Consider the following 56618-nt stretch of genomic DNA (forward strand, 5'->3'; position numbering starts at 1 on the left):
GGTACTTGATGCTCTTATCTCGTTGTTTGAAAATTATGAAATGTCCTATTTACTCGGAGATGCTGGTTCTGCGCCTATTCCCCGGTTAAGGACGTTCAAAAATATATAAGCGCCTTTCTGAACGTTAGAAAAATGAAATACTTAGCGTCCTCCCTATAACGGTAAGACCTATCATAATGCCCCTTACCGAGTATAAAAACACAACTTCCAAAGTAACTAAAACATCGAAATCATCCCCAATAAACATCTCAAATAGCAAGATCTCATACGAGAAATCATTCCACCACAAATAAATCCTGTTAACCCAGAAACACTTGCCTAACAGCTATAAAAATACAACAGTCTTAATCCCTTAAATCAAGGCATATAGCTAGGGTCATAAAAACCAGCCGCCGCAGTAACTAGAATTAAGTAATAGGCTTTTGAGCTCATTTAGTTTCAAAGCAACAATCGGACTTGCGAATCCCTCGGAATCGCCCTTCGCTGTAGGCTCTCTAGCAGTTTAAACGATAATTGGGCATGGCTACGCGCTTTGTCGGAAAGACGCTCCAAAAGGCGTATATTCGGTTCTTCCTTTGCTTGTTTTCCAGCAATAATTGTGATAATGCGCTCGGCCACATCGGAAAAGCTTGCTAAATAAGCCGCGTAGTCTTGTGCAGCTTCGTTTTTCTTTTGAATCGCGTGTCGGATTGATTCCCGGACGATAATAGCAATCGTTGATACATAGCTCACAGCATGACGACCGCGTCCGGTCGTTTTTTTCACAATCTGCTTCGACTGCTGTATCACTTTTTTAAAGCTGGAGTATGGGACAGCCATTTTTTCGGCCAATTCTCGTTGCGATCCAAATAAAAATGTTTGTCCGGAGACCAGGTGTTTTTCGATATACTCGAGCATATCACTTTCCCACTCATTGATATGGCTAAATTGGCGCTGTTCCCGCGGCTTCTTATGCTTCCGAAACCTACGGTAACCCGTCTTTTGAAAGATAAATGCCGCAGGATCGCCCATTTCGTTTTTATAATCTTGATTCATGTCATATGTTTCTAACAAGCCTTCGATAAATTCGAGTTTGGCTCCTTGGTACTTCCCTGAATAAGCGCTATTTAAGCTACGCTCTAATTCTCTGAAGCTAATCGGTACGCGTAAATTTGTATTAAACTCGTCTAATAGATCCGTTGCTTCTTGCAACGACTTTCCGGAAGAATAGCAAGCCAATGCCAACGTGAACACGGCCGTGTTTCGGCCATAGCTTCCCCTACCCCCGCGAATGTTCGTCAAATGAATCAGTTGATCAAACCATTTTCGATCAGTAGCTAACATTTGCGCTCCTGGTTCAACAGAACTGGCGACATAGATGCCCCGAGTTTTGTGTTTTTCAGAATAAACCGTTGACCAATCACGAAGATCCGCAAAAGAAAAGACCGATTCCTCGTCAAAGTACACCAGGTTATCCGGACGTGGCATCCGGAAGAATCCGAAGTCGTTGCATCCGAGATCGACGGCAGGTAAAAAGCGTGATAGCGAGTGCTTGATATTAGCCGCTATGACTTTTGCTACACGTAGTCCCTTGAAATTTTGATTGTTGCTGATGAATGCTGGAGAGTCTAACACGAAATATGCCTGGAACCCTTTTGCCGTTTTCAAAATAAAAGTCGGGGCGCCAATACTGTATTGGGTTGCTGCGACAACAATACCTGCTACATCTGTTTGTTGCGAATCGATATCGACGACAAACGTGTTGATTTGTTGCAGATTATCTTCCCGATACCCTTTGATGTGCGTCCGGTCATTATTCGCATATTCACCAAAACGATATGTATTCGGGGTCCAGTGGGTTAATGTTTGCGCATCTGAAATCAACGTTTCTTTACTTGTAGCAATATAGCCCTTTACGCCATAGTTCGTATACAGATCTGCTTTTCTTGCCACGACAAAGTGCACGCCTTTGCGATTTGTACTACTTGCATCTTCCCCACTTGCCAACTGCAGGTATCTTAACGAGAAGGTGCTATTTCGTTTTTTATGTACGGTAATCCCGTTATGTGTCACCAAATCAATCGCTCTCCAGTAGTTTTCGTTGTACATGAACTCTCCTCCTTTCTCAAAATTTATACGACAAAAAAAAGCAGACAACAATCTCATGAGATTGCAGCCTACTTTTGTAGTCATTATGGCAATCCACATCAAATAAGACTAAGCTCCTTACTGATGTGAAATAAGCATTTCAAATATGTAACAATGCAATCGAAAGCATTGCTAAATAAACCTTATCGTGGTATAATTTTTTTATAAATTCGCGCTGAAACGAAATTTAAAAATTACTTTTTTATACCATGAAAGATTCGATCAGAAGGACCACATTATATATGCGGTTCGATATCAAATGTACGCCAATACATTCGATAGTCGAGTCTTTTTCTTTTGTCCAGTTAACCATACGATATTTTTTTTAGTTTGTAAACCCTTAATTCTAGCAAATAATACACAAAAGTATACTGGTATACCAATATGCTTATAACCAGTATACTAGTATACTTTTGTATTCAAGTATACTAGTATACTGTTGATCATATTGATTAGTATACTGGTATACTTTTGATAATTTTAATTGTTGCACTTACAGCCGTAATAGAATAGATATACCTTATAAGTATACCAGTATACCAGTATACTGGTATACACTAATCTAAAAGAAGAAGTATACGGGTATACCCGTATACTTCTGTTCATTTCTTGAAAATAAATATATTTTTTAAAGATAGCATCAGTATACTGTTGCTATCTTTTTGTTTTCATGCTAATATAATAGCATCAGTATACTAATGCAATTGATAGAAAAAGGAGAGATAATATTATGTCTGGAAAAGTGTATGTAGTTGGAAACTTTAAAGGTGGCGTAGGAAAAACTAAAGTGGTAACAATGCTTGCTTATCAATCAGCGGTATCACAGAAAAAGAAAACGCTTGTACTAGATTTAGATCCACAAGGAAACGCTACAAGTGTCTTAGCACGTACCGGTAACATCACATCTATTGATAAATCCATTACCGAAGGTTTTAAACTAGAAAATTTAGAAGATCAAATCATTAGTATTATGGATAATTTAGATTTAATCCCCGCAAACACAGCATTCAGGAATTTAAGCAAGATACTAATTGAAAAATACCCTAATGATGAAAATGCTCAGGTCTTCTATCTTAGAGAACTTCTGGAACCTTTAAAAGAGCATTATGATGCAATTTATATCGATGTTCCTCCAACTATTTCCGACTATTCCGATACAGCCATGTTGGCAGCGGATTATTGTATCATTGTCTTACAAACACAAGAACTTTCTCTAGATGGGGCACAGACTTATATTGCATATATGCAATACTTAGCAGATACCTATAACTCAAATTTAAATGTTCTTGGTCTGATACCGATGATGCTAAGGAAAGGTGGCCGTGTGGATGAAGAGATCCTGCAACAAGCCAGAGAGAAATACGGTAATAACGTGCTTAACACAGTCATCAACTATCAAGAACGTTTAAAAGTTTATGATGTTGAAGGTATTTCGATGAAATATAACGTCAATGGTAAATTAGATATGTGGGATAAAAAAGCACATCAAGTTTTTGAAAATGTACTTGAAGAATTAGAAGAACATGAGCAATATTTTGAATCACTCGGAGTTAACTAATGAAAGGAGCCCACTACGATGACTGAAAATGAGAACGGGGATAAAAAGCTGGACTTAAGCCCACTTATTAGCACCTCTACTTTAAAAAGACAAACAGTAAACGTTAAGGGAACAGATGATTTTGGTCGCAGTGCTAAGAGCGATGCCCCTCCAAAAGAAAAAGCTCCTGTTCCTGAAAGAATGCCTAAAAAAGCACAAAGAATAGATCCCTCTGAAGACTTTAGAAAAAAAGCAACTAAAACTCAAAAGCTATCACCGGATGTGATTCTAAAAATAGAAGTATTGAAGCCGTACATTAAGGAGTTAGAAGAGTTAAACCTCGACAGAAAACCTACAGTAAATGATATTGTAGATATGCTAGTAGATCATTATGTTAATACCAAGATACCTACGCGTCACCTAGAAAGTTATAAAGCCGTTTACGACAATCTCTATGATCAACTTTAATTAAAGCAAGTATGCTGGTATACCAGTATACTTTATTTTTAGCTCTATATAAAGGGATGTCCCATGATTAGTATACCAGTATACTGGTATACTAATCACACTCACAGCTTTACCCTTGCTTATATGCAGTCGCTAAAATTCACCTAAACACTAACCGTACCGGTTCCTCGATAGTTCCAATGAATCTTGTTATAGCTCAATGCAGATATGTGAAAAAAACAAAGTCCAGCCAAAAAAGTATACTGGTATACCAGTATACTTTTTAATTCGCTTTAAATAAGGATTTATAACAACAAAAGTATACCAGTATACTGGTATACTTTTGTTGTTTGTGCTATAATAAGAGCAATACATTCACTTAAATAATAAAGAAATTTTTGAGATTGATTGCGAATTTAAATGTAAGCCATTAATATCTAGCTTAATACTGTTAAAAGGGGGGTTATATGCTACGAAACAACCTTATGGAATATATGCCAGTGGATTATTCACCGACTCATAAAACAATCGCCTTAGCTTATGATGAAGCTTTTGAACAAGGTTTTAATGTAACCTCCAAGGAAATCATGAACTATCTTGGAGTATCAAATCAATGGGTGCCTCGCCACATAACTAATATTAAGTTTCGAGTCATTAATTTAGTAGCAAAAAAAGCACTATCCAAATACGGCCGCCCTGAATTTAAACCACTACATGCATATACTAAAATTTACAATCGCAAATCATTCGAACGTGAGATACTTCGTAATAGCTTTATCGAAGTATCTCACGGGCTACTACTACCTGCTACAAGAATTCCTAAATCACTAATATCTTGCGCTGATGCTTGTATTTTATATAAAATGGACAGGAAAACTTTCTATCGTAGAACAAAATCAGTTACTAAATATAATATTTACGGTTTAAAACGATATAGTGCCAGGGAAATAGAACATATACTACTTGATGCTCTTTAAAAGGACTGAAAGTCATTGTACGCGATGACTCTCAGTCCTTTTTCAATCTATCATCCTTTATGGCCACCGACCAATGCTGACCGTTTTAACCCTGTTGCCGCATCTAACAAGCTACTCGCGTGCATCATAGATTTAAAACCGTATCTGGTTCGAATATGATCAATGGCTTTCTCCAGTTGCTCCTGGTGCAATGTCTGAACCGCATCCTCAAAAAGATTCAGCTGCGTTCCTTCTTTGAAGGTAATCTTTCCGGCAGAAATCGCAACACTCCGGACAGCCTCGTTTGTGATGTATTTTTGGAAGATATGCAGCGCGTACGCAACGATTTTCTTACTGCTGTCCGTGGGATCTATTTTCATTTGATGACTGAAGCCACGTTGGATACTGTATTTACTATAGCCGACACTTAAGTGGATAACGGCAGTTTGTGCGTGTTCTTTACGTATCCGCATAGCTACTTCTTCCGCCATTTCTCGTACGATTATCGCGACTTCCGCTGGGTCATGGTAATCGCGCTCTAATATCTGACTCTTCCCGTACGACTTGGATAGGGGAGTATACGTCTCTGATAATCGGCTATAATCAATACCATTCGCATGGCAGTACAATTGCGTTCCCATAATGCCAAACGTTTGCTTCAGCAAACCTTCAGGTGCGTGAGCTAATGCATAGATACTTGATATGCCAACGTTTTGCAACCGAATAGCCGTTTTGTGGCCAATACCCACCACATCCGTCATATCCTGCACTTTCCAAAGCGTACTGGGAACGTCTTTATAGCGCCATTCCGCTATGCCATCATCCCGATGCTTCGCGGCAATATCAAGTGCCGCTTTCCCAAGAAAGGGTTGTCTCCAATCCCGATTGTAACAAACAGCCGCAACTCTCTAAGAATGTCTTGTTGCAACCGCTTAGCTATCGTCATTGTATCACCGAAAAGCTGGTGATATTGCGTGACATCCATGAAAAACTCATCGATGGAAAAAACAAATAGATCCTCGGAACTGACATAACGCTTTGCTATATTCAGAATCATCTCGTTCACCTTCAGATATAACTTCATCTGGGGTGGTGCAATGATGATACGTGGATCATCCGGCAACTCAAATCTTCGAGAACCTGTTTTAATGCCAAACACTTTTTTCATGGCCGGACTCGCGGCTAATACTAGACCTCCCGCGCGATCCGCATGACTCATCACGACTAAAAAGGTAGAAATGGGATCTAATCGACGTCGAACACATTCCACAGACGCAAAAAAGCTCTTCACGTCGACACATAGAATATCACGAGAAGGCACGCTGGAGTAATCTATTTGTCGTACCATTTTTGAAAACTCCTTTCGTCTACAAAACGTATTAATGCTATCTCCACTTTTTTGGTTCCTAATTCCGTCTGCACATAAAGCCATTCTCCTTCCACACCGACGATTCGGCCCTCGATGTAAGGATCAGGCGTTTCCCCTTCAGATTTAAATAACTGAATGACGATGGTTGCTCGATGTTGAAGCACCTGATGCAGAACCTGATATATCTTCTCCTGGTCCATCACTTTTTGCCACGTGGGCACATGCTTAGCTACTTCCATACTTGCTGCGTGTTCACTAAGGAGAAAGCCTTGCCACTTGGCCATACCGCGATCTTTACGAAAGGAAGGCATCACTTTGCACCTCCATCTCCAACAACTCATCCTCGTACTTATCTGGATAGCTGACAGCCACGATTTCTTTGCCCATGACTACCCGGTGATTCACCAGGAATGATTGCAACGATTCATTAAATAAAAATGCCTTCCCACGGACAATCTCTTCGTAGGAACCTATACATAAAGTAAATTCTAATTCTGTGTCATCCACAATGGATTGTTTCACCAACTGCTCTATTGCATGCCATCTTTCTTTCGTTAGGATCGGTGCTACGGTGCGAAAGTACTTTGTTCCACCTAAAATAACGTAGTTATCGCTATTCTTCATATAAATCCAATCCTTTCATCATCAACTTACAAACCAATTATACAAACATACGTTCGTTTTTACTAGTTGCTAAAAGAACTATCTTTTGTGTACGACTCCTGAATCGAATCAACTAGTACATTACCAACAACAAGCAATTTCATTTCGCTATAATGGCTCTCTGACGCACAAAAAAACCAGCATAATAGCTGGTTCAGGTATTTATTTTGTCTTTAAGTATTTTCTCTAAGTATGGCCGAATATCACTCATGATAATCGCTTTAATCATGTTTTTTTGTTTTGGAGTTGGCTCCGTTTTTTTGTTAAACATTTTTAACAACATTTCATATGAATTTTTAGCACTGCTGTACTTACTGTTCTGAAAAGCCCCTTGTTCATACAAATACAGTAATAGCTTTCTAGTAAAATATTTATTATCCAGAGCTATATATTCATTTCTATTGAATGCATGTAGTAATTCGAATAATTTTCTGTTGATTTTTGTAAATTCATTAAGGTCTTTTCTTTCAAATTTCTCAATACATGAGCTACCAATAGGAGTCAATACATTACCATTTTCTCTATTTTCAATCGTAAACAGATATTTTAAATGTTCCTTACCGCATACACAAGACTCCAGCATGTTGTCGTCTTCTCTGCAATCCCCAATCATCCATTCCTTAACCGCATCCTCCCACACATCACTGTTAGAGTTATCTACAACTTCTTTAAACAACTTATAATCTGTTTTTCTGTTCAAAATAGTCCACCCCTTAATGCAACCTACAGCTACGAATGACTTGATCTAAATCAGACCCATAGTCTCGACACAATTTCTTTCTTTCCTGAACCAGTTTATCAACAATAGCTTCCCCTGTTTTGCTTTCAAATGAGTCACTTAGATCACGCTCCAGCTTTTGCATCGTGTGCTCCCATCCATCAAAGCTTGCTGTAAATCGGTGTAACTGATCCCAATTATCTTCCGCAATGCGATCCGTTTGCTTATGCACTTGTTGTCGCATTTGCGCCTTTTGCTTGGTTCGCTCCAATTCTTTTTTATCAGCTTGGAGCGCATACGCAACACTGCTTGCTCCAGTCTCTAGCGCTTTTGCAATCGCCCGGTCTAATTCTAGTAATTGTCTCTCCATCTCTTTACACCTTCCCAAAACTTGCTAATTGACTTCCTAACGCGCTGGCTGAAGCCTTTAATGCGCCCATGGTTCCTCCAAGGTAACGCGCCAAATCTTGACCAGCTTCTTGATCACTTCGTTGCATTTCAAATGCCGCACGGCCAATTGCATCCGAAAACGCAAACAATTCTTTTTGCTGTGATCGTAAATTCTCGATGAGCTCGACCGTTAAATCATCATTATGTAACCGATAGATCCCCTCACGCTTGTGTACGGCCACTTCCTGAATCGCGTCATCCACTTCTGAAGCCATTAATAAATCATATTCACCGCCAAAAGTAGCTTCCTCCAGATTACGCTGGAGCTTTTTCATATCTCTGGCTTCGTCTTCTCTAAAATCCTCTAATGCTCGGATTACCTTCGTGATGTCCTCGGCCATTGCATGCAATTCTCGCGCGCTACGTTGTATGTCATCTGGAGAGATTTTAAGTTGGACTGATCCGTCACTGTTAAACTTTCCACGAAATCCCGCTGGCATATGCGCATTATATGGATCACTAGCGCTGCCACTTTTACTGACAAATTGCTGATAAAAGACAAAGGCGCCTGGTGGTAGTGATCCTACAACATCGCCAGTATGCCGAAAATCTTTAATCTGGTTAAAGAAAGCCCCATCCTTCGCCCGCTGTTGTTCTTCAGCCGTTAATTTGTTGAAAGAACGCGCTGCCGCAAAAGTAATCGCTGGTTTATTAAATTTCACTGCTCCATACTGCGCTAAGGCCCCGCCTAAACTATGTCCTGTAAACTGAAAATCCTTGGTGGGAACAGCATCTAACGTTCCTTTAATAAAATGTTCGTAATCAAAAAATTGATTATCATACTCCGGTTCTTTTTTGGTAGCCAATCCAACGTTGGTCGTCCAATCAGCTAGTTCCTGTGATCCTCGAGAAACGAATACCATCGTTTCGAAAGATTTCACTTTCCCGCTACATACAGCTATGTACTCTTTATACGGAACCACGGCGGCTGCTTGTATCCCATTCTCTTTATTTATCGAATTAACTGTAACCCATTCCGATTTATCCTCTAACCGGACGGTTGGTACTTTAGCCGCTTGTATGTCACTCATTGGGTGAATCGTCTGTACTTTCAAAACTCGGCCCTCATATATTTTATCTGACAAGCTGAAACTTTGTTGCTCCGTGATACTAGACAAACCTATTCCTCCTAATCATGTTTATGTTATAATATGGTGGGGTGAGCATATGAGAAAAAAATGGGTCCTAACTACTTCCATAATTTTGTTACTCATTATTATAATAACAGGAGGATACATATTTGTGAAACAACAACAAACAAAAAATTTAGAAGCAACCATATTGAAGGCAGAGCAGCCACGGATAGAAAAGTACCTAACCTACAATTATATAGGGGTAAATGATGTTACCTTAACAGGCACACATACCAACCCCACCGGCGTTGTTCACATCGCTGGTTACGTAAATGATGATCCAAAACTTACATTTGATGCGAGTATCTATGATGACCATTTTGAAACAGCACTAGATCCAACCTCCAGAGACTTTCCTTTACTAAAAAGTAAGGATCGTAGCGTAAAGACTGTATCAGAAATTGAAGCCGAAGAAAATACAAAATAAAATCAGTCAGGTCTCAAATATATTGAGACCTGACTGATTTTGCTATACTATTTTACTAACTCCAATAATTCTCCTAGTTCTTGCTTTCTGTCCTCACCGATTCTGTCTAAAAGCGTTTGTTCCATTAATTCGGGGGACATATTTCTTCTATTTTCATCACTTACTGCTAATGCTAAATTAATAACATGGACACCTAATCCCGCCCATGCCTCCTGCATCGTTTCAAAAATAGATGCTGTCAATGGCGTCTCATTTTCTTCTGTAAGCACTACGATGATTTCCTTGTGCCATTGCGGATTTTCTTCCTTAATTGTCTTAACATTATCAATGAATCTAGACAGCGTGACCAATGAAAATTTATTGAGATTTACCGGAATAATAATTTTACTAAGCATCGGCGATGAGATTAAATTCTCATCCATAACTCCAGATGGCATATCGTAGACAATATATTCCGCATGATTAAGCATAGCTTCTTCTAACTTTCCTTCATTCTGATATGTCGCTGTTTGTCTATCCCGTTTTAAATTCTCAACTAAAGCTTTGCTCACAATCGTCTTGCCCGTTCCACCCTTTTGATTCATCACTAAAATAAAAGTCTTGGTCATATTTTCTCGCTCCTCAGCTTCAATTTTGTTTCTATCCCTATTGTAAAATAACTTCTGACACAATGGAACGAACCAAACGAAGGTTTTTTTCCCTTATTCAGTTCTCTTTTTCATTTTTCATAGCTAAACTTGGACTAATCACGCTTTCCTGGTTTTCTAAAAGCTTCCTTCAGCTCTTCCGCGCTTACTTTCGTTCTTTTGCTACTTTGGCTATCTAAATCGAGATAAGCGGTATCCTTACCACTAACTAGCGATGCATTAAGGCTTCGTGATCCAGTTGTTTTGCTACCAATAGTACGACTATACTTTACAGGTTTATTTTCATCTGACAATGCTAAATCTCCTTTTTTTTGAATGATAAGAGTTTCCTTCGTACCCTCTGGTATATATGCATCGAAAACAGTATTCTCTAGAACAGCCTCCAGTAAGTGTTTTTTCTGCGCTTCCGATATAGTAACTATTATCGCTCCATGTTCAGCGAGTTGATCTGCGATTTCTATATCCAGATTAAACGTTACCAGTATAGCCTCTAATGCTTCAAATTGAATGTTTCGTTCAATCTCAAAGAGCTCATCTAGCACATTTCCAGGACTTATTTCCATAACCCTCGCAATGCTTAAAATCGTTGGTATTTTTAAGCTTTCTACAGGCTTTAAATTGGCTGTTCGAAGCGTTGATTCTGAGATTTTTGTCTCCTCGGCAAGTCCATATATCGTCATATTCGTATTACTTTCTACAAATCTTTGAATGATACCATCTGCTGGCGCCTTCCTACCACGATTTGATAGCAAGGTAGATGGTATTTTATCGTTTGCTCCTACATTACGTCTAATCGACATTCCATCGCCTCCATAAAATCATTATACCACGGCACGCCGATGTTTGCAACGGTGAAACGTCGTATACATCGGCGTACCGCCGTAAAAAATAAGCAAGTTCCTACAAACAGGAACTTGCTTATTTCACTACTTATCTTTTATACTTTTAGCGCGATTGCGCGCTGTGCATTCGCATGTTCTTTCAGTACTTGAACAAGCTCATCTTTACTATACTCATCAATATTCTTACAAATAGTATCTAATTTAAGCGCCAAAGTCCCTAATGAATCTCTCACTTCTAGGTAATGACCTTGCTCATCTTTAGATAGATTATCATTCGAATAATAATCAGTAATATCAGCAATCTTTTCACGTGTGATTTCTTTTTGAACCCCTTTATCCATCATCATTCCACTCCTTAATTTCTGTTGTTTATCTTCATCCATCCTAAAAATTATAACATAGATATATCGTATTCTGGCAATTAAATAGACTATTCTTTTATTTTAATTCAAATAACTGGTCGTGTATTTCTTCGAAGACCCCATCGAGCTCATCGGCCACTTTATCTCCCATCTCTTTCAAAAAGAAAATATTCTCCAGATCTATTCGCACGCTTGGACCATTTGCCGAGATCATAAAGAGTGGCTGATTGGGATAATTAGCCATTTCATAAAAATATGCTTACCTACCACCACAATGTACTGCCGTGGCTTCCAGTCATCGTGTAGTATTTCTACAATATATACTACCCTTTGATATAATACAATGGTCGCATTTTTACAATTTCTAAAAAAAGATTTTGTCATAAAATTGACAATATAATATAAACGTTTTATAATGAAAACGTAAACAGTTATATTGATAAAACGCAATATGAAATTTTTACAACATTTATATGCTCAATAATACACAAATAGGAGATGGGAAAAATGAAAAAAATTTTAGCAAATGTTATGATGGTCATGATTCTGTCCGTAAGTATTGTTAGTTTTTCAGGCGTAATTTCAAATACAACAGTTGAAGCAGCATCTTGGAAAACTGTTGATAAAAAATTCTACACAAGTAATATATCTGGTGAACTATATTATAACGATGGCAAATCATCTGGGATACTTTATCTAGTAGCATCACCAAAATGGCAGTATGCTGGACAATATTGGACAGCCACATATCGTGGACTAGTATACGCGTGGTAAGTATCGATTACATGACAAATACATGCTATAATGACTATGGTAGTACTTTTAACAACCCTTTGAGTACTATCCTTCATGTACAAACCCTGTACATACACTGAAGATGCCTCTCACCGCGCTTGGTGACATGCATCTTCTTTCTTTATGTCATTTTACTACTCCACCACGCGCCATTTCCATAACCCTACGTCCATTCCTTGTCGTTTTTCTGCTGCCGTAAAACTTTCAAAACGCGCGCTGAACTTCGCCTTATCCAACGTGGATTCTTGGCCACTTCCAATCGCTGTTTCATAAAAGTACATCTTTTCTCGGCCCTCAATGACGATGGATCGGCCAGACGGATGCATGCCAATCATTTTCATGCTTTCACCTTTGCTTTCTTTGTTGCCGGAGCCTCTGCCTTTTGCAAGTTACACAATACCATCCCTTTTTTTGTCGTGATCGAAAGCGACTTCTTTTTCGTGTCCATTGCTTCTACATAAATAAGCCCTTGATTTGCGATGGCCAACACGAGCATCCGTAGATCCTTTTTAGAATCGGCGTACCAGTAACCGTTCGCTGTCATTTTCTTTTCTAAATCCATAATATTTTCTACCGGATTCATCGTTATAACCTCTCTTCTAAAATGGTATAATTGCTATTGCCGTTATTTCCAATATATGCTATGATACATATGTTCATTCATGTAACGAGAACGTTACATAGTTTCAAGTCTTCAGTTACGACCTGAAGACTTGTTTTTTTGTGCTTATATCCTCTTCAAAACTCAATTGTACGACAAGTGAAGCTCTCGTTTAAACGCCTGGAAATAGTCCTTATTTTCTTGATCAATGCGCTTGCATTCTTCCTCATATCTTTCTTCGGTCATACCCCATACGTCACTTAAATGCCCGTAAGGGTTCGTCTTGAACGTTTGAACACCAACGATTTGATTCTTTTCTTCGTTAAAATCATATTGCCGAAGAAAAGCATCGTCTTCGAATTTGGTTTCAAAAAGATGAATTTTTTCTACTATATTAACGATGACATCATCCATAAATGCGGCTATCGGGGTGAGCCCAGTCTGATCATCTTCATAATTTTTCAGAAAAGAACTGAAGAACCATCGATTTGTTGCTGCATCAAAGTGATTTTTGAAGGCAACCGCATCTGCTTTTATCACATAATCATCGGATACGTTACCATTTGGTATAGATTCTGCTCTCTCATTCTTATAGTAATCCTTTAAGAATGGGTAACGTTCGATATCTTCCGCTCCTATGGAGTAACTTGCAAATTTCATGGCCAACTCCTGATACTCCGGTTTAACCGCTACACACGCTCGTAAACTTGTATACATCCCCATTTTTAATCATCTCCTCCAGTTATTGTCCCTATCATAAAAAGATGAAAATCGGATAGACTTACAACGTCTTATCAATCACCCATGCATTATTCTTCTTTTTCATGCCGGCAGCTTCATATAAAGCACCCAGCGTTTTAAAATAATACTTGACCTTTCTATAATCGTCAAAATCCTCTGCCCTCGGAGTGCGGCCCAATACACGATTTATTTCTTTTGCTTCACGGATGTATCTAGCTCGTATTTCTAGACCTTCGTCTGCTGCAGCATACATTTTCAATCCGGCCAACTGCAACGCATTTTCCCATGATCCGAATCGGTTAATTGCTGTTTGCTTGTATTTGTATTCCGAATAGCTCACGGGGGGACGACCTAGCACGTCATTCATTCTCTGAATTTCTTCTATTAAAAAGTCATCCGTGTGTTGAATTGATTTCATCTCTTTCCACTCTTTCCTGATTAATTTTTATCCTAAGTACGTGATTCCCATCCAGGCAACGAAGATTAGAAACGCCCAACCAACAATGAGACGCCATTTCCAGTACAAGAATACGATGGCAACCCAAGATACTAAAAGCATCTACGCTTCAAAGTCGCGCATGATTTTTTCGACGGCCAGTTTATTATAAAAATCATTCTCACTATTCCGCTTCTTTATTTGCTCCTGAAGAGAACGCTTCTTCTCTATCAGCTTAGCTGTGTCATCAATTCCGTATTTAGCCAAGCCATGCTCTATGCCTTTAGAAAACTCATTTTTCATCTCTGAAGCCTCTGGGTACTCTGCTGCGACTGCCTCAAAAACCAACGCTACTTTTTCTTCCATCATAAGCATGATAAGTTATCCCTCACTTTCTGATTAATACCTCTTAGTTGCTGCTCTAGTTGCCTAATTTCTTTTAAAAGCAATTGGTTATCTTCATTGCCTAATTGGTGGAGCCCCATTGCAATCCCAGCTTCTAGTCGCTTTTGATCTACAACCTTCAAGCCGCCGTTACAAGCCTTATTAATCTCATTCAAAATGACTGGCACTCTACTATCGTTTTTCATGAATAAACACCCTCTTTTATAAGCTACAAGCCCAAGCTATTTACAGCTTGATCTTTTTCTTCCTGCGTGATCCCGATGTATCGCAACGTAATTTTTGGTGACGAGTGGTTCAATAGATCCTGAATCAGTTCGAGACTTGTTCCATTCTTGTACATATGATATCCAAACGTCTTGCGCATGCTGTGTGGACCGATGTGATTCAATCCGGCCAATTTTCCAGCAGTCGATATGATTTCCCACACTTGGATACGACTAATCGGCCGTTCTCCGGCATCCCGTTTTCGACTCATGAATAAATAATGATCTAAATCTTGCGCTGCAAACCACGCTGGATACTGTTTCTGCACAAAATCCAAAATATCCTTTTGTAATTTCTTCGTGATGATTACCGAGTTGTTCTTGCTCGTTTTTTTCTCCTTCATGATCAAGCGATCTTTGACACGTATTTTTTTCCGGCTCACTTCTAACACATCACTTAACTTGAGCGTCAATAAATCAGAAATCCGGTACGCGGTATTGATCCCGATGGAAAATAATAAGACATTTCGATCCCCGTAGGTTCCTTTTGCCAAAATCCGGCGCATAACATCAATTTTTTCAATTTCTTTAATGGGTTGTACTTCCTTCAAGGAAAAAACACCGCCTTTTATCCAATCTAACATAATACCATTATAACATATTTTATGTTAGATTCAAAGCGTTGGAAGAAAAAAGAGAAAACAAAATAGCGTCTTCTCTCTTACGCGCCCAATGTTTCGCGTCGTTTTAGCGAATCTAACACAAGTGCATTGTGTTAGATTCGCTTTTTTATTTTTCAGTATCACACAATGCCATTATGTGATACTCGAATAAACATTAATGAAAGCCAATTCACACCAGTTTCATCTATTATATTTTGAACAACTACTTTTTATCTTCGCACACCCAATTAAATTCATTTTGTTCCATTTAGCCACCCAACATTACTTTATGGTACAATAAACTTATAATTAGAAGGAGATGACAATGTGATTTCTGAAATAGTCAAGGATATTAAAAACAAAAAATTTCAAAAAATCGATGTTTTGTTCCACGGATACACTAAAAAATATCGAAGAAAGGGTTTTAAATACTTACTATATTATTTTATTTTTACTATAATCACTCTTATTATGTTGCCTAAATTACATACAAATCCAACGGTTAACTTTTGGATAGTTTACGTACTTGTCTTGATTACATGTGCGTTGCTTACTTATTACTTTGCATTCACTCAACAATTAGCTCTTAAAAAATTAAATTACACAAATATCGTGGCTTTTAAAATAAATAAATTAAAGCGAATTTTAATTTCAAAAAATTGCTTAACCACACAAAAAATCGATGTTATTTCCAAAAATATAAAATCCAAAACAATGGTTACACCCATTTGGTTTTATTCCGTATTAGCAGCTGTTTTCTTACCTGTATGGAATCAACTTGTTGGGGTACTCATTAAAGAAAATAATTTATCAGATATTTTCACCGTGTCACTTGCCACACTTTTTTTAGTCATATTCATTCGCCATATTTTAGATATTTTTATTCCCCTTACAATACATAATGAGTTTAACTCCGGAAAAAAATTATTGCCTCTTCTTGAAGAATTGAAGATAGAAATTGAGCTTGCACAAAATTAATCTCAGTTGAAACGATAGATGTGAGAATCTCGGTTTACACAAGTGTTTTTCTGAAATCTATATAACCAAATATGAATATAGATATCGACTTGGCACGATGTTCTTTAGAAATCGGATACATGAAATAAATATCTCTCTTAACGTCTCTTTTCTTCTATCGTATAGACTCGGCTTTATAGAGCAACTTTTAAGCATCCAGTGAGACCAGTATGTTTCTGTTTACTGGTCTCATTCGACGTGTCTCAATGTCTTAATTTCTAGACGATATAAGCATCAATCTTTTAAACAATTGCGATTCCATCTATTTTATCCCATAATTCATAAAAATTTTCAATTGGTGTTTTCACAAGAAAATGAAAAAAGGCCGATTTTTCTGTCCATGGCCGAATAGAAGTATCGATCATCTTTGCCCTATTATTAATTTCATAAATAAGGTAAGTATAATAATATTTTCCCTTTACCAATTCATGCATTCCTTTTAATGGCCTATTTAAGTAATATTTCTCTATATCATCAAAACTAGTATCGAAATCAAACCCTTTTTTAGTACAACGTATTTTTATATTTTCTATTTCTTGATTTATCCTCTGCGTACATAGCTTTCCTTTCTTACTATCATAGAATTTATGCGGAGATAAAGACGTATTTTTTCCTAATTCATATTTATGGGAAATAACAAAGCAAATAAATAGATCTTTAAGTTCTAAATACATATTTTCAATCCACATACTCCAATCAGAGAAAACAGGTTCAATATCGTGGTGACTCTTACTTAATAGCAGTGAACGAAGGGCATAGATTGTTGGAGTTTTATCAATCAAATAATTTTCAAATGTGAAATTTCCCCACCTCAAAAAATGTTTGTCCACCGGATCATCATCCTTAGACCAAATCGTAAAATCCTTGTCTACTAAAAAAAGAATGTTTTCAACATCTAAGCTGTTACTTTTCCATTTTAAAAATTTTTCAATAACAGCACTCCTTGAGAGACACCTATAAATATTCACCTCAAACATTCCTGTGTACTTTCTGTCTAGAAGCTCTGAATATGCTAAATCTCCATTTTGATCCTCAACAAATAAATTAAATTTCTGTTTTTTATCCCCTGCATTCCATATGGCCATTTCGGCAAGTAATGAATCTTCATCTCGAATTGGTAAGCTATTCACCCTCATTGAACTTTTCTCCCTTAACCTCAAACACATTATCATAATATTTATTAACAACATCTGGAGAATGCGTAGCCACAATAATTTGCGTTTGATGGCTATAATCAATGATTGTTTTGAGTAATTTTTTTTGCCAAGCGATATGCAGTGAAAGTTCTGGTTCATCGACCATGAACACTTTTCCTTCTTTTTTTGTTTCAATATTTAAAATCGAGAAAATTAGTAATATTATTAATTGCTTTTCACCTGAAGATAAAAATTTCAACTCAAGGGGCTCTCTCTCATGATCATCTATATTATTAAAGAATAGAGTCTCCTCATGATATACAGATTTTCGTTCCTTTATAACTTTATCCGTGTCTGAAAAATATTGATTTAATTCTTGAATTAAATCTTTTTCCCCTTTTTCAAGTTTATCCAAATGTTCTTTTTTATTTGCGATTTGTGTCATTACATTATCCAGTTTATTTAACTGCAACAGTGTGTAATAGTAATTCTCATCCTTCCCACCCGCAATCTTTAAATACATATATTCTCTTACCAGTTTATCAATATTAGCATTTACCTCTTTATTATCAAATACTTTCTTAAAATCTTCTTTCAGCTCTGCTAATTTATCACTCGAAAAATCATCTATTTTATGATTAATCGGTAACGATATTTCCGTCATCATACTTTTTTCGATTTGATTTTGGATAGCTAGGCTAGTTTCTTTAACAAAGTATCTGTGATCTTTAAAGTAAATCTGAGCTAGCGCTAAAGATGAGTCTACTCTGGTGTTAGCAAGCTCCTTTCTTTCTACATAATGCCTTCTATTCAAATTTGAACGAAAATCACGGCCAGATATAGTAACATTCCTGTCAATTGGCAAATAAATAATATCTAACAACTTTTGGTAAGTATCTTTTTTTCTTCTCATTTTTTTACCTATTACCGAGTCTATTTCCATGTATTCTTCTTCGTATATAACTTTACCCGATGTCTGATACTTTATTTTTATATCCTCATTGAGATTCTCAGAAAAAACAGTGTTATTGTCAATAAAAACCTGGAAGCGATCTTCTAGTCTATACGCTTCAATAACTACATCTTCCTTATTATCATCAGATAAATAACAGACTAAAGAGTTAAATTTATATTTTTTCAACTCTTTTACATTTCCGCTGATTAAGCTGTGAATAATATTTAGAATTGTAGTTTTCCCACTTCCATTTAGTCCAAAAAGAATAGTTAGTTTCTTGTCAAACCTTAGTTCATATGTTTTACCATATAAATTCTCTATTTTTAAAGTGTTTATGTACATAAAACTCCTCCTTATTTGATTTATTTCTTAAATAGCATAACAAGCTTTTTCACCCTCCATTATTTCTCTCTTTTTCCCATCATAAACAAATACCTCACCTGTGTCAAAATTATCTCTCAATATAGTATATTTCAAAACTCATTTTTGGACAATGTGACATACGATTTTCATACTTTTTTTAATGTGTCAAAAAGTATGCTTTTTGACATACATAGAAAGAGCATCACTTTTCAGCGCGCCCTTTCTTTGCTATTTTAATGGCTACTTTATCGACATCTACCCAAAAAAGCCCCTATCTTTCAATAGGGACTCTAGCATCACTTATCTATCTATCATCATCAGAATATTGGATGGCAATTCCCATATCAAATATTTCCTCAACTTCTTTTGTATTAAGAAGTCCGTTGGTTTTGATTATTTGGTTGTCGCGAATTATAATAGGCAACATCTTACTGCCGTCTTTGTTCAATACGCTTAGGACTGATTCATTTTCGAGAAATGGGGCGATCGAATCCTCCAAATAAAACGTGTTGATAACAAGCTGTTTATCCATTACAAACAAGTAATCTTTCGCAAAATCTTCTTCTAATATAGTATTAAACATCTGTAACTCTACTTCATCAGATTGTTGTAGACGTTCTCGCGAATCGAGAAAAAAAGTAAGGTTTATCATTTGCCTAGTGTTACACCTCCAACTGTTTTCCAAGCTGACACGGTACCCATTCCTGTAGTAATACGAGATACCGCTTTCGCAGTGAAATAATTCTTTTTACCTGTATACGTAGAGTATACCCCGCCACTAAATGCATAAGGTTTGCCGTATATGGATACATTCGATGTCGTTTTTACCGACGTTCCTAATTGTATTTGAGTAGATGCCGCAAAAAGCGGTGAATTGCTAGACCTAATCAAGTATTTAGTGTATGCCAGTGTAGCATTTTCCCGTTTGGTAGAGCCTGATAGCCATACAACATTAGCTTTCCTTGCCATACCTCCTGTTTGGTATACCTCAGCTAGGAAAAATTCGTCTTCATCTGTAAAACCATCCATCAAGTATTCACTTTTCATGTCATCGGGTAACTGGTCTAAAGATACAATTTCCCCCTCTATTACCAGTGGCAGTACTTCTTCTGACTGTTCATCATCGCTGTAATCACCTAATGAAAAACGCGTGGCATTTTGGAGCGCTATTGTTTCACCGTTAGCATCATAAGCCGTTATCCTAGCATAATAGTTCTCTGTATTCGCGAAATTAGGGTTATTTACTTTGTATACTTCAGATGGGTTACTCGATAATTCTTGCCCCTTATTATCATGGTGTAGCCCTTTAAATCCATTGATAATTTCTTGATTTGTCGGCCAAATTCCTTTATCTTTAGATGTCCATTCATAGTTTTCTCCTACATCATAACCATTGTATAAATAGCCATCTGATAGCCATACTTTATAGCCCGCTGCGTTTGCGACTCCTCCCCATCTTAACGTGAAGGAACCTTGATTATCGCTAACTGTACTCTCTACATCTGCAAATGATAAATCTTCTAGTGGCATTGTAACAACTCCAGCCTCTGAAACAGGGCTTTCTTGATCAGCAAATACCGCTACCACACGCGTATAATAAAACAACCGATCACTATAGTTCACATTTGGATTCGCTTTGTTCGCTGCGATATATGTTTGCATCGGATCCATTGGTAGCTCACTACCTGTCCCATCTGTATGCAACTGGTAGTTTCCATTCGCAATATCTGTTTTGGATGCCCATAATTTCTTCCCTTTGGTACTCCAGTTCGTTGTTTTACCTACGTTTACGTATTGGTAGTTAAACCCGTTGAACAGGCCAACTTTATAGGAAATGGCATCAGCAACTGGTTGCCAGCTGACATCCAAATACCCTTTACTTGCATCCTCTTCTGAACGATAACTCGTTACCGTTGGTTTCGCCATTTGCTCGATTGGCATGATAGCATCCGTGATATCTGATGTTGGACCGTCTCCCCACGGATAAACGGCTAGAATACGCACGATATATTTCTTCTGGTTACGTAAGCCAAACGTACTTCCTGCTTGGTAGCCGTTCTCGTACAATGCACGTGGATCACTCGCAAATTCCACGCCCTTGCCATCTTGGTGGAATTTGTATTGTTTATTCGCTATTTCTGCTTGTGTTGGGAAGATGTTTTTCCCTTTGGTAGACCAATTGGTCACATTCCCTGTGTTGAAATACTCATAGTTGTAGCCGTTGCTGATGACTACTTTATAATCAATCGCGCCGGATACCGCTTGCCATGATATATCCATGTGACCCGTTCCCGTTCCAGCACCACTAGATGTCGTTTTAATTGTCGATTTCTCAGGTTTCGCTGGTAACGTTTCTGGTGGCATAACAGCCTCGGTAATATCCGATGTTGGCCCATCGCCGCTAGCATAAATCGCTAAAATACGGACAATATATTTCTTTTGACCACGCAAGGTCCAGGTCGTTCCTGCTTTAAAGGTGTTCTCGTATAGCTGCGTCGGATCATTCGCAAATTCAGTTCCTTTTCCATCGGTGTGGAAGCGATACAATCCTTTGTCTAATTCTGCTTTGGTTGGAAAAATACCTTTGCCTTTCGTCGTCCAGGATGTCACATTACCTACCGTAAAATACTCGTAGTTATAGCCGTTTCCAATAATCACTTTATAACCCGTTGCTCCTGGCATCGCTTTCCACGATAAGTTCATGGCGCCTGTACCTGTGCCAACACCGTTCGATACTGTTTTGATTGTCGCTTTTTCTGGTTTATCCTGAACACTTCTTAACATTCTTTTTCCCTCATAATAAGGATCTTTCCAATCACCGTCTACCTTCGTAGAAGAAACTTCTGTATTCTCATCTTCTACTACTTGTTTGTCTGTCTGATCAGCTCCCGTTTGTTCTTCTGCAACTTCTGTTTGTTCTGGTGTGCCTTCTATTATTCCATCTGCTGGTGGCACTTCTTGTTCCGCATGCGGTTCGTATGCTGGAATCGTAGACACGATCATTGCAATAGCGATCATGACTAAAAGTAATCTTGATAGTCCCTTTTTCATCTTGTTAAGCCCCTTTTCTATTTGTAGTTGTGCTCCTTGCTAGTAGCTACTAACAATAAAACTAAACTAAAATGTAGCATATTATAGATGCTGAAGCAATAGATTTTTTCTTATATATGTAAATATGGGAGAACTATTGCCGTGCTTTCATCCCATATATTATCCTTTATACCTTTTAAAATTACGTATTATCAGGCACTACACTAATTGTTATCACTTTACTTGTTTTTTCATGTTAAAAGTCTATTAGATCACCTTCTATTTTATCCAATGATTACCGAACAGTACATGACTTCATGTTTTTTCAAGATTACACTTTTACAATCCCTTTTAGTGTTATCTCTCTCTTTATACAAAAAATCTACATACACTGAAAATACCCTTCACCAAGTCTAGTAAAAGCATTTTTTATGAATTTTGGCACCATTTTGTAATACTCATAGTTAACTTATTTTTCATAGCCATTTTTATTATTACTCGCAGTAACAATAAAATTATTTCCAAATACTCATGAGTTCCATCTGTTCTTTTAAAGCGACTAATTTTCTATACAAATGCGACGCATCTGTCAACGTTCTTGTTTTAGAAACTTTCCATATTATCTTAGCCCCGGTCTTGTTGTCGCTTGTTGTAATTTGCTTCACCGCATCATCATCCCAATGATAGTCACTTTGCATCGTCTTATACGTCTCTAGTAACTCATCTCGTTCAATGGCTACAGCCTCGCCTACAATATTCATCATGAAATCGACCAGTCTTGTATCCATGCTATACCCCTCGTTTCCGAGTTGATCTAAACGATAAATTGTACCGTTCATTCGAAAGAAGCTTCCAAGCATGTCAATATCTATACTTGATTTTGGGGTTTTCCTATCTTGTTGAAAGAAGAGTCGATCTGACATCACTAAAAAAGGCTTGCTATCACGGAAGTGGCTTTTTATTCTTTCTCTCACTTCCGAGCGTTTGACACTACAATAATGTTCGTAGATGCCTCTCCACAATAGTTCCTTATCCCTCTCATCAATCACCTGCATGGCATCCGCATATCCCCTGTCATAGCTTGCTTTATACTTTTCGTTACTTTGAGTAACAATAAAATCTTGTAGTCCCTCTTCAGGTATTTGCCATCCTTCTTTGAGCGTATTCTGATAGGCACCTGGAACTTTCCCTGCTCGTAACCAACGTCGGAAAACTTGTACACTTGATGTGATCTGTTCCTTTTTCAATATCTCTAAAGCCTCTGTGACATTTAACATCACTACCACGCCCCTTATATTACTATAGTAACATTAAAAATGCGTTGAATCAAATAATATTACTCAAGTAACAATAAAAATATTTATGACGATGAGTTATGGCACCTCTCCCAACCTATTAAAGTCTACACATTAAAAGAAGTGTCAAAACTTATAAGTTTTGACACCGAATAAAACATTAGTGCTACTCGCACTTTCAATTAAGGATTCCTAGCTATGACCATAAAATTCGTTAAACGCCATTTACATTAGCAAATGTGTGCCACTTAAATCCAAAAATAGCAGATCAGAAGCACTTACTGTTTATTTTTATCAATAAGATCCTCATATTGCTTATAATCTTTTACCGCTTGAGTAAGCCCAGTTGCAGTGAGATCGTATGGGGTTTCCGCTTTATCAGATGGTGTAAGTTCTCCAAATGGTTCTAAAATCCGATATCCGACTGTGTACTTCTTCGAAATTGTATTAAAAATTATATATATTTCATAGTCTTTCCTACGTTTACTGAAATCAGGCACGGTACCTATTTTATCCATATTCGCTACACATCGTTTATGCAAGGACATCATGTTATCACTACTCTCTATATTTATAGTTAAGCTACAAGCACTCTCATGCTTTTCTTTTATGCTCCAGCAAAAAAATAATCGGATTCATTACTGCTTAAATCCGCATAAACAGGTAAATCTTTATATTTATCATCCAAATAAAATCTAAACAAGGCTAAATCAGAATCCAACCAATTCGTCGCTGCCCAACATTCCTTATTTTCCATAATAATGATGTAACGCTTATCGCTATCGACAGATTTAAAAATATGATACCTGTACTCTACAACTGTTCCATTTACGCTGGCAGCACGACAAAATTTTATTGGATACTGGATTGTATCATATAAATATAGTGCTTCTTTATCTATCGCTATTGGATAGTCCATACTAATCATCTCCTCTAATCTTCATTATCCATAATACTATCTAGATTATACCATTCTTTTGCTTAAAAGCGCTTTTTTCATGCATCTGTTTCATTTTAGAATAGACTCATTTGCGTTGTGTTCCTGTCAATTCTTTGATTGGCCATACGCCAAAAACGAAAATCTTTTTCAAACCCTATAAACTGCCGTTGCGAATCTATGCATGCAATAGCAGTTGTTCCTGACCCCATACAATTATCCAGCACAACCTGCCCTGGCTGCGTGTAAGTCTCAATCAAGTATTTAAACAAAGCAACTGGCTTTTGAGTAGGATGCGTGTTATCAAGTTCATACGGCACCCGAAGGATATCATTAGGGTAGTTCGTGAAAAAATCCATTTCTTCTACGGATTTACTTCCTTTAAGCTCTCCAAACTGACTTGCTTCCTTCTTTAATACAGTTGGACTTTTTGCTCTTACTAGCCACTGTGGGTAGTAGCGCATTGGTATTTTTGATCCTGGGCTGGTTCCGCCTCTGGAAAACATTAAGATTTCCTCAAAAGCTGACATGGGGCGCTGCTTAGCATTAATAAAGTTCCCAATCCGATTCTTTTCCCAAATCCACTTATAACGGAATAAATCCGGTTGAGACGCGATGACTTTGTGCGTAAACGACTGATTCGCAGTCAACGCAACGGCACCATCTGGCTTAATAATTCGGTTGTATTGCTCCCACAAAGGCTCAAATGGAATAATCGTATCCCAGCTGTGGTTTGTTATCCCATACGGCAGATCACATAATATAAAATCCACAGATGCATCAGGAATCCGTAACATTCCCTCCAGACAATCTTCATTCCAAATCGTGTTTACTAAATTCTCTATTTTTTTCACCATTTACAATCGCTCACTTTCTCTCTATAATGTAGTTTGGAGATAGTGTTCTCTGAAAAACCATGCATGGTGTTGTGCACTATCTCTCCACCTACTAAATGGTGAAATGAAAAGCCCGCAGTACGTTTTTACTGCAGGCTTTTCTGTATTTTCATTGATTATTCAAAATTACGGAATCATTTTTTCAAATTTGGTTGGGAATAAACATCTAATACATACCGCTCGCTACCCTACGGAAATCTATATCCTCCGCCGATGCATTTTACCCACTCATTAACGCCTTGTGGTGTTGTACTCTATTTACTACCTCTTCTTTTTTTGTCTAAATAACAAATTTGATTTCCAGCTGCACTAATTAAAAATAACCTACGTTCCTTCCAATCAACAACATCCACAAAAATGCACCCTTGATGCAGTAGGTGCAGCAAAATATTTCGCTGATCCAAACGCGGCTTTGTATAAACATAACTATTGTTCTCCATTTTTGTTTCCAACTCTTTCAAATTGTTGATTACTTCCATACCAATCACTTCCCCCTTTAAATGAAGTTACGTTAGCGTGGTTCGAAACCGCGATCCTGAAAATTATTGTCTCGCAGCTGTTCCGGTATAATGCTATATGTTGAATGAAATATATCTTCTTTTATGGACCAATATTCGCCATGATTGCCAAAAATGATATAAGAACCTGGTGTAGTATGAATAGCTCCTTCTAAAGTATCAACAAAGAATTTTTCTCCTTCAAAATGAAACCATTTGTCAAACATTGCTTGTGACCCGCAAAAATCGAGTAAGTCTTCCTCGTTCTCATTCCATTGCATCGCTTTAGCTTCCAACGGTTTTTTTACAACTTTTAAAACTTTCACCATTTTACTTCCCTCCATTTTTATCTTGATTTTTAAGTACGGATAATTCTTTCTGCATATCCTCGATAATCCCCTCCAGCTGGAGTACTTGTTCGTACGTCCAAGGAGCAATGTGAAATTGAATAGCTTCTTCATCTTCTCCGTACATAGTGCCATAGAATAATTTATCTCCTGCATCCGTTATTAACTTTGGATTTTTTGTTCGCTCCTTTTCGATTTCATTTCTTCTCCATGCGTTGTTTAGTAATGACTCCATGCCATGCAGACTATCATTTCGCATAATTTCTGCTACCGCTTCAGCGTTACTACGTTTATTAAAAATCAGGTGTTCACTAAGTACTCCATCCACGTAAACGCCATAGTCACAAACAACGTCTTTCACTTCAATAATCAACATATTACCTCTCTCCTTTATGATTCCTATGAATTATGACGATCTCTCAACTCATCTGGTGAGCCTACATAATAATCGTCCATTTCCCACTCGAAAGCACAGTCTTTGCAATATGCCTTTCCGTACGTTGTTCCACTCTTGGCAATAAAACGCCTGCGACAGCTACACACCTTCACATGAAGGGTAGGTTCTTTCTTCCGAACGATTCGTTTTTGTATCAAATTCTCTAAGCAAGATTTATGGTAATGATCTCTCCCGCTTACTACAGTTAAATAAGCACTTAACTCTTCTCGACAGTAGTCGCAACAATGCTTTTCTATTGATAAAATAACGTACCCCACTCGCTCAAGAACTTCCACATCTGTCACGATAACCGTTGTATGTGTAAAGAAAATATCCGAAAAAGTATAATGTAGTGCTAGTATATCTCCAGGAAAGTACTCGCACGTCGTTTGTAGCGCGATTGCTTTCCTTCTTCGTTCTAAGATTGCTTCACTTTCTTCCTCTGCTATTTCAATCGAATGAATAGTCATGTACATTTCTCCTTGCTATTTTACTATTCTGGAACTGCCATCTTGATAATTGATTGTCACACCGCCTTCTACATTAAACACATACACATTAAACGAAATTTGATTATCCTCAATGCTTTTCGCCTGCATCTGCACGCCTCGAGCAACCAGCTCACTCCCTTTAAAAACTGGCCTTACTTGGTACCTGACATGATTTTTCGTTGTCCGAAGATAAGTTGCTATTTTATTTTCATATGTCAGCATACCAGGCGTATTGAAACTACGTGTGCCAGTCATTAAATTTTTGAGATTGTTGTTTTCACCGGTCAACTGAAAACCGATGAGATGCGATCTATTATAGAGCCATCCGGATGCTAATTTTTTATTTTTCCATCCGGTTGGATCGACATGTAACGGCTCTCTTTCCTCTCTTGGCATAAGCTCTCGACTCAACATCGCGTTAGCAACACCAACCCGGTTTAAATCATCCAAGTTAGAAAATGTTTGCCATGTTCCTTTTTCCAATGTTAAATCCGTTGCCGTAAAATCTGGTTTGTTATTGTTCACGATGACTACTTGATTTTTGGAATCAGACACTAAACTTGCTAACTCTATCTGCTGATCAGTATAGATTCTTGGCTCCGCTTTTTCATCAGATTTTGGAATCAAATCCCCCTTATAATATGCTATGGTTGCGCTTAGAATAATAATACCTATCGTAATGAGTATTTTTTTCAATAGAATTCTCCTCTTTTTCATAGATTAAATCTTTTGTCGGATGCCTCGTTCTAGCTGCATTTCATCATCAAACAAAGTGAGTTGATTAGTATACGTCGCAGCTGCCGGATTAATATAAATCGTTTCTCTTTTTTTCGCCCCACGTTCCGCCGTCACGACCAGGGATTCTTTCTGCCAACCCTTCAACATACGGTTGTAAAGCGCATTATCATAACTTGACACGATAACCGGCCCGTTATGATCACACAACACTTCTAGTAAATCTTGATGATCTTGCGTGCTCATTTCGTTCGCATAGTGCCGTTTCGTACGCGTTTCTAACGGATATGGTGGGTCTGCATAAATCAGTACATTGTCCCGATTGTAGCGTTGAATGACATCACACGCCGGTTGATGCTCTATCTGTGCATTTTTTAGCTGTTCAGTAATCGGGCTTATCCGCTGTGATAGTGTGCTCCACTCTTGATATTTCGACCCCTTCGGATCTATACTGGAGCGCCAACCCGTTCTATCTGCCGTTTTCGCACCTATAGATTGCCAACATCGGACGAGAAAACGACGCGCTCGCTCCACCGAATCCCCTTCATCAATGAATGAAAGTTGGTGCTCTTCTCGAGATAATAAAGTAAAATCGATGGCCCGACAAAGTGCTTCTGGATTGTCCCTAATGATTTGAAATAAGTTGACTATTCTCGAATCAATATCGTTAATCGTTTCGATTTTCGCTCTCTCCTTGTAAAAAAAAAACAGCTCCAGAACCAAAATACGGTTCCAAATACACTTCATGTCTCGGCATATGATCAATAATCCACTTCGCCATACTCCATTTGCTACCTGGATAATTTAATATACGCTTCATTCCAATCACCTCATCCTCATTTTCATAAGCTATATCTCCCGTCTGGCGCCCCGTTCCCGTTGCATTTCATCAATGGACGACAAAGTAGTCTTGTATCTAAAATAGCATGTGCGACCCACTTTTTTGCTTTCACACCAGATTTGATTGGCATCAAACCGGAGTATCTGCATCACCGACGTTCTCGGCTTCGCATAGTGCGTTTCACACACTTCTAAAATTTGATCCACAGTCATCCAGCCATCATTGTTACATGCATGCCATCGTGATTCTTCACGTAAGCATTTTTTGATACTGTTGATGGTGTATTTATAGCTCGTCATCGTTTCCCCACCCTTGGACCCGCCAATTTGATCTTTACTAAAAACCTCAATGCCTTCGCGAATAGACCTCAAACCACGCTTGCGACGCGTTACAGCATTCCGATTAAATTTTGCTGGACGTAGGACATGAGCTGTTCCTGATGGTACATCTACTGTCAAAATCCCAATGCCGTAACGTGTGATTATCTCCCTTACCACACCACGAAATCGAGTTTCCCCTCCACCACGTGCTGTCGTTGCTGGAATCGCAATATAGACGTAATGACCGACACCTGCTTTCACACGATCCACGGCTTGATCCAGCAGTTTAAAAGATAGACTCGTTTTTAACTCCACAACCACATTACAAGCGCCATGGGTGCCGAATACATCGACATCCCAAACTTCTGCATACACATCTTCACAGCCTACTTGCTGATAAAGCCAATTCCTGACTGGCTCGTACAATTCCTTTTCTTGCATCTTAACCTCTCCTTTGATTGAAAATTCAGACTCTATATTTTTCGTTCAACCGCTGCAGTTATCCGATTCGTTCCACTGGTGGGAATAACGAATCTTGATAATTTATTCGTCCTGGTATAGCAATATCTGAGCAATTAGCTCTAACAATAGCTTCTGCTGGGTACGGTGATACAGAATTACCACATTTCGCAATTTGCTCCGCCTTTGAAATTTTCTTCCCGTACGCATCCCTATCAATCACATACTCCTTTGGAAACCCTTGCGCTGCGAATAATTCTTTCGGCTGAAGCATGCGCATTTTAATATCAACGATTCGGTAAATGGTTCCTTCAATAGTTATCAGAGCAAACCTCGCTTTTCCGGTTACCGTATGTAGCGGCATATCTAACGATTGGCCAACATCGGCTCCATAATATTTCATAAGAAACGCGTATACTTGATCGCTGTTATCATCAGAAACGAGTTCGCTGTTCACCTTTTCCAAATCTGTATAAAGCAACGAATGGTGATCAACAGTTGTTATAGTACCTATTGGGGCATCGACCACTTGACCTCCAGCCTTATAAAAACCGCCATAATGTTTCGCCAAAAACGCCGCACCCATAGCAAATTTATTACCGCCACTCGTGATTGTTCCTAGTGGTTTAAATAAATCTAAAACACGCCTGCCTTCAGCATCTCCGTAACCCATCTGCACCATGACCGGCGCTACTAATAAGTGTTCTGCTTTTGTTGTGATGGTCGTTAAAGGTTTATCTACAGGATACGATAATCTATCCTTTCCAAATCCCGTTTGGCCAATTCGCGCTAAATATGGGCTAATGAGCGCATGATGTCCTCCCGTTGTGATTGTGCTTAGTGGCGCGTTCACTGCTGATCCCGAGTGTCCAGTCGTGTTTACAAGCAATGTCGGTGCAATCTGCTGATTCAGAATAAACGGCTTCGGATTATCCAGTACGAATTTTTGAATGCCTCGAGCAATCCGGCGCATCGTATTTTCTGCTAACGGCCGCTCGCGATTAAAAATAGATTTTCCTAAATCAGTCCAATCAATAATTTCGGCAGCTGTTCGCCACGGTTTTAAAACACCCATCTTCACCTCTGCCGACTCTGGATCACCATGCGTTGGCTCCGGCCATATAATTGGCCTGTTGTCCTTCCTAGCTATTAAAAACAGCCGTTTACGCTTTGTCGGCGCTCCATAATCACTGGCTGTAACGACTTGGTCCTCTACAGCGTATCCCAGTCCCTTCACCAAACGATCCGCAAGAAAACTGTTTGTTTTGATATTCAAAGCTTTACAACATTGCCGAAAGCCCAGGTCATTCCGATTCACCCCGACCGATAGCATTTTCTTAAAAGAATGGTAGATGACGCCTTTTTTCTCCTTATCAATCTTTCCGTTTTTGACGGGTCCCCACGTCCGAAACTCTTCTACATTCTCCAAAAATAAGATATTCGGTGGCGCGTGTAAAGCCCATTTCAAAACGACCCACGCCAACCCACGAATTTCTTTTTTAACGGGTACGGCACCTTTCGCTTTTGAAAAGTGCTTGCAGTCGGGAGATGCCCATAAAACGTCCACCTTATTCCCTCCAGTTACAACTGCCGGATCTATATCCCATACACTCTCACAGTAATGGGTAGTCTCCGGATGATTCATTTGATGCATCTCAATCGCCTTCACGTCGTGGTTAATAGCGATGTCTACCGGTCTACCTAATGCTTGCTCTATTCCCGTACTCGCACCGCCACCGCCAGCAAAATTATCTACAATTAAACCTTGTTTTCTTTTCATAGAATCACCTCGTCCTTATTTGCTTAGCCCTATCGAATTTAGGCCTTCCGTCGCTTTGCTCTTATATATGAAATAATCGAGCCTACAAGATATAAAAATATAGTAAGGAGACCAAAGCCTCCAAAATAGTAATTCAACCTAGATGGGTCCAGATTTAGTAAATAAAGAAGAAGTGCCGCAACAATAGTACCGATGACAACCGTTATACATAGTTCGAATTTTTTCATTTTTATTAGCTCCTTTTTGGTTCAACTCGTCTCCGGAGTTGAAATAATTTTTCATATACTTGTTCTGCAGTCCCGCGAAAAGTATACTGAAAGTCATGTTCTGGACTAGCTAAGTAATCTCTAACCTCTTTTATAGTGGTTGCTAAGACCTCCCCATAGTCAAATCTTGAAGTAGCCCCGTCATAGTGGATAGCCGCAAATTGTGTCTTACCAGTCCTCACCTTATAAATAAAATCATTGTATGGCAGACCTTGAAAGTGTTCCTTCATTTCGTCCGAGTAAATTCTTATGTAAGCTTCATCGTCTATGATTTCGCACTTCTGGTCGATAGCATGATTCGTGAGTTCATAATAAGCAAGTATTGTTTTTCCTTTTTTCTCGAGATATAACGGCAATGCTTGAATGATATCTCGACACCGTAGCAACTGCAGGACCTCTTCTGAATCTGCCTTAATTGCAACTATCAGGTTGTTACGATGCATGCCACGAATTCTATCGTTCTTTTTTTCAGAAAAACCCTTCACTTCCTCAAAATCATCTATAGAATCTGTCTCTACCGTGCATTCTTCCAGAACATCAAATACCGCATTTACCATGTCGATACGCAAAGAATCATTATCATATTGACTAAAACAAACATGGACCTCGCTCACATTCACCAAAAGTAAACACCTCCTCTTAAAAATACGATGTGATTTTCCATTGCATTAGGTGTCATATTCTCTCCATGATTTGTATCACCCTTAGAACCACAGCACGCCGGAACCAGAGAAAGCATCGCTTCCCTCTGGTATTCCATGTTGCTATTACAAATTTCAAATTCTTCTGTATCGTATGTTATTCTAGCTTCCAAGTTGATTCTCCTCTCTGTTCCTCCGTCAAATATACTCGTCCTGTCAAATGCGGATAAAAGCGCGTTTTGCTAAAATCAATGTAGTCCCTATCCCCGTCTTCATAAACCGTCAGACACATATTGTAATGAATAAAAGAGCCATCTCCAAAACGCTCAATAATCTTAGCGCCAATGGTATGATATGTTTTACCCCATTGGAATAGATTTCTGAATGAACTTTTAACCTCCAATGCGAGAAGTTCATATACTCCTGCCATTCTTTCATGGTCGGGCAAGTTTGCTATTTTTACACCGTTCATTTTCTCACCTCACTCGCTTTCTGAAATAGAGAAATTTCTTTACTACCTGTTCTTTTTTTCCTTCTTTCAAATAATGTAATGGGAAACCCGTAGCCTGAATCCTATTTTCTATATCTAGCCTAGTTTTGGTCGATTCTATATCCCCCTTGTTTTCCTTTACAAGCTTAAAATATTGTCGCACTTGCCAGCTGAAGAAATCGTCATATCTGGCGTCTTCATCGACGATATCACCTTTCTGGTCAATGGCTTCTTCCGTCAAATAATAGTAGCCTACATCCCTGCCATTTACGGTCTCACGATAAGCCATGCCTGTTTCTAAGATACCGTTTTCTTGCAAAAATGCGATTGCTTTTGTTTTTTTCAAATCAAGACCAGCAATCAAATTTAATAAGTGACGTACACGGATTTTCCGATTTTCATCTTCTGATAAACCATCTTGGTCTAAATACTTCCTGTAGGCATCCGTTTCTATCGTGCACGTCTCTAGCCGTTCCAATGCGCCACTTACGATGTCAATCCTTAATGCCTCATTTTTATGTCTACTAAAACAAATATGAGCCTCTTTATTTTTATACTTCATTTTTAACGCTCCATTCATGTGTTTTTGTTGCTACTACTTAACTTATACTCTTATTATAGCATATCACTAGTGATATGCATATGTATATTAGGTTACCAGTTCTTTACGATCCCGTTACATATCACTAGTGAGATGCATTTTTTTATTAATCTATGGTATATTTAATGCAAGGTGGTGTAAATAATGGACAAAGAAGCATTTATTAAATTTGCGAATGAAAATTTGCTAACAACAACTGCGGCTAGAAAAATAACCGACCAATCAACTAGAGCTTTCCAACAATCGCTTAGGAACGGTCTTATTGCACCTGCGCTTGAGTTTAGAGACTCCGAGAAGCACGTAGTCCGATTGTATTTTCGTGACGATGTAGAAGCGTATAAAGCTCAAATGAGCGATTCACAGGCAGCACAAAAAAATAGAAAAGCATCTGCTAATGATCAGCAATAGATCATAAACAGATGCTTTTTTGTTTCTTCCAGCCGATATCGCCAAACAAAAACCGCGTTTGGCAATACCTGCTTCCACAAACAATCCCCTCCACTCCAACCGCCACCGCCGTTTCGGGGAAGACTTGCTACGCAAGTCTCGTATTCCTGATTAACTGGTTTTTTTACTTATTTATCTTTTCCTACCGGATTATAGCTCCACCTAGCACAAGAAACAAGGGGCGTAGAACTTTTTCATACCGCTACGCTGAAAAACTTCTACTACAGCATTCCCTTGTTTCTCGCACTAGGTGGAGCTATGAACTAATCCAGGAAAAGAAAAATAAAAAAACCAATTAAACAGGAAAAGAAAGGTTGATACAATTATGGCAAATTTATCTGATGCACACGGAACTCTTTTTATCCCAGCTACTTTGGTAGCAAAACACCCAAAAGAGCTTATACAGCTCATTCAATTAATGGAGAAAGAACTAAGTAACGCTTTCTATAACACGACGCTATCGCAGGATTACGCAGTACTTTGCAACCAAATTAACTATAGCACTGTACCCAAAGACCTTAAGCTTGATTTTTACGGGACAGGTAGGTGGGCTTTTGATTCCAATGTTCGTACTTTTTTCGAATGGCTATTCCCTGAAAATACACAGGAAATAGACTTTGATTGGCTAAGAACTCTTTTTCAAGATGATGATGCCTTTATCGAATTTTCTTTTGTCGATTATGAACCTGGGTGCGATTTATTGTATGATGCTTACCTCCAAATTCGTCCCCGTATTCAAAATAACACGATATCTACGGACATCATACAAGAAAGTTGGGAAAACCTTCCCATCACGGCGTCAAATCTTATGAAACATCATTTCTATGAGCAGGCGTATGATGAGCAAAACGCACATGAGTTACTTGAAAACACCGACTTCATGCGTGAACTTGGTGCACTGATGCCACAAAATGCTATTACAGCTTCTTTTTTAACAGATGCATGGAAAAAATGCGTCAGCTACACGTATGGCGACGAAATGATATTTGACGAAATACTGTCAGATATCGCAGATTATTACCACGCTCAACATTCAGTAAAAGCCTAGACTTCGTGTCTGGGCTTTTTTCTCGTGTGACATCGCCAAAGATAAACCCTTTTTGGCAATGCCCCACTCCAAAAAACAGAATCGACCTTTCCTGCACTCCAGCCGCCACCACCGTTCCGGAAAGGCCGATTCTTAAACCATTTATCACAAACAAACCTGTTATGACCTTACAATTCTCATGTTTACTCTGTCCAAACGATACCCATCTAACCAATACGGATCCACCGCAAAATTCATTCCTATAATCGCGCGTTCTGCCTCCTGATTCAGTCCAGAACGGCTCTGTATCGCTTCTCTTTTTATACCTAGGTGTTCTTGTGCAAATTGGTTCATTTCTTTCGCTACAGTGAACACATGCGCCACACCGCCACAATCTACTAGGTACTCTCTAAGAAAAAGAATTTCGTCTGGATGAAACATTTTTTCATAAGGGGATAGCTTCTTGTTTTCACGCTCTTCCCGCGCAATTTGTGCTTCTATCTGTTTTATTTTAAGCGTTACATCGTCCGCAGCCGGTCTGCGATTGATTGCCGTCCTTTCTATCAGCTGTTCTTGCGCTCGTAGCTCCTTTTCTTTTTCCATTTCGTATTCTATGTTCAGAACCGTCTTTTCTAAATAATAGAGCTGCTGCTGCGTAAAATTAGATCCTGATTCGTCCTCCAACATAAAGCGCAACGAACCTGGGATAATATCAATCGCTTGCTCCTTCAAAGCCCTAACTTTATGAACAATTTCCTCTGGACTACGCGTCCTGACTGCATCATTGTCTTCCTCTTGTGATCCACGATTTATTTCTGCGTTCCAATTATCCATCGCTTGGTGGATCATTTTTTCAGCAGCATCCATTCTGGCCACATCATCAAAATAATGTCGTTGTCTTGCCAGCGTCATTCCAATGAGCTTCTTGACGCACTCACGGCCAGTTTTAAAAATTTCCTCTGATTCTCTACATTCTGCATAATCATCCGATAGCGCACGATTCTCCCACATAAATCGCACTCCATTTGAAGTGCTTCATAATCGGCGCCAAAATCTTCTTCCTCCAGCAACCGCCATTGCTTATCCTTTGCTGGAATGGCAAACTTTGCATTGAGCGCCTGGCGTTTTACTTGGATTTTTTCGACTATATATGCTTGCTGTTGATTAGCTGTCAACATAAGAGTTACCTCCATTACTAGTCAAAAACACCCCAATTTATTTGGGGTGCCTCCATCTATTGATGTTCGACATCAATATCTACTGATATTCCTAATGTCTTTTCTAACATTTCATTAATTGCCTCATTTGTAATTTCATCTGGCGTCAAATGATTCTTAAATATGAATGTTTCCGATAGATCGCGCAAATCTAACGGTTTTCCTGTTTCATCGTAAAAATCAATTTCTGAAATCTCATAAACCCCATAACAATCTTTTACTTCATCCACATATACCCTAGTATGTTTTATTTCGTTCAATTTCATAAATGAATCATAAAACTTAGTGAGCCTAGCACCAGAAAGTAATGTCATATTCGCAATATCAGCCGTTTTATTTTTGTATGATGCAATTGTTGTTGGTGTAATTTCTGATTTTTTCCCAATGAAATAATTAGAGAAACACTTACAATCTAATACTGATTTTATCTTGGAAATATCGATTTCATTAACAATTTTTTCACTCATTTTTTTAACCCCATTCCTTTTCATAGGGCAATCATAGCACAGATAACTTTATTAATCAACTTATTTTTACTAACAAACTTATCTTTTCTAGGAAATTAATATCGGCAACTCTTTATACGTATCTATTTTTTATGCTATACTAGACCTTGCAAGCTTGTTTATGATGTGGTGGCAGCCTTCTTTTGAAAGAAAGCAGGTGATGCCTATGTTATTCTTGGTTTCTCCTAGAAAGGATTAAGCATGACTGTTTTTGAAGCGCTCACGCTAATGATTGCATTCGCAGCATTAGTTGTCGGCATTTTGAACAGTAAAAATGACAAAAAATAAAAACCACTCTAAGCTCGGCAGCTAAGTGGTTTCTATAACCCTATAATACGGCTGTCACCATCTTAAATGGTGTTTGCACTGGGAGCCATGTTAGCGCATGGCTTCCTTTTCACGTTTATTATACCAAATATAACACCAAATGACAAACGTTTCTCTTAGAATGGCAAGTCATCATCCTTAATATCAATCGGTCTTCCATCTGCGGCAAATGGATCTGCATTGGCTGGGTAACTACGCGAATACATTGGATCCTGATTGGTTCCTGACGCTTGTTGTTGCACACCGTTATTCCCTTGTGGTTGCCTCTGTGGCGCTTGATTCGCTGCGTTTCCTTGTTGGCCACCCTGATGATGCGACGGGCCAGCATTTCTCGGTTCTAAAAATTGGACACTCTCGGCCATTATTTCTGTGACATACACGCGCTTGCCGTCTTGCCCTTCATAGTGCCTCGTTTGGACTTTACCATCTACACCTGCTAAACTCCCTTTTTTCAAGAAATTAGCGACGTTCTCGGCAGGTTTACGCCAAACCACGCAATTAATAAAGTCAGCTTCTCTTTCCCCTGCTTGATTGGTAAAATTGCGATTCACGGCTAACGTAAAAGTGGCAACCGCAACGCCAGCTGGTGTATACCGCAGCTCTGGATCTTTCGTTAAACGGCCAACCAGTACGACTCGATTCATCATACCGTGTCCACACCCTTCGCCTTATACTTCTCCAGCATATATTTGACGCCAAGATAAAGCGCGTAGCCAGCCAAAAATACCAAGACAAAGCCAAACAGCAACAATACTAATGGGTACACAATAAACGCCAGGAAGTTAATCGACATGTACAGCCAGACTGCCCCCGATACAATCATCATCAGCAACACAACAAACAAGGCCACCCAAAACAAATTCCAGCCATCTGCCGGAAACGCATGGACATACACGTAACTAACGGTTCCCGTGATCAACTTCAATCCAAATGTAAAAATAAGAAACAGTATTTCTCCTATAATACTCATCTTTCATCCCTCATTTCGTTTATTCTTGAAACCCGCGACTTGTGACATAGCCATCTTTCGACCAGATATTGCGCTTTTCTTTTTGCGCAAAAGCTTGCGCTGCATTTAATTCTACTAAATAACGGGTATTTGGCTTATACACATAAGCCACACGGGCAAATCCTTCTCTTACCATCGTTTCATTGACTTGCTTCCCATCCGCATAGACATAAGCTAATGTCCGACCATATTTATCAGTAGCGCCCCCTGCATCATATTCTAGCTGAAGCTTTTTCCCTTGTACTAATTCCTTCATACGATTAGATGCTTCTTTGGCATATGGTTGTACTGGTGTGTTAGGCTTGACGCTTTCCGGTGTATCAATAAGCAATAAGCGAACTTTATGGGTTGCTGCGTCTCCAGGAAACGTCACAGATAACGTATCCCCGTCTGTCACTCGATCCAAGGTAACGGGAACCGTATTGCTTGGCATTGGAATGGACGTGGCAGTTGTTATTTCTGTTGCTGGCTTGCTTTTTGTTGCTGAATCCGAGTCTGCACTCGATACCTCTGGTGCGTCCATAAACGATAGTAATGGCTGGATCATCTGCTGATAAGAAAGCACAAGGGCTAATAAAACCGCTACGATTATGGACGATACAATTGTCTTCTTTTTATTCATTCGAGTACTCCTTCACGTGTCTTATTTCGATAAGCGTTCTTTTAACGCTTGCTGTAATACTTTTGATAAACTTAATCCCGCATGTTCCGCTTGCACATTCATCCAGGAAGGAATAGATACCATCTTCTTCACAGGCTTACTTCCGTAGGTGTCCAAGACGACTTGTTGCGCTATACTAGCTAAGAACGGCCTGCTTCCGGAAGGGACGACTAGCGATTCCCATTCACTCGGCGTTGGCAACACCTCATTAGCCATCCAAAGTGTGTATAGATGCTTCGACAGCGCCTCGATTGCCGCTGCATACACCACGTCTAAACGTTCTGCTGTCGCTTGAATGTCTGGAAAATCAGGAAATACGATGGTTATTTTTGTTTTTTTCTGTGTTACAAAAAAGGGGTATAAATAAGTGTCCATGGGGTTATCCCCTCTCTACTTTTCTTATACCCTATTATAACACGTATTTATATAAAAGTATATATTTTATATACTTTTATTTTACTGTGATTCTAATTTTTAATCCTTTCATCATCACCAACTTTTCTTTCTCTTCCAGCCATTTAGATGCCACCAATTGCTTATTCCATGTGTACCGACCTAAGTCGTAGGCTTCATACTGATAGCCCATATCCTTCAGTTGCTCCCGGTGAATACGACCGTTGCGAACCGAGATATAATATACGACATAAAATGACAAATCATGAATGGGAACCTCCAGCATATCCTGCTCTTTGAAAAAACGCTTCAGATAATCTTTTTCCATCTGGACCCGATCTCGCTTCACTTCTTTGATCCATACTTTTTCAAACGTGGAGAACTGATACTTCGCCTTCTTCAGAAAATCTTTTTTCTCCAGTGTAGCGCGACATTTTAGTAGCACCACATCCGGTTGATATGCTCTCGTTTCAAATTCCCATGTTTCCAAAGCGCCGAAATGTTTCTCCAGTCGTTCTAAATCTTTCACATCATGAATGGCCATCACTTTTTCAGGCGTGAGTAGCTGCATACGAAAAGCTTCCAGCAATAATGCGTGATAAACCGTAAAAAATGCTTTGTCATTGGCCGTCTCGTTTCGCATCACAAAATCAACATGATGCGCCGCTGCATTAATGCATGCTAATAAAACAGCCGCTCCTGGTCTTGAAAAATTATACACGCTAATACAACTGACATCCGATGCGTACCCAGCATGCTTGCTTTTAATTTCTTTGCCGTGGAATTCTAACCAAAAACGTAACATGCGCTCCCTATCCACTTGGGGTTCATACGTCCCATACGTTGCTTGGATAATATCTTTTAACAGCCGATGGACCAGTCGGCTGGTGACACTTGCTTTACTTCGATACATAAGCTCCCTCCTCTTATCTTGCTAATAATTCTTCTTTGGCATGACCATGCTTCAGCAACTCCGGTTCATACTTCCGAATATCTTCTTTATCCACCGCCTCAAAGCCATAAATCTTAATGAGCTTTTCCATTTCTTCTTTGGAATCCGCTTCAAAATGACCCAGCACTTTCTGTTTGTCTCGAATGGTTGCCCCGAATTTAATTGCCTGCTCTTTGCTAGATACTTCTACTTCCTCTACTGTTAATAATTGCTCTTTTTGATTCCGGTATACCATGATTTCCGCCACTTTCTCTATGTCGGTGTGTTTCGAAAGGGTATCATTCCAATCTTTATAGAGCGTGTCTTTGATAGTTAAATCACCTTTCGTGTACGCTGCATAAAAATGCTTGACCTTATTAATAAAAGCTATTTCGTTTGTGCTAAAGTCCTCAAAAAGCTTGTCGAACCGATACCCTTTTGTTTCTCGAATCGCTTGTAATTTGTCGGCACATGTTTGTGCTGCCGTTTGTATATCTAATACCGGTTTTTCCTTTCCATTCTTTTGCTTTTCACTGAAAAACAAAGAAATGTCCATGTGATTTGTTACTTCCATGGTTTCCGAGAAATTGGCCTCTGCTTTATGAAAAGCCGCAATCATTTTCCAATCCACTTGCGCCGCTTCGCTCACCGCTTGGTATACAGCTACATTAGCAGTAGGGATAACAAAATCGTCTGGAATCAATGGTAAGAATGTCATATCATGCCCCTCGCTTGTTTCAAACGCCATGTCTCGGAAACGATCCACGAAACGTTGACCAGCGCGATCATTATCCACCGGAAAATAAATGCTCGTTGGCATCACGCCACGAGATTTATACGTGTGGTCAATCATATTCCAGACCGTTTTTTCATGAACCCCTGTCATTGCGATTAGCCGGCAATCTTTCAACGAAGCTTCCTGTAACGTCCAGTAACTTAATAAATCAACGGGACTTTCAAAAAAATACAAAGACTTTGGAATGCCTAAAGAGACATTAAACCCATAATTGGCTTCAGAATTTCGACCCACTAATTTTTTTGTTCCTCGCTTTCCGTATTCATCCTCGTTTCGCTGGGTTCCTTGAATCGTCACGCCAACCCGTTTCCCTGTTTTTCCCCATACAAAAAGACAATCCTTGTCGCCTTTATACGTGGATTGTCTAATGAGACCTTTTTCTATGAGTGCTTGTACAATCGTGGGAGATACACCTCTTTCCTGACATAAATATGCCTCTACAGCTTGTGTATTGGCATCATGTTTATAAAAATATCGAAATGGTTCTTTTGGTTTTTGTACAAAGGTGGACGGTTCTCTTTTCGTATATTCCTCGCCTTGTAACATGTTAATCGCTTCATAAAAGCTCTTGTCAAAAAACGTTTGCGCAAAGCTGATCACGTCCCCCGCTTTCCCATTGGTAAACCAGCTATATGAATTCGTTTCTCGATTCACCCATAAGCTACTATGTTCCGCACTATAATAATCTTTGCCATTTTTCGTCGTCAAGTCGAAACCTTGTTGCTCACAAAAATCAACAATATCTACTTGCTTGGCTACTTTCTTCTTAGCTTCCATCTCCTCTTTCCACTTTTGCCTCGTTTCAGCCATCATACTACCTCCTTACTGCCGTTTAGACAGATACTCCTCGCTGGCCCATTGAATACTTAGACTATTTTGCGTGTGATCATAGCCATACTTGTTTACCTCACCCAGCACCTTCTTTCTCACAAATCGGTACACGATAAATTCCTGTATCAACATGGCGACTAAAAAGTAAAACATTGGATAGTCTCCTGCTATAGACCATAACCCTGGAATAGCTAATAAGAAAAAGAGCATCGCAAATTGGAGTGCCCATAGTTGAAAAATCGATAGCTTTCCTGGAAACATCACGCGCAAAAAAATGGCGAAAAGTAATTGTGGGCCAAGAATGTACATCGACAACGTTAGTAAGTTGTCCATCATCACCATGGTGTCCAAATCACTGGTTAGCATCAGTCCTTTTTTCAAACCAATCCACGTGGCACTAGCCAATAAAACAAGTTGGGCAGCTTCTAAAAAGTACCGACCAAAAACGCCTTCTATATGAAGGTTCTCTTTTACTAAGAAATGAAAGCTTCTTCTCCCAAACAACCGGACAACTTGCTTGTATAATAAAATATTCAGCAGCACTAATACGATAAGTAACCCCACGCAAAGTAGTAACGACGGATCCGACTGCATGCTCATCACACAGAAAAGCTTGGTCACTTTATAGATGATGTATGCTGTGATGATCAACTTCACGCTTTTGTATTTTTTCACCACATCTGCTTGATGCTGTTCCAACTTCACCAAACAGTACAAGCAGAGACTAATAGCTAAAACAATGGCTATAAAAAATAAAAATGAACTCATTCCCCTCGCTCCATTTCCTCTTGTAATTCTTGATATTTCTTTTTGTTTTTGATACTCTCAAAATCTTTGCGTAATGCTTTTTTTAGTTTGTTTAACTGGACTGGATTCAGCATGCCCGGTTGGTACGCCCCTCGATGCGAACCCTGCTTTTTTTCGAATTGTTGCTTCTCTTCTTTCCGTATCGTTCGCATCTCTCGAAGTAAGCCATTTCCAATTTTGGCGTACAATTCATTTTCTTTATTGCTCTTATACTGCTCATACCGACCCTTTTCTTTTGTTCCTTCTCCATACAGCATTTTAGTGGTCGCTACTTCTTCATTCAGCGCCTGTGTTAAAGCTGCCTTCTCTTCTGGATAATACGTGTCCATATACATCGTAGCTATCACGTCTAATTTGGCACGCACAGATGTAAGTGCCTGATTGTTGTACTTCCATAAACGCATATCTTCTGGTAACTCTTGATAGACTCCATGCATTAATTGCCGCATACCTGGTGTCATCAAAGGGACGATTTTACGATCAGAAGGCGCGATTCTGTCATGGATCAATTCACTTATGTGCATGAGCTGCTTATCTCTAGAAATAAGATCATTCACAACGGTGCTCTTCATTAAATCCAACGTGCCTTGCCGTCTACTTCCTTTTCTAGCTGTGTATGTTTCGCCATCCTTATTCGTAAATGTTTTATATGGTTTCGTTGGATACGGCTCTACTAATGCAATATGGATATGAATGTTATCCGTGTTTAAATGAATGGACGCGGCCCATACCCCAGACGCTTCCATCCCCTCTGCTTTTAATGTCGCTGCCATCCCTTTTCGAATGGCTTCTTGTAAGACACCTTCGTTTAAATAGCCTGTCTTCGCTCGATAAATGCCCTGCTCTTCTAAGAAAGCATTGTTAAACGAAATCACATCTTGCCACATAATCGAATCATTCGATTGGGCTAACTGGAAGGTATTTTTTAATTGCTTCTTTTCTTCCATCGAAAGATTCGTTTGCGTTGCCGTAAACAAGCCTGTCGATTTCTCTGGGTTCTCCATATAATGATGGTATCCGTCAAACGCATTCACATTAAACTTCGAGAAGTTCGTGTTTCGGACGGCTTCGTCACGATCAATATAGTTCACATACTCTCCAAACTTTTTCGCATTCCCAGCCACGAATTTAGAGACGTTGACAATCGCCGGGGACGTCATTCAGTCGCTCCCGTTGTCCCGCCATTCGTAGACAATGGGGTTGTGTCCTGGTTATATTTTTTACTCGCTCGCCGTTCCATATATCCTTGTATCCTTGATTCCACAGCTTGCTTCGCTTCTGCAACTGGCGTCGTCTGCATTTGTTCCGTGAGTATCGACTTGGGAATTTTATTGTGGAAGATAATTGTGTTTAAAAGCTCGATGATAATTTGTGAGTTTTTATCCGAATGTCCGGATCGGATACGTGTAATATCCAAATCTTTTTTGAAACGTTGGTATGTGTTTTCAATAAGTCTTTCATGGTTCTCTTGTTCCGCCATAAGCGCTGCATGTTCTTCAAACACATGTTCAATCGCTTTGGATGCATTACAGTCAAAGCGTTTCATTTGTGCTTCTAAATAAGCAATACCATACGGCGTTCTAATGGGCTCGGATAATGTCACATGAAGTCGTGCCATTATATATCATCTCCTAACGTCTTCGTTAACTCCTCAATCGTTTGCGTAGAATAGCGCAGCTCTTGAATCACTAACTGTAATAACTCTTGATATTGACTTTCTACGCGGCCAACTTCTGGTGAAATCGCGTGGTTGTTTAGTAAAGAAACCAGGTATTTGTTTTGCGACATCTTCGCTTCCTTCGCTAAATCGCGAATCTTGGCCATCGTGTTTTGCGGTATTCCTTTAATGGTTGTGTCAGCCATTTGGCAATCCTCCTTTCCTTCACACAAAGAAACCAAACGAACGGAAAGCACTTCATCCTTTTTGCTTTGGAAGACCTCGAAGGAGGGCTTCCAAAGCAAAGTTTTTGTTTCTTTTTTGGTCCTGTTTTTGCGAAGCGAAAATAGGCTCTTTTTGACCGACAGGGAAAAGAGAGAAAAAAAGAAAGAGCATAAGGGGAACCTGCAACCATTCCATGGTTGAAGTCGCAGTGCGACTTGTTTCCTGACGGTTCCTAAAAAAAGGGGATTTGTGCAAAAAAACAGCGAAATCGCACCATTATTTTGTGCTTTTTTGACCCCTTTTTGCACAAAAATAACGAATTGTGCGAAAAACAGCCTTTATTGCACAACAAAAAATGGCAAAAAATTAAAGCCAATCAAGCATTTTTTGCTTGTTCTTGGCTTTTTGGATGGCCTCTTGTAACTCCTGATTCCTTGTTTCTAATTCCTTCGTTTTCTCTATTTGCATGACAATAGTAGATTCATTTCCCTGTACATTGGTTGTCATTTCTTCTTGCTTATCCTTTGGTTGGTATGAAATATTAGCTCGGAGATCTTCATTGACACGCTTAATTTTTTCATTGGATGCACGTAATTTTTTGATCTCTTTCTCATTTTTAGCAATGGTCTTTTCTGAATCCTGGATAAACAAATCAATCTGCTTACTTTCATAATACGCTTCTGACTTCGGTTTAAAGGTCGCTTCATGTGCGACCTTTTTCTGCGCGGCGTAAAACGGATTCGCCGTCGCCATAAAGGTATCTTCTTCTCCTTCTTGTGCTAAGGTTATCCGGACAGACTTCCAATTCTTTGGCAAGTCCTGTACAAATAACACATAGAAGCTTTCGTTAATTTTGATGAATTTCGTTTGATATTTGGTGGATACATCACCAGTTTTGATAACGGTAGCCTTTATATTTTTTATCTGCGTAACGTCATTGATCCCAACATAGAAATCCATTTCTAATCGGCGTTTATCTTCAAAATAGACACTATCAATCAATGTCACTTCCCGGTTATCCAGCGCAATAGATGCGCCTACTTTGGAATGCTTCTCCCCGTTTTCTGACGGTAGAATGAACCAACTGGAGAGTAATAAGACACATAAAAAAGCGACAATTCCTGCCGCTATCTGGTACTTCGTTCGTTTGTATTTCATCTTAGGAATCATAGATCTACCTCCACTTCTTGTTATTCCGTTATACGGCGCACCACTCCTTTAAAGGCAGACTTCCAATACACGTTATCCATGCTGTCAATCCAAACCCCATGCGATGAATTATCATTGATAAAATTCCCATCACCTAAATAAATGCCAACATGTCCATTTACTTTATACGTATCAAAAAACACAATATCGCCACGTTTCATGTCTTTCGCCGCAATCATTTTTCCTTGCTTCACCAACGTATCGGTTGTGGTGCTTCCTAATGGTCCCAGCTCCACTCCGGCTTCAGCATAGCACCACCGAACGAAGGAAGAACAATCAAATCGCCGACGTTGCACATCGGATTCACTTCGTCCACCGCCCCATACATAAGGTGATTTCCCCACGATGGTAGAACCTGTGGAAATGGCTTTTTCCACGGTGACACTTCCAGCACCACCAATCAACGTCCCTTCACCTGCTCCTGTATTTGGTTGCAAGTAAGCCATCACATGCTGCACATATAATTGATCTCCATACGCCCATTGGCCATCTCGGTTCCCGCCTACTCGCTTCTGTCCATGGCTTTGAATGCGCGCAAATTCAACCGCATTGGCTGCCGTCCATCCACCATCACTTTTGATGGCAAAAGGAATAAATCCAGCCCCAAAATTATACCCTTGGATGGCTGTTTCTTTCGGACTTTTTTTGCCCTCTGCTAGCGCTCTTTTATAACCAGCCGCGAAATATTTCACGCCAGCTTGTATCGATATAGCTGGGTCACTAATGGTGTTTGGCGGCATCCCCATCGATTCGCTAGACTGCATCACATCCGGTACACCGCCACCAGACTCCTGCATGATCATCGCGAGTATGACATCGATACATTCCGGGATACCATTCTCTCGACAAGCAATTTCCACAAGGAGTCGATATCGCTCTACTTCTGGGGAGATATTAATGGCGGAAACTTCTCCAGATACTTGTTCCGCCTTATCATTACCCGCTACAATAACGACGATTAGCAACATAGCAAATACGATTCCTAAAACCACTAATAGTGTGGTAGAAGATAAAATCAGCCATAGACGCCGAGCCTTCCGGATACCATTTCCAATTTTACTTACTGCTCGACTCATGAACCTTCGCGCTCTTTCCTTCTAACATCAAATCAATAACCAACCAGCTACCCTGTTGCTCTTTCATGGTTGCTACATACTGTGTCACAATCGTAGATAGCTCTTTGCCATTGGCATCTTTATTAATGGTTGTTACGTCTGCTTTCCAATAATAAGAGTCCGCATCTGCTTGCTTGGTTGCCATGTTTTCTATGCTGGTCACTTCTGTACTGCTGTATTGTGGCACCACTGTTTTGTTTTTCTGTTCGTCTAGGAGCGCCTGATAAAACCCTGGTTCCAAACAACCTTTTGCCTTTTCAATATGTGCTAATGGCCGCTCTTTTTGAAACGTCGGGTACACCTTCAAGAAATTTGTAAACACTTCTTTGGCTTTTTCTGCCGAAGATTTTTTTGCATCTCCAGCAGCCTTTTCATCCTTAGAACTAACTGTTCCATTCCCTCCCGTTTGTTCCTCTTTTACAATAAGCGTTTCATCACTGGAGGTACTGATTGGAGCTTCATAGATATAAAATTTATAAATGTAAAGGCCTACTGCTACTAATAAAATGACCCCACATGTAATCACTTGTTTTTCTTTTGTGGTTAGCTTTCTTCGCTTTTTATTTGCCATCTTTTCCTCCTTGTTTATACGCCACCTGCAAACAGAGCTTCCTCTTCATCCGTTATTTGAATATGCATATTTAAGTTCTGATCCCCAGCGATTGACAAAATACAGTCTCCTTTTCCTTTAAACGTAGGAATGGCTGCATACTCACTTTGCGTTAGCTGATCTTGGAAGACACGTCGCAATAAGTCCATCGATGATATATCTTGCCGAAATATCATCTTGTATTGGCATAGCCCCACAATTTGAGATAATTGATTGGCTGCAAGCACCATTTCTTCCGACTGTACGTTGTCTGCTTTCGGAAACATCCGCTCTAAACGTTGGGTCGCAAAAACGACACCAGCCAAAAATTTACGCGCTTCCGATAGCATCGTCACAAAAAACTTCGCTGTAAATGCCTTCTCTATATTCAAGTAGTTGTGACACTCGTCCATTAAGACTAAGAAACGAGTGAGATCAAACCAATGTTTCTTGCCCGTGTAGAACGCATTCATTTCCTCTCGGCCAACCTGTGTCATCGTCGCCCAAATTTGAGTGGTCGCATTATATATTTGGATGTCGAAAACATACTCGTCTAAGCTCTCTAAACCGCCTGTAGCATAGAAAACAATTTTTTTATTGGTAAAGTCCTTGATGGTAGAATGCCCATTAAAGATATTCCCATATGTCCGCAGCATGGATTCAAAAGAGCGATGCAATTTTCGTTTGATAACGCGAAGATCGTCCTCTTCTTCTCCCTCTGCTGCCGCCTTCAGGAAGTCCACCCATTGCTCTAAGATGGGATACTTTTCTTCTGCATACTGCGTGATAGTGAGTTGTCCACCACCCCAAAGTCCTTGCGCGCGGTAGAAGTGATACACCATTTCTGATACAATATCTAGTTCGCTCTCTGTTGCATCTTTTTGTTTCAACTGGTACGTCATTTTCAATTTTTTTACGTGTTGCGCAAACGATGCTTCTTCATCAATGACGATCGTTTTATCTGGTAATTGCTTGGTTGCGTTCGGATAAACCTGGAACAAATTCAAAATGCCAGATTCTCCGTTAAGTTGAATCGTTTGGCCGCCCTGATCCGCAACAACACCAACAAATTCTCCAGCTTTGTCAAAACCGCGAATATAATTTCCTTTCATTCCGTTGTCTGCCAGCATCTTTTTAAGTGCGGTTGATTTGCCTGATCCCATATCGCCACAGACAAAAACGTTATAATACAAGCGAAGCTCTGACTTGTGGAATAAGTCCCAGTAAACGGTACCGTATGTCCTTGTATAGCCCCAGTAGGCAGCCGTTGGGTCTTTCAGTGATGTTTGATTATGTGCAAACCCTAGGCCCATTGCTTCTGCTGGTATTTCATTTCCTTTATGAAATGATGGCAGTTTTTCTTGCATATCATATCCCATAAACATGGACTGCCATTCCTCTTCGTTTTCATCAAGAAAGACCATACTATCAAAACCTTCCGAACGGATCGCCTTGCGTATCTCCTCTACCTGTTTTTCCAGTTCGTGGCTCGTCGTAGCGGAAATAAAAATACGCGTGTGGCACAATTTAATGGCCTCACCGCTGCCGTTCACTTTCAAGGCGAGATCTCGTGAGGCTTCGAATTCTTCGTCATTGATGTCATAGGTCGTTTGGTTGGTTGCATTGTCTCGCCGAGAACGATATTCCGTTGTCGTCTTCTTCAGTATTTCTTTAAAATCTTTTTCTGCATCCGTCATGTAGTCAATCGTAGCAATCGTATTTTCGTGATTCGTGAGACTATCCATCCAAAAGCCCAGGTATAAATTGGGGTAGCCGTACACATGTAAACACGTCTGATATTCATTTCCTTTGCGTATATAAAACTCGTCTTTAAAACTGATGTTTCCTTGCGGCTGAATCATTTCTAGGAAATCAATTTCACTTTCCACACTTCGCTGTGGCGCATCGCCATTGACCATCGTTGCTAGGATACGTGTTTTCATATCCAAGGACTGACGTTGGATGTCTAGGAGGGTTTTGTATTTATCCTGTAGCATTTGAATGCGTTTATCCAGCTCCTGCTTGTTGGGTGCAAACAAAAAATAGTACGTGTCTCGCTTTCGGTAATCGGACTCAATGGCCCGTAGCTTTTCCAGCTCTATATGGAGTAATTTGGTTTGTACAGCGTTGGTACTGTTTTTAATTTTGTGAATGTAATATTCTTGTTGCTCTTTATTATCCTCCGGAAAATTCATAAAGACTTCTTTTACCGGATACGGATACTCTTTCATATAGTACCAATAGCTATCCGTAATGTTGGCAAATTCATTGTCGTCTAGCATCCATATGTCAAATTTCCGAACACGAACAATATCAAAGACGGCCGTCTGTCCGCCGTATTCCACTTTGGGATAGCCTTCTGGCGTCAATCCCTTCACAACCATCTTGTCACTTATTTTGTTATAACGTTTACGCAGCGCGCGATTCCTTTTGGGCGGAGCTTTCTGTGACTCCTTGGCCTCAATGGCATCAAATTTCATGTTCCTGTTCCCTCCTTTCTGCGATTTCGTCTCTATCTTCTTTTTGCCATACCACGCGTTTTTTTCGAAGTATCGTCAGCATTACTTGGTAGTTTTTCTTTCCATGTACTTCACCATTGGGGTAGACAGCCAACCAGGTGCCTGCCCCAAATAAAATGACAACAACAATTCGGATCATACTAGGAAAAAGAAAACTAAGCACAAAGCCAACAGCAATCGAAATAATGATGGTGAAGCCATCCTTTACCGTGAGTTTTTCCCATTTGTTATCGACATCAATTTCTGTTGGCACACGTAATACTTTACGTCCTTGTACTTCGCTCATCCTTATTTCTCCTTCCCTCTTGTCGTATTTTTGGATACATCATAGACCTTTCGCGCCTCTTGCATTGGCTTCGAATCATACATTTTTTGTGTTGTATTGGCATAGGCCCCAACCATTTTCTCTCCGACAGACTCCTTATCAGGTTTCCGTCCAGTGAAAGCAGGCGATGCCTCCATGGCTGCTTTCGCACTTGTTGCCGCTTTTGGCAACGAGGCTTCGTTAAAGGTTGGTGTGACATCCTGCGGTTTTTGACCGTTAAGTTTAGCTGCTGCTTGGCCGCCAGGTTTTGGTGCTCCAGGTTTCTGCTTCTCTGCTAATTGTTGCGCAGCTTGCTTCTGTTGTTGCTTCGCAGGATTCACTGGAGGCTTGGCTTGTACATTCTGCGTTTGCTTCCGTGTTGCCGCTCCTGTTGGCTTACTTCCGGATCCAGTGGAAGTACTGCCAGGTCTTGGCGTAATGCCTGCACCCGTTGCGCCACCACCAGATGCACCACTAGTCGTAGACGGAGGCGAGCCATTAGCGCCTGCTCCTGAAGGACTTTCACTACCAGCGGCTCCCGATGATCCCTGCGCGTTAGCATCCGTCGGCGATGTTGGCCCTGGAACTCCTCCTGCTCCACTTCCACCAGGTGAACCAGCCCCCTCGGACGCTTTCTTCGCACGTTGTCGTTCCATAAAACCATCCAATGCACCTTTTCCTGCTGCCCCTGTTTTGAACAAGCCTCCAGCTCCTTTTCTGGTCATATTGAAGGCTGTAGATGCGCCTTTCTTCGCCATATTTGCCGCACCTTTGGTTGCATCGACGGCTCCGCGTGCACCCATTGTTGCTGCAATAACGGATTGAGACATACTCTTCAAGCCAGCATCAATACCTAATAACTCCTCGATAAAGTTCGGTCCATCCATGAAATAAATCGAAACAACAAGAATAGCAACTGCCTTCATCACGGCATTTACTTCGGATGTATTGATGAACGCTATGGCTAAATCATAGATAAAAAGCAGCGCTATCGCGATGTACAGGACTAAGAAGGTATTTCTGATTTTCATGATAAGCTTTTTATTTCGCTGCCCATCAATATCTGTCATCGCCGTTGCTGTCGTGAATATCTTCAGGACACCGAGTTCCACCATGAGCTGAATCACTTTCATGATGGTAAAAAACACAACCAGCGCTTTCCCTAAAAGGCCAAACAGCATCAAAAACGGATGCCAGGAATAGCGATAATAGGTCTGATCCTCCGTGAAAAAATGAGAACTAGGTTTCACCAGCTCATATTTATTGCCAATCTTCGTCAGTTTTTTAGCTAAGATTTGCTTCCCATCGTCACTTAAAGGGGAATCATCAAAGAAAAAGCTCCCCATATCCACGCTTTCGGTGATATCCAGCATTTTAATATCCTGCATTCCCGAAATGTCGTTCATTTTGGTAGGACTGACGGATATCCATCCTTCCTTGTCTATTTGGTACACATCTGTGATATTCGATTGGATAATACTAATCGATTGATTTTGACTGGTAGGCAATATCCCTTTTCCTGCGATGACTAACTCTTTCATTTGCGTCATGCCCCAAGGTAGCACAACAAAGAGCGTGATACCAATGAGTAACGCAGACACCATCTTGGACGGTTCCCCGTTATTGCGCATGATTTGGAAGCCCATGTACACAATAGCGGCACCCGCCAGGGCAAAAAAGATCGGCATATAAAGCGTTAGAAAATTCTCAATGCCATCACTTTCAAAAAAGCGAAATAGCTTAAATGCTTGATCTAGACCTGTATTTAATGCTTCAACGACAACAGCCAGCCCTTTATTTACTGCCCACATGCTGGCACGAAAAATGGCTGACCACCAACTGGTAAGCCCTAGCACATCTGAAAATCGTAGCAAGATGTCAATGATTTGTTCATCAGTTAATGGCGTTCTCACCTAAGCACCTTCCTTCAGCAACAGATAATCCACTTGTTCATAGATTTCTAGTCGCTCTGGTGCTTGTAAAAATACCTTTACTTCTTCTAACGTATCTAAGCTTTGGAAGTAAGCGGTGGTGCTTTCATCGGTATGGTCCAACACCATCGATGAGATAAACCGATACTGATCTTCCGTTAAGAAGTCGAGAATTGGCGTTTCCTCATGAAAGACTTCTTCTACTTGCGCCATGTCTATCCCGCTCCTTTCTGTAGCATTTGGTTGTAACGATTCCGGTGGGCCTACCTCGGATAACGCAATATCCTCTGGTTCCGGTTCCGCCTGTTCTATCGCAATGGGGATCATCAACGACTCTAAGGTTATCCCCTGTGTAGTTCCTTCAATTCCTAACTCATCAAACGTGCAAGGATGGTCGAAATAATCCATTAAATATTCATGTCGATGTAACATCGCTGTTCCTTCATCCAAATCGGCACGAATCGGAAAGGGCCGCACACGTTTTCCTTTTAAATCTTTCCGCATCTTGGTGCGAATGACCACCCATTCTCCCATCCGTAATAAGCGTAATTCGGATGGTTTCATCAGTAATCGCTCTTCTTCTTGCTCGCCATAGCTCTTATCTTCACTCATGGGATCTCCGTTTCGATTTGGAGAGATAACACCAGCTTCCCCGAGTTTTTCGCTGAAGTGTTCCGCATCGTCGAAATCATCCGACATGATGTAAATCTGGTTCCCGCAACTACCTAACATATCGTCTGCATTGGTTTCTCCGTAGACTTGTTGGAATTTGGCCAAACTTTGAAAGATAAGATGGTAAATCAATCCCCGTTCCAGCCCAACGGCCATGTAGCGGGCAAGATTTTTGATTTCAGGTACATTTCCCACTTCTTCGTACACATTCTGTACACGGCGTTTTAGCGTACTATTTTTCGAACGTACTGCCAGTTCAGATAACACGGCACTGGATTGCGATAAAAAGGTAGAGACTAAATCATTCAACGAATCGTCCCAGTCTTTAATAATGACAAAGAGCGCCACAGGGCGCTCTCCTTCCGTTAATTGGGTGAAATCAAAGTCATTCTTGGCTGTTAGTTTCGCAATCTCATCGGACATGTACTTATTCAGCTCGGCAACCGTTCCTGTGTAAATACCAGAACGCGTCACACCTTTTGAAAATTCGATCGTCATGAATTGGCGTCTTGCTGCATTCATGGGTGGTAAACCTTGAAAATAACGATCTAAATCTGTAATACCATCCTCGTCTGGGTTGGTTGCTAATTCCATAAAAAACATGCCAACGGTGAACAGCGTCACTTTCTCCGGTGTATTGTTTTGATAACATATCTCACAGACCGCCAGTACTAACGCATTTAGCAACGCAATACTCGCTTTCTGCCACATAGGGTCCTTGGCTTCCGGATTGTCGTAGAAAGAGAACGAAAGCGTCTGAACCAAGGTTTGAGCTTTGGCGATATCTCCTCTGAAATACGCCTGTTTGACTAACTCAAGCGGATTATAGCCAATACTCAAGTGAGGATCCAGTAGATTCAACACAAACACGTCAAAGCCGAATTTTTCGAATTCAGCTTTCGTGTTCTTCAGTATGTTTCCTTTGATGTCCAAAATGATGGCCGAGTCTTGAATACTCGCCCGCATGATGTGCTCCAAAAACGGATAGGTGAACATCTCTGTTTTACCAGATTGTGTCGAGGCATCCACAAACGTATTCGTTTTATTGACATCCATATACACAAAACCATCATGGTGCAAAATTGGAATACCAGCTATGCCTTCGTATACCTCATGATTTGTCGGAACCCGTTTGTATTGTGCTTGGATTTCTTCCAATGTGGTCCATCTGGACGTACCTTTAATCCCGAGCAAAATATCGCGAAAAGCCATACGTTTATGGTAGATGCTTTTTCCCACAATAACGCTCAAAATAAGATACATCAACACATAGATGAGGCGGTACACACCATAGAAATGAAACGTAAACAACCACCTTTTATCGAAGGATGGAAACGGCATCGCTGTTCCGTTTCCTGAAAAATAACCCTGAACAAACCCCGAAAACCCACCCGTAAATGCGCCTTTCCCTGCAAGCAACTGGCTTATAAAAGATAGGACGGTATTTAAAGCTAGCGTACAGGCAACAAAAATACAGACGCCATAGGCAATTAAAAAATAAGGGGAAGCAAAGAATGTTTTCCACTGCTTATACTCTTTATACATGGATGCTCTCCTTACCGCTCCATCTCATAGGAATGATCCTTTTGATTCGCTTGTTTTTTTCGAACCGATTGGATCACCACAGGGGTCTCTTCTTTGAGCTGTAGCTGTCTATTTTCATTTCGTAAAAAGGAAGCTTGTGCTTCTGCGTCTTGGGAGGATAGTTGTTCCCCCAATTGCCTCGTTATGTGTTCCAACCGCTCTTTTGGCACAAGGCTTTCTGTTTGCTGCGACATTTTGGCCATCGCGTCTAATCGCAAATCTAAGGAGTCATAGGGCGTATGCAAATGATCGTATTGGGTAAGTAACGGTGTGGCCACATCATATTTCCCAGCTTGCAGCCCTTCTATTTTCCTTTGGTACTCCTGTATTACTGTGTCTCGATTCATCCCTAACCACTTCTCCTTTTCCTGTTCAATCACTTGATTAATCGATGTTGTGATTTCTTTTACCGTTTGCTGCACGCCACGGAGTAGATGGTCTCGCATCTTTAAATCGCTCGTCCAATGTTTGAGATACGCCAAGGAATATTCGCTTGTATCAATCCCGTAAACGCTACAAACGCTATACGCGGTTAGTTCCGCTTGAAATTCTTTTTCGGGTGCACTAAGCGTCGTTTTTTCATGCAAAATAGCATGCCCCACTTCGTGAATGAGCGTTTTGCAATTTTGAATATCGGAATTTCGTGGATTGAGCAAGATCGCTCGTTCCTTTATAAAGTATTTTCCTTTGACGACGCCGTAACTTTGCTTCCATGCCTCTCTTGAAAAGCCGACCCCTCGCGCGTCCATCACATGTCGAACGCCTTGCTCGACAATCGATGTCAGGGGATGCGAACCATCCAACCACTTATTAGGAAAAATAGCAGGTAAATCATCGGCACGTGCCGTGGTCTGGGAAATATCAAAAATAGGCAGCGGACGAAAACCCATCGGGCGTTTATCCGTTGCCAGCTCTCCCTTTTTAATCGCCGCTTTTTCCTGCGGTGTTGCATCTTTTACAAATTGCCAGTTTCCCTTAGCATCACGAAAGATATCGGCTGTAATCGGCTGTAAAATGCGTATGACAGCATTTTCTCCACGTCGGATAGGGAAACCCAACTTTTGAAAAAACTTAAACGTACCCACCGCCTGCGCGCCTTTAAATTGCGCTTGAATGAGCGCAGCATTCCCGTAACTATATTGCGGGAACTGCGCCATAAATGCTAAATATTCTTTCATCGCTTGGGGATCTGCTAGGTAGCCATCAATCTGTGCGTCTAATTTTGTGATTAATCGGTCCGTCTGTTCTTTATTCGTTTCTTTAGTCAATAAAAGCCCCCTCCTTCGCAAACAAAACCAGTTCCTTCTTTTCTGGATCAAATGGCAGATACGCTCCTATTTCAATAAATAGATGCAACGTTTCCCAAGCCATTGGTCGTAGCTCTTTCGCTGAAACGTCGATGATAAATGTGCGACCATCCACGTGCTCGATATGAATCTCTGGTTCTTCAATCTTCGTAATCACAACATACTCATACATACGCTTACTCCTCTCTTAAGGCGTAGGAAAAAAGCATATGCGCTAACATATGCCTTTTCCAATTTACCTATGCTCGTTCCAATCCCATGTCTTTCGAAGCACTGGGTGCGCGCGATGCTTCATTCTCTTTAGCGCTTGGCCGAACAATAGAAACGCCAATCGTATACGGGTTTAGCAGATGTTTCTCTTTGCTATAATCGATTCGGAATGGTTCGTTAAAAACAATTGATTGCCCATTTGTTAATTCCTTTCCAGAATCAATCAATTGCTTAAAATGCTCCTGCTCTTTCTCAACACGTTCAAGCCCAATAAACTTTGCTTCTCGCATAATCATATACGGGTTTTCTAAACCCGGATTCATTGCTTGAAATTGTTGTTCAATGGTTGTCATGCTTCGAGACTCTTTCCAACCTAAATCAGAAAACATCTGTGTATTATTTTGATATTTACTTTTCGCATACGCCATCGACATTTCCTCACAGAGTTGATAATTTTTTTCTCGTAGTTCTGGGTTGTCACTACCTATTTCATCTGCAAGATATCCTAATGATTCCTGCATCATTTCCGCCCCATACCGGAAGCTTTTACCTCCACTCGACGTGTTTAAAATATTGATTTCCAACTGCCTTATCTTGTTCCCGCTTTGAACGATATCATCTTGCTGAATGCTTGTTTCCACTTCTGAAAAAGAGCGTTCCAAAGAATAATCCGTCAACCGGATGATTGTATCCGCATCATATAATGCTTGTTCTCTAGGCGCGAAGCGATAATCAATATCTGGCAGCGGTTCACTAAGTCTATATTCTATATACTCCAGACGCTCTTGATTTCTTTCCATACTCTCCTGTAATCTTCGAAGCGTCGGCCGACGAAAAATCCTATTCAACCCTTGATTGAGTTCTTCATAAGATGCTTCTTCTTGTTCTAACGCAGATGCCACTTTGAGCTGATAAAGCGAGTTTAATTCCTGAAATCGATCTGCGGTTCGTAATTGATACGAGTGTCCTTTCGCATCATTTTGTGTCAACGAGAAACACGTCTCTCTACTTATTGGCGTAACAGTTATCGTTCTTGATACGGTTTCCATAATGGCCATATTTCTTCCCCCTCAATCCTTTTATTGGTGTTCTACACCTTCTGAAGCCGCTATAACTGTTATTTCAACAGTTATTTGCGCTTGGTTCCCTTGACTATCACTAACGGTGTATGTCACGAGATAGACACCTTCTGTTGTCATATCTACAGCAGATGCATCCACAGCCAATTGTGCTGTTATATCGCCATCTTCCACATCCAAAGCCGTCACATCTTGTAGCCAATCCGGTGTT

67 protein-coding genes and 2 pseudogenes (1 of these 69 running past the window's edge) are annotated in these 56618 nt (G+C 39.9%); 9 read left to right on the top strand and 60 right to left on the bottom strand.

Annotated elements, in window-relative coordinates; genetic code table 11:
* Window positions 1-438: 438 nt before the first annotated feature.
* Window positions 439-2088 carry a primase C-terminal domain-containing protein gene (locus EP58_RS07160; RefSeq protein ID WP_052171385.1) on the bottom strand — a complete coding sequence of 550 codons (1650 nt, stop codon included), beginning with the start codon at window positions 2086-2088 and terminating at the stop codon, window positions 439-441.
* Between the two features lie 769 nt (window positions 2089-2857).
* Here EP58_RS07160 and EP58_RS07165 point away from each other — a divergent pair.
* The 3 genes from EP58_RS07165 to EP58_RS07175 all read left to right on the top strand — a co-directional run bounded on the left by EP58_RS07165 (window position 2858) and on the right by EP58_RS07175 (window position 5088).
* Window positions 2858-3685, top strand: coding sequence for a ParA family protein (locus tag EP58_RS07165; protein ID WP_036091826.1), 828 nt, complete (start codon window positions 2858-2860; stop codon window positions 3683-3685).
* 18 nt (window positions 3686-3703) lie between these two features.
* Window positions 3704-4132 (top strand): hypothetical protein, encoded by a 429-nt coding sequence (locus EP58_RS07170; protein ID WP_052171386.1) that lies wholly within the window; start codon window positions 3704-3706, stop codon window positions 4130-4132.
* A 446-nt stretch (window positions 4133-4578) separates the two neighbouring features.
* Window positions 4579-5088: a hypothetical protein gene (locus EP58_RS07175; protein ID WP_036091828.1), complete on the top strand. Its 510-nt coding sequence runs from the start codon at window positions 4579-4581 to the stop codon at window positions 5086-5088.
* Window positions 5089-5138: 50 nt separating this feature from the next.
* On the opposite strand, the pseudogene EP58_RS07180 reads toward EP58_RS07175, so the two are convergent.
* From EP58_RS07180 to EP58_RS07205, 6 genes and pseudogenes are all read right to left on the bottom strand, one after another.
* A pseudogene (locus EP58_RS07180) lies at window positions 5139-6415 on the bottom strand (Y-family DNA polymerase).
* Entirely contained in the window at window positions 6400-6747 is a 348-nt protein-coding gene (locus EP58_RS07185) for a hypothetical protein (RefSeq protein WP_036091831.1), read from the bottom strand. Before EP58_RS07185 ends, EP58_RS07180 begins: the two are co-directional and overlap by 16 nt.
* On the bottom strand, window positions 6731-7060 hold the full coding sequence (locus EP58_RS07190; RefSeq protein ID WP_052171387.1) for a hypothetical protein: 330 nt from the start codon (window positions 7058-7060) through the stop codon (window positions 6731-6733). The genes EP58_RS07185 and EP58_RS07190 overlap by 17 nt, the downstream gene beginning before the upstream one ends.
* A 193-nt stretch (window positions 7061-7253) precedes the next feature.
* On the bottom strand, window positions 7254-7799 hold the full coding sequence (locus EP58_RS07195) for a hypothetical protein (protein WP_052171388.1): 546 nt from the start codon (window positions 7797-7799) through the stop codon (window positions 7254-7256).
* Between the two features lie 13 nt (window positions 7800-7812).
* Window positions 7813-8187 carry a hypothetical protein gene (locus EP58_RS07200; protein WP_036091836.1) on the bottom strand — a complete coding sequence of 125 codons (375 nt, stop codon included), beginning with the start codon at window positions 8185-8187 and terminating at the stop codon, window positions 7813-7815.
* A 4-nt stretch (window positions 8188-8191) separates the two neighbouring features.
* Window positions 8192-9385, bottom strand: coding sequence for a Tle-like phospholipase domain-containing protein (locus EP58_RS07205; RefSeq protein ID WP_052171389.1), 1194 nt, complete (start codon window positions 9383-9385; stop codon window positions 8192-8194).
* A gap of 124 nt (window positions 9386-9509) precedes the next feature.
* On the opposite strand from EP58_RS07205, the gene EP58_RS07210 reads away from it, so the two are divergent.
* Window positions 9510-9827: a DUF1433 domain-containing protein gene (locus tag EP58_RS07210; RefSeq protein WP_159106215.1), complete on the top strand. Its 318-nt coding sequence runs from the start codon at window positions 9510-9512 to the stop codon at window positions 9825-9827.
* A gap of 47 nt (window positions 9828-9874) precedes the next feature.
* Here EP58_RS07210 and EP58_RS07215 read toward each other — a convergent pair whose 3' ends face one another.
* From EP58_RS07215 to EP58_RS07225, 3 genes are all read right to left on the bottom strand, one after another.
* The gene (locus EP58_RS07215; RefSeq protein WP_036091841.1) at window positions 9875-10435 is read right to left on the bottom strand and encodes a P-loop NTPase family protein; all 561 of its coding nucleotides are present in this window, start codon (window positions 10433-10435) and stop codon (window positions 9875-9877) included.
* Between the two features lie 134 nt (window positions 10436-10569).
* Entirely contained in the window at window positions 10570-11274 is a 705-nt protein-coding gene (locus EP58_RS16980) for a hypothetical protein (RefSeq protein ID WP_052171390.1), read from the bottom strand.
* Window positions 11275-11411: 137 nt separating this feature from the next.
* Window positions 11412-11660: a hypothetical protein gene (locus EP58_RS07225; protein WP_036091844.1), complete on the bottom strand. Its 249-nt coding sequence runs from the start codon at window positions 11658-11660 to the stop codon at window positions 11412-11414.
* A gap of 525 nt (window positions 11661-12185) precedes the next feature.
* On the opposite strand from EP58_RS07225, the gene EP58_RS07230 reads away from it, so the two are divergent.
* Entirely contained in the window at window positions 12186-12452 is a 267-nt protein-coding gene (locus EP58_RS07230) for a hypothetical protein (protein WP_036091847.1), read from the top strand.
* Between the two features lie 155 nt (window positions 12453-12607).
* Here the strand turns inward: EP58_RS07230 and EP58_RS07235 are convergent, their stop codons facing one another.
* The 7 genes from EP58_RS07235 to EP58_RS07265 form a co-directional block, all read right to left on the bottom strand.
* Complete coding sequence (locus EP58_RS07235; RefSeq protein ID WP_036091850.1) at window positions 12608-12814, bottom strand: hypothetical protein; 207 nt, start codon at window positions 12812-12814, stop codon at window positions 12608-12610.
* Window positions 12811-13056, bottom strand: coding sequence for a hypothetical protein (locus EP58_RS07240; protein ID WP_036091851.1), 246 nt, complete (start codon window positions 13054-13056; stop codon window positions 12811-12813). The genes EP58_RS07235 and EP58_RS07240 overlap by 4 nt, the downstream gene beginning before the upstream one ends.
* 162 nt (window positions 13057-13218) lie before the next feature.
* On the bottom strand, window positions 13219-13797 hold the full coding sequence (locus EP58_RS07245) for a hypothetical protein (RefSeq protein WP_036091853.1): 579 nt from the start codon (window positions 13795-13797) through the stop codon (window positions 13219-13221).
* 58 nt (window positions 13798-13855) lie between these two features.
* Window positions 13856-14233: a homing endonuclease associated repeat-containing protein gene (locus EP58_RS07250; protein WP_036091855.1), complete on the bottom strand. Its 378-nt coding sequence runs from the start codon at window positions 14231-14233 to the stop codon at window positions 13856-13858.
* A 141-nt stretch (window positions 14234-14374) separates the two neighbouring features.
* Window positions 14375-14626: a hypothetical protein gene (locus EP58_RS07255; protein ID WP_036091857.1), complete on the bottom strand. Its 252-nt coding sequence runs from the start codon at window positions 14624-14626 to the stop codon at window positions 14375-14377.
* A complete protein-coding gene (locus tag EP58_RS07260; protein WP_036091859.1) occupies window positions 14617-14841 on the bottom strand; it encodes a hypothetical protein in 225 nt (74 codons plus the stop codon). The genes EP58_RS07255 and EP58_RS07260 overlap by 10 nt, the downstream gene beginning before the upstream one ends.
* A gap of 23 nt (window positions 14842-14864) precedes the next feature.
* Entirely contained in the window at window positions 14865-15470 is a 606-nt protein-coding gene (locus EP58_RS07265; protein ID WP_036091861.1) for a tyrosine-type recombinase/integrase, read from the bottom strand.
* A gap of 378 nt (window positions 15471-15848) precedes the next feature.
* Between EP58_RS07265 and EP58_RS07270 the strand changes: the two genes are divergently transcribed.
* Complete coding sequence (locus EP58_RS07270; RefSeq protein WP_036091864.1) at window positions 15849-16499, top strand: hypothetical protein; 651 nt, start codon at window positions 15849-15851, stop codon at window positions 16497-16499.
* Between the two features lie 281 nt (window positions 16500-16780).
* Here EP58_RS07270 and EP58_RS07275 read toward each other — a convergent pair whose 3' ends face one another.
* The 19 genes and pseudogenes from EP58_RS07275 to EP58_RS07375 form a co-directional block, all read right to left on the bottom strand.
* The gene (locus EP58_RS07275; protein WP_036091867.1) at window positions 16781-17674 is read right to left on the bottom strand and encodes a hypothetical protein; all 894 of its coding nucleotides are present in this window, start codon (window positions 17672-17674) and stop codon (window positions 16781-16783) included.
* Window positions 17661-18971, bottom strand: a complete 1311-nt coding sequence (locus EP58_RS07280; protein ID WP_036091870.1) for an AAA family ATPase — start codon at window positions 18969-18971, stop codon at window positions 17661-17663. Before EP58_RS07280 ends, EP58_RS07275 begins: the two co-directional genes overlap by 14 nt.
* Window positions 18972-19296: 325 nt before the next feature.
* Complete coding sequence (locus tag EP58_RS07285) at window positions 19297-19575, bottom strand: arsenic metallochaperone ArsD family protein (RefSeq protein ID WP_159106216.1); 279 nt, start codon at window positions 19573-19575, stop codon at window positions 19297-19299.
* 65 nt (window positions 19576-19640) lie between these two features.
* A complete protein-coding gene (locus EP58_RS07290) occupies window positions 19641-22043 on the bottom strand; it encodes a hypothetical protein (RefSeq protein ID WP_036091873.1) in 2403 nt (800 codons plus the stop codon).
* A gap of 494 nt (window positions 22044-22537) precedes the next feature.
* Entirely contained in the window at window positions 22538-23299 is a 762-nt protein-coding gene (locus tag EP58_RS07295; RefSeq protein WP_036091875.1) for a hypothetical protein, read from the bottom strand.
* A 296-nt stretch (window positions 23300-23595) separates the two neighbouring features.
* Entirely contained in the window at window positions 23596-23868 is a 273-nt protein-coding gene (locus tag EP58_RS07300; protein WP_036091878.1) for a hypothetical protein, read from the bottom strand.
* Between the two features lie 56 nt (window positions 23869-23924).
* Entirely contained in the window at window positions 23925-24236 is a 312-nt protein-coding gene (locus EP58_RS07305) for a hypothetical protein (RefSeq protein WP_036091880.1), read from the bottom strand.
* Window positions 24237-24331: 95 nt separating this feature from the next.
* Window positions 24332-25111, bottom strand: a complete 780-nt coding sequence (locus EP58_RS07310) for a DNA-methyltransferase (RefSeq protein WP_206539785.1) — start codon at window positions 25109-25111, stop codon at window positions 24332-24334.
* 293 nt (window positions 25112-25404) lie between these two features.
* Entirely contained in the window at window positions 25405-25629 is a 225-nt protein-coding gene (locus tag EP58_RS07315) for a hypothetical protein (protein ID WP_036091882.1), read from the bottom strand.
* Window positions 25630-25661: 32 nt separating this feature from the next.
* Window positions 25662-25976: a hypothetical protein gene (locus tag EP58_RS07320; protein ID WP_036091884.1), complete on the bottom strand. Its 315-nt coding sequence runs from the start codon at window positions 25974-25976 to the stop codon at window positions 25662-25664.
* 1 nt (window position 25977) lies between these two features.
* Window positions 25978-26370, bottom strand: a complete 393-nt coding sequence (locus EP58_RS07325; protein WP_036091886.1) for a hypothetical protein — start codon at window positions 26368-26370, stop codon at window positions 25978-25980.
* 23 nt (window positions 26371-26393) lie between these two features.
* Window positions 26394-26900, bottom strand: a complete 507-nt coding sequence (locus tag EP58_RS07330; protein ID WP_036091887.1) for a hypothetical protein — start codon at window positions 26898-26900, stop codon at window positions 26394-26396.
* Between the two features lie 15 nt (window positions 26901-26915).
* Window positions 26916-27617 (bottom strand): DNA/RNA non-specific endonuclease, encoded by a 702-nt coding sequence (locus EP58_RS07335; protein WP_241481003.1) that lies wholly within the window; start codon window positions 27615-27617, stop codon window positions 26916-26918.
* A 24-nt stretch (window positions 27618-27641) separates the two neighbouring features.
* Window positions 27642-28476: pseudogene (locus EP58_RS07340) on the bottom strand (DNA adenine methylase).
* A 29-nt stretch (window positions 28477-28505) separates the two neighbouring features.
* Window positions 28506-29258 carry a hypothetical protein gene (locus EP58_RS07345; protein WP_052171392.1) on the bottom strand — a complete coding sequence of 251 codons (753 nt, stop codon included), beginning with the start codon at window positions 29256-29258 and terminating at the stop codon, window positions 28506-28508.
* A 58-nt stretch (window positions 29259-29316) separates the two neighbouring features.
* Window positions 29317-31056: a DNA cytosine methyltransferase gene (locus EP58_RS07350; protein WP_052171393.1), complete on the bottom strand. Its 1740-nt coding sequence runs from the start codon at window positions 31054-31056 to the stop codon at window positions 29317-29319.
* Between the two features lie 232 nt (window positions 31057-31288).
* On the bottom strand, window positions 31289-31945 hold the full coding sequence (locus tag EP58_RS07360; protein ID WP_036091895.1) for a hypothetical protein: 657 nt from the start codon (window positions 31943-31945) through the stop codon (window positions 31289-31291).
* A 175-nt stretch (window positions 31946-32120) separates the two neighbouring features.
* Window positions 32121-32435, bottom strand: a complete 315-nt coding sequence (locus EP58_RS07370; protein ID WP_036091905.1) for a hypothetical protein — start codon at window positions 32433-32435, stop codon at window positions 32121-32123.
* Window positions 32436-32439: 4 nt separating this feature from the next.
* The gene (locus EP58_RS07375; protein WP_036091908.1) at window positions 32440-33015 is read right to left on the bottom strand and encodes a hypothetical protein; all 576 of its coding nucleotides are present in this window, start codon (window positions 33013-33015) and stop codon (window positions 32440-32442) included.
* 183 nt (window positions 33016-33198) lie between these two features.
* Here EP58_RS07375 and EP58_RS07380 point away from each other — a divergent pair, with 183 nt between their 5' ends.
* Window positions 33199-33462 (top strand): hypothetical protein, encoded by a 264-nt coding sequence (locus EP58_RS07380; RefSeq protein WP_036091911.1) that lies wholly within the window; start codon window positions 33199-33201, stop codon window positions 33460-33462.
* Window positions 33463-33826: 364 nt separating this feature from the next.
* Window positions 33827-34549, top strand: a complete 723-nt coding sequence (locus tag EP58_RS07385; RefSeq protein ID WP_036091914.1) for a hypothetical protein — start codon at window positions 33827-33829, stop codon at window positions 34547-34549.
* A gap of 159 nt (window positions 34550-34708) precedes the next feature.
* Here the strand turns inward: EP58_RS07385 and EP58_RS07390 are convergent, their stop codons facing one another.
* From EP58_RS07390 to EP58_RS07400, 3 genes are read right to left on the bottom strand one after another with little or no spacing between them, the layout of a single operon-like run.
* Entirely contained in the window at window positions 34709-35440 is a 732-nt protein-coding gene (locus EP58_RS07390; protein ID WP_036091916.1) for a hypothetical protein, read from the bottom strand.
* A complete protein-coding gene (locus EP58_RS07395; RefSeq protein WP_036091919.1) occupies window positions 35437-35706 on the bottom strand; it encodes a hypothetical protein in 270 nt (89 codons plus the stop codon). Before EP58_RS07395 ends, EP58_RS07390 begins: the two co-directional genes overlap by 4 nt.
* Before the next feature lie 56 nt (window positions 35707-35762).
* Window positions 35763-36212 carry a hypothetical protein gene (locus EP58_RS07400; protein ID WP_036091922.1) on the bottom strand — a complete coding sequence of 150 codons (450 nt, stop codon included), beginning with the start codon at window positions 36210-36212 and terminating at the stop codon, window positions 35763-35765.
* 267 nt (window positions 36213-36479) lie between these two features.
* On the opposite strand from EP58_RS07400, the gene EP58_RS17675 reads away from it, so the two are divergent.
* Window positions 36480-36539 (top strand): hypothetical protein, encoded by a 60-nt coding sequence (locus tag EP58_RS17675; protein WP_241481005.1) that lies wholly within the window; start codon window positions 36480-36482, stop codon window positions 36537-36539.
* 155 nt (window positions 36540-36694) lie between these two features.
* Here the strand turns inward: EP58_RS17675 and ssb are convergent, their stop codons facing one another.
* The 21 genes from ssb to EP58_RS07505 form a co-directional block, all read right to left on the bottom strand.
* Window positions 36695-37225, bottom strand: coding sequence for a single-stranded DNA-binding protein (ssb, locus tag EP58_RS07405; protein ID WP_036091924.1), 531 nt, complete (start codon window positions 37223-37225; stop codon window positions 36695-36697).
* A complete protein-coding gene (locus EP58_RS07410; protein WP_036091927.1) occupies window positions 37222-37548 on the bottom strand; it encodes a hypothetical protein in 327 nt (108 codons plus the stop codon). The genes ssb and EP58_RS07410 overlap by 4 nt, the downstream gene beginning before the upstream one ends.
* A gap of 19 nt (window positions 37549-37567) precedes the next feature.
* Window positions 37568-38209 carry a thermonuclease family protein gene (locus EP58_RS07415; RefSeq protein WP_052171394.1) on the bottom strand — a complete coding sequence of 214 codons (642 nt, stop codon included), beginning with the start codon at window positions 38207-38209 and terminating at the stop codon, window positions 37568-37570.
* 21 nt (window positions 38210-38230) lie between these two features.
* The gene (locus tag EP58_RS07420; RefSeq protein WP_052171395.1) at window positions 38231-38623 is read right to left on the bottom strand and encodes a type II toxin-antitoxin system HicB family antitoxin; all 393 of its coding nucleotides are present in this window, start codon (window positions 38621-38623) and stop codon (window positions 38231-38233) included.
* Between the two features lie 76 nt (window positions 38624-38699).
* Window positions 38700-39554 (bottom strand): hypothetical protein, encoded by an 855-nt coding sequence (locus EP58_RS07425; RefSeq protein ID WP_036091929.1) that lies wholly within the window; start codon window positions 39552-39554, stop codon window positions 38700-38702.
* A gap of 13 nt (window positions 39555-39567) precedes the next feature.
* Window positions 39568-41178 carry a toprim domain-containing protein gene (locus EP58_RS07430; protein ID WP_036091930.1) on the bottom strand — a complete coding sequence of 537 codons (1611 nt, stop codon included), beginning with the start codon at window positions 41176-41178 and terminating at the stop codon, window positions 39568-39570.
* Between the two features lie 12 nt (window positions 41179-41190).
* On the bottom strand, window positions 41191-41967 hold the full coding sequence (locus EP58_RS07435; protein WP_036091932.1) for a hypothetical protein: 777 nt from the start codon (window positions 41965-41967) through the stop codon (window positions 41191-41193).
* A complete protein-coding gene (gene mobP2, locus EP58_RS07440; protein ID WP_036091936.1) occupies window positions 41964-43166 on the bottom strand; it encodes a MobP2 family relaxase in 1203 nt (400 codons plus the stop codon). Before mobP2 ends, EP58_RS07435 begins: the two co-directional genes overlap by 4 nt.
* Window positions 43163-43624: a hypothetical protein gene (locus tag EP58_RS07445; protein WP_036091940.1), complete on the bottom strand. Its 462-nt coding sequence runs from the start codon at window positions 43622-43624 to the stop codon at window positions 43163-43165. Before EP58_RS07445 ends, mobP2 begins: the two co-directional genes overlap by 4 nt.
* Window positions 43624-43869, bottom strand: a complete 246-nt coding sequence (locus EP58_RS07450; protein WP_036091950.1) for a hypothetical protein — start codon at window positions 43867-43869, stop codon at window positions 43624-43626. The genes EP58_RS07445 and EP58_RS07450 overlap by 1 nt, the downstream gene beginning before the upstream one ends.
* 385 nt (window positions 43870-44254) lie before the next feature.
* A complete protein-coding gene (locus tag EP58_RS07455) occupies window positions 44255-45058 on the bottom strand; it encodes a hypothetical protein (protein ID WP_036091952.1) in 804 nt (267 codons plus the stop codon).
* Window positions 45059-45078: 20 nt separating this feature from the next.
* Window positions 45079-46173, bottom strand: a complete 1095-nt coding sequence (locus tag EP58_RS17790) for a bifunctional lytic transglycosylase/C40 family peptidase (protein WP_149028264.1) — start codon at window positions 46171-46173, stop codon at window positions 45079-45081.
* Window positions 46154-46783, bottom strand: a complete 630-nt coding sequence (locus EP58_RS07465) for a hypothetical protein (RefSeq protein WP_036091955.1) — start codon at window positions 46781-46783, stop codon at window positions 46154-46156. The genes EP58_RS17790 and EP58_RS07465 overlap by 20 nt, the downstream gene beginning before the upstream one ends.
* A gap of 14 nt (window positions 46784-46797) precedes the next feature.
* Window positions 46798-49281, bottom strand: a complete 2484-nt coding sequence (locus EP58_RS07470) for a VirB4 family type IV secretion system protein (protein WP_052171396.1) — start codon at window positions 49279-49281, stop codon at window positions 46798-46800.
* Window positions 49271-49606, bottom strand: a complete 336-nt coding sequence (locus tag EP58_RS07475; RefSeq protein WP_036091959.1) for a hypothetical protein — start codon at window positions 49604-49606, stop codon at window positions 49271-49273. Before EP58_RS07475 ends, EP58_RS07470 begins: the two co-directional genes overlap by 11 nt.
* Window positions 49607-49608: 2 nt before the next feature.
* Entirely contained in the window at window positions 49609-51537 is a 1929-nt protein-coding gene (locus EP58_RS07480) for a pLS20_p028 family conjugation system transmembrane protein (protein ID WP_036091962.1), read from the bottom strand.
* Window positions 51538-53772 (bottom strand): VirD4-like conjugal transfer protein, CD1115 family, encoded by a 2235-nt coding sequence (locus tag EP58_RS07485; RefSeq protein ID WP_036091965.1) that lies wholly within the window; start codon window positions 53770-53772, stop codon window positions 51538-51540.
* Window positions 53773-53783: 11 nt separating this feature from the next.
* On the bottom strand, window positions 53784-55079 hold the full coding sequence (locus EP58_RS07490; RefSeq protein WP_052171397.1) for an ArdC-like ssDNA-binding domain-containing protein: 1296 nt from the start codon (window positions 55077-55079) through the stop codon (window positions 53784-53786).
* Window positions 55072-55290: a hypothetical protein gene (locus EP58_RS07495; protein WP_036091968.1), complete on the bottom strand. Its 219-nt coding sequence runs from the start codon at window positions 55288-55290 to the stop codon at window positions 55072-55074. The genes EP58_RS07490 and EP58_RS07495 overlap by 8 nt, the downstream gene beginning before the upstream one ends.
* A gap of 67 nt (window positions 55291-55357) precedes the next feature.
* Entirely contained in the window at window positions 55358-56386 is a 1029-nt protein-coding gene (locus tag EP58_RS07500; protein ID WP_036091972.1) for a hypothetical protein, read from the bottom strand.
* 21 nt (window positions 56387-56407) lie between these two features.
* A protein-coding gene (locus EP58_RS07505; RefSeq protein WP_036091975.1) for an immunoglobulin-like domain-containing protein crosses the window boundary here: on the bottom strand, window positions 56408-56618 show its end. The gene runs 1115 nt beyond the window's last position; only the last 211 of its 1326 coding nucleotides appear in the window; the start codon falls outside the window, past its right edge; the stop codon is at window positions 56408-56410.

Source organism: Paenilisteria newyorkensis (genome assembly GCF_000766145.1).
Classification (GTDB): domain Bacteria; phylum Bacillota; class Bacilli; order Lactobacillales; family Listeriaceae; genus Listeria_A; species Listeria_A newyorkensis.

What these genes read in the sequence shown, in the direction of transcription:
- EP58_RS07250 (WP_036091855.1), bottom strand. Translation starts at nt 14,233, where the DNA reads ATGAAATCAATTCAACACACGGATGACTTTTTAATAGAAGAAATTCAG.
- EP58_RS07350 (WP_052171393.1), bottom strand. Translation starts at nt 31,056, where the DNA reads ATGAAAAGAAAACAAGGTTTAATTGTAGATAATTTTGCTGGCGGTGGC.
- EP58_RS07455 (WP_036091952.1), bottom strand. Translation starts at nt 45,058, where the DNA reads ATGATTCCTAAGATGAAATACAAACGAACGAAGTACCAGATAGCGGCA.
- mobP2 (WP_036091936.1), bottom strand. Translation starts at nt 43,166, where the DNA reads ATGACGTCCCCGGCGATTGTCAACGTCTCTAAATTCGTGGCTGGGAAT.
- EP58_RS07310 (WP_206539785.1), bottom strand. Translation starts at nt 25,111, where the DNA reads ATGGTGAAAAAAATAGAGAATTTAGTAAACACGATTTGGAATGAAGAT.
- EP58_RS07370 (WP_036091905.1), bottom strand. Translation starts at nt 32,435, where the DNA reads ATGAACGGTGTAAAAATAGCAAACTTGCCCGACCATGAAAGAATGGCA.
- EP58_RS07225 (WP_036091844.1), bottom strand. Translation starts at nt 11,660, where the DNA reads ATGATGGATAAAGGGGTTCAAAAAGAAATCACACGTGAAAAGATTGCT.
- EP58_RS07325 (WP_036091886.1), bottom strand. Translation starts at nt 26,370, where the DNA reads ATGTTGATTATTGAAGTGAAAGACGTTGTTTGTGACTATGGCGTTTAC.
- EP58_RS07230 (WP_036091847.1), top strand. Translation starts at nt 12,186, where the DNA reads ATGAAAAAAATTTTAGCAAATGTTATGATGGTCATGATTCTGTCCGTA.
- EP58_RS07300 (WP_036091878.1), bottom strand. Translation starts at nt 23,868, where the DNA reads ATGATGTCCTTGCATAAACGATGTGTAGCGAATATGGATAAAATAGGT.
- EP58_RS07280 (WP_036091870.1), bottom strand. Translation starts at nt 18,971, where the DNA reads ATGTACATAAACACTTTAAAAATAGAGAATTTATATGGTAAAACATAT.
- EP58_RS17790 (WP_149028264.1), bottom strand. Translation starts at nt 46,173, where the DNA reads ATGAGTCGAGCAGTAAGTAAAATTGGAAATGGTATCCGGAAGGCTCGG.
- EP58_RS07235 (WP_036091850.1), bottom strand. Translation starts at nt 12,814, where the DNA reads ATGAAAATGATTGGCATGCATCCGTCTGGCCGATCCATCGTCATTGAG.
- EP58_RS07400 (WP_036091922.1), bottom strand. Translation starts at nt 36,212, where the DNA reads ATGAGTGAAAAAATTGTTAATGAAATCGATATTTCCAAGATAAAATCA.
- EP58_RS07320 (WP_036091884.1), bottom strand. Translation starts at nt 25,976, where the DNA reads ATGGTGAAAGTTTTAAAAGTTGTAAAAAAACCGTTGGAAGCTAAAGCG.
- ssb (WP_036091924.1), bottom strand. Translation starts at nt 37,225, where the DNA reads ATGATGAATCGAGTCGTACTGGTTGGCCGTTTAACGAAAGATCCAGAG.
- EP58_RS07385 (WP_036091914.1), top strand. Translation starts at nt 33,827, where the DNA reads ATGGCAAATTTATCTGATGCACACGGAACTCTTTTTATCCCAGCTACT.
- EP58_RS07165 (WP_036091826.1), top strand. Translation starts at nt 2,858, where the DNA reads ATGTCTGGAAAAGTGTATGTAGTTGGAAACTTTAAAGGTGGCGTAGGA.
- EP58_RS07185 (WP_036091831.1), bottom strand. Translation starts at nt 6,747, where the DNA reads ATGCCTTCCTTTCGTAAAGATCGCGGTATGGCCAAGTGGCAAGGCTTT.
- EP58_RS07435 (WP_036091932.1), bottom strand. Translation starts at nt 41,967, where the DNA reads ATGAGTTCATTTTTATTTTTTATAGCCATTGTTTTAGCTATTAGTCTC.
- EP58_RS07495 (WP_036091968.1), bottom strand. Translation starts at nt 55,290, where the DNA reads ATGTATGAGTATGTTGTGATTACGAAGATTGAAGAACCAGAGATTCAT.
- EP58_RS07330 (WP_036091887.1), bottom strand. Translation starts at nt 26,900, where the DNA reads ATGACTATTCATTCGATTGAAATAGCAGAGGAAGAAAGTGAAGCAATC.
- EP58_RS07315 (WP_036091882.1), bottom strand. Translation starts at nt 25,629, where the DNA reads ATGGAAGTAATCAACAATTTGAAAGAGTTGGAAACAAAAATGGAGAAC.
- EP58_RS07285 (WP_159106216.1), bottom strand. Translation starts at nt 19,575, where the DNA reads ATGTTTAATACTATATTAGAAGAAGATTTTGCGAAAGATTACTTGTTT.
- EP58_RS07240 (WP_036091851.1), bottom strand. Translation starts at nt 13,056, where the DNA reads ATGAATCCGGTAGAAAATATTATGGATTTAGAAAAGAAAATGACAGCG.
- EP58_RS07290 (WP_036091873.1), bottom strand. Translation starts at nt 22,043, where the DNA reads ATGAAAAAGGGACTATCAAGATTACTTTTAGTCATGATCGCTATTGCA.
- EP58_RS07260 (WP_036091859.1), bottom strand. Translation starts at nt 14,841, where the DNA reads ATGAAAAACGATAGTAGAGTGCCAGTCATTTTGAATGAGATTAATAAG.
- EP58_RS07380 (WP_036091911.1), top strand. Translation starts at nt 33,199, where the DNA reads ATGGACAAAGAAGCATTTATTAAATTTGCGAATGAAAATTTGCTAACA.
- EP58_RS07475 (WP_036091959.1), bottom strand. Translation starts at nt 49,606, where the DNA reads ATGAGCGAAGTACAAGGACGTAAAGTATTACGTGTGCCAACAGAAATT.
- EP58_RS07190 (WP_052171387.1), bottom strand. Translation starts at nt 7,060, where the DNA reads ATGAAGAATAGCGATAACTACGTTATTTTAGGTGGAACAAAGTACTTT.
- EP58_RS07255 (WP_036091857.1), bottom strand. Translation starts at nt 14,626, where the DNA reads ATGCTTATGATGGAAGAAAAAGTAGCGTTGGTTTTTGAGGCAGTCGCA.
- EP58_RS07295 (WP_036091875.1), bottom strand. Translation starts at nt 23,299, where the DNA reads ATGTTAAATGTCACAGAGGCTTTAGAGATATTGAAAAAGGAACAGATC.
- EP58_RS07410 (WP_036091927.1), bottom strand. Translation starts at nt 37,548, where the DNA reads ATGAGTATTATAGGAGAAATACTGTTTCTTATTTTTACATTTGGATTG.
- EP58_RS07375 (WP_036091908.1), bottom strand. Translation starts at nt 33,015, where the DNA reads ATGAAGTATAAAAATAAAGAGGCTCATATTTGTTTTAGTAGACATAAA.
- EP58_RS07445 (WP_036091940.1), bottom strand. Translation starts at nt 43,624, where the DNA reads ATGGCACGACTTCATGTGACATTATCCGAGCCCATTAGAACGCCGTAT.
- EP58_RS07450 (WP_036091950.1), bottom strand. Translation starts at nt 43,869, where the DNA reads ATGGCTGACACAACCATTAAAGGAATACCGCAAAACACGATGGCCAAG.
- EP58_RS07200 (WP_036091836.1), bottom strand. Translation starts at nt 8,187, where the DNA reads ATGGAGAGACAATTACTAGAATTAGACCGGGCGATTGCAAAAGCGCTA.
- EP58_RS07245 (WP_036091853.1), bottom strand. Translation starts at nt 13,797, where the DNA reads ATGGGGATGTATACAAGTTTACGAGCGTGTGTAGCGGTTAAACCGGAG.
- EP58_RS07500 (WP_036091972.1), bottom strand. Translation starts at nt 56,386, where the DNA reads ATGGCCATTATGGAAACCGTATCAAGAACGATAACTGTTACGCCAATA.
- EP58_RS07420 (WP_052171395.1), bottom strand. Translation starts at nt 38,623, where the DNA reads ATGGACACTTATTTATACCCCTTTTTTGTAACACAGAAAAAAACAAAA.
- EP58_RS07425 (WP_036091929.1), bottom strand. Translation starts at nt 39,554, where the DNA reads ATGTATCGAAGTAAAGCAAGTGTCACCAGCCGACTGGTCCATCGGCTG.
- EP58_RS07485 (WP_036091965.1), bottom strand. Translation starts at nt 53,772, where the DNA reads ATGTATAAAGAGTATAAGCAGTGGAAAACATTCTTTGCTTCCCCTTAT.
- EP58_RS07470 (WP_052171396.1), bottom strand. Translation starts at nt 49,281, where the DNA reads ATGAAATTTGATGCCATTGAGGCCAAGGAGTCACAGAAAGCTCCGCCC.
- EP58_RS07175 (WP_036091828.1), top strand. Translation starts at nt 4,579, where the DNA reads ATGCTACGAAACAACCTTATGGAATATATGCCAGTGGATTATTCACCG.
- EP58_RS16980 (WP_052171390.1), bottom strand. Translation starts at nt 11,274, where the DNA reads ATGTCGATTAGACGTAATGTAGGAGCAAACGATAAAATACCATCTACC.
- EP58_RS07345 (WP_052171392.1), bottom strand. Translation starts at nt 29,258, where the DNA reads ATGCAAGAAAAGGAATTGTACGAGCCAGTCAGGAATTGGCTTTATCAG.
- EP58_RS07215 (WP_036091841.1), bottom strand. Translation starts at nt 10,435, where the DNA reads ATGACCAAGACTTTTATTTTAGTGATGAATCAAAAGGGTGGAACGGGC.
- EP58_RS07465 (WP_036091955.1), bottom strand. Translation starts at nt 46,783, where the DNA reads ATGGCAAATAAAAAGCGAAGAAAGCTAACCACAAAAGAAAAACAAGTG.
- EP58_RS07395 (WP_036091919.1), bottom strand. Translation starts at nt 35,706, where the DNA reads ATGTTGACAGCTAATCAACAGCAAGCATATATAGTCGAAAAAATCCAA.
- EP58_RS07415 (WP_052171394.1), bottom strand. Translation starts at nt 38,209, where the DNA reads ATGAATAAAAAGAAGACAATTGTATCGTCCATAATCGTAGCGGTTTTA.
- EP58_RS07305 (WP_036091880.1), bottom strand. Translation starts at nt 24,236, where the DNA reads ATGGACTATCCAATAGCGATAGATAAAGAAGCACTATATTTATATGAT.
- EP58_RS07275 (WP_036091867.1), bottom strand. Translation starts at nt 17,674, where the DNA reads ATGAGGGTGAATAGCTTACCAATTCGAGATGAAGATTCATTACTTGCC.
- EP58_RS07160 (WP_052171385.1), bottom strand. Translation starts at nt 2,088, where the DNA reads ATGTACAACGAAAACTACTGGAGAGCGATTGATTTGGTGACACATAAC.
- EP58_RS07390 (WP_036091916.1), bottom strand. Translation starts at nt 35,440, where the DNA reads ATGACGCTGGCAAGACAACGACATTATTTTGATGATGTGGCCAGAATG.
- EP58_RS07430 (WP_036091930.1), bottom strand. Translation starts at nt 41,178, where the DNA reads ATGGCTGAAACGAGGCAAAAGTGGAAAGAGGAGATGGAAGCTAAGAAG.
- EP58_RS07170 (WP_052171386.1), top strand. Translation starts at nt 3,704, where the DNA reads ATGACTGAAAATGAGAACGGGGATAAAAAGCTGGACTTAAGCCCACTT.